Origin of the sequence: Cupriavidus sp. D384 (assembly GCF_001652915.1) — a bacterium.
Classification (GTDB): Bacteria; Pseudomonadota; Gammaproteobacteria; order Burkholderiales; family Burkholderiaceae; genus Cupriavidus.
The window spans coordinates 56,336-97,234 of the sequence record NZ_BBQI01000064.1; the positions used below are offsets into that span (position 1 = coordinate 56,336).

Annotated in this window: 34 protein-coding genes and 1 pseudogene (1 of these 35 running past the window's edge); 20 read left to right on the forward strand and 15 right to left on the reverse strand. The window is 67.4% G+C overall.

All coding sequences use genetic code 11. The features are described from left to right. Nucleotides 1–97: the end of a LysR family transcriptional regulator gene (locus tag A9J21_RS15080; RefSeq protein WP_082926437.1), read on the forward strand. Its footprint begins 812 nt before the window's first position; 97 of the gene's 909 nt are visible here — the last part of the coding sequence; its start codon lies beyond the left edge, outside the window; the stop codon is at nucleotides 95–97. A 26-nt stretch (nucleotides 98–123) separates the two neighbouring features. Here the strand turns inward: A9J21_RS15080 and A9J21_RS15085 are convergent, their stop codons facing one another. The 8 genes from A9J21_RS15085 to A9J21_RS15120 form a co-directional block, all read right to left on the reverse strand. Continuing rightward, nucleotides 124–366 carry a hypothetical protein gene (locus A9J21_RS15085; RefSeq protein ID WP_066736954.1) on the reverse strand — a complete coding sequence of 81 codons (243 nt, stop codon included), beginning with the start codon at nucleotides 364–366 and terminating at the stop codon, nucleotides 124–126. Between the two features lie 77 nt (nucleotides 367–443). Beyond that, nucleotides 444–1,166 carry an AraC family transcriptional regulator gene (locus A9J21_RS15090; protein WP_156545912.1) on the reverse strand — a complete coding sequence of 241 codons (723 nt, stop codon included), beginning with the start codon at nucleotides 1,164–1,166 and terminating at the stop codon, nucleotides 444–446. 12 nt (nucleotides 1,167–1,178) lie between these two features. Further along, entirely contained in the window at nucleotides 1,179–2,471 is a 1,293-nt protein-coding gene (locus A9J21_RS15095; RefSeq protein WP_066736958.1) for a CaiB/BaiF CoA-transferase family protein, read from the reverse strand. 42 nt (nucleotides 2,472–2,513) lie between these two features. Continuing rightward, the gene (locus tag A9J21_RS15100; RefSeq protein WP_066736961.1) at nucleotides 2,514–3,407 is read right to left on the reverse strand and encodes a MaoC family dehydratase; all 894 of its coding nucleotides are present in this window, start codon (nucleotides 3,405–3,407) and stop codon (nucleotides 2,514–2,516) included. Nucleotides 3,408–3,419: 12 nt separating this feature from the next. Next, the gene (locus A9J21_RS15105; RefSeq protein ID WP_066736963.1) at nucleotides 3,420–3,827 is read right to left on the reverse strand and encodes a Zn-ribbon domain-containing OB-fold protein; all 408 of its coding nucleotides are present in this window, start codon (nucleotides 3,825–3,827) and stop codon (nucleotides 3,420–3,422) included. A 14-nt stretch (nucleotides 3,828–3,841) separates the two neighbouring features. Beyond that, entirely contained in the window at nucleotides 3,842–5,008 is a 1,167-nt protein-coding gene (locus tag A9J21_RS15110; RefSeq protein WP_066736965.1) for a thiolase domain-containing protein, read from the reverse strand. 27 nt (nucleotides 5,009–5,035) lie between these two features. Continuing rightward, nucleotides 5,036–6,151 carry an acyl-CoA dehydrogenase family protein gene (locus tag A9J21_RS15115; protein WP_066736969.1) on the reverse strand — a complete coding sequence of 372 codons (1,116 nt, stop codon included), beginning with the start codon at nucleotides 6,149–6,151 and terminating at the stop codon, nucleotides 5,036–5,038. Between the two features lie 16 nt (nucleotides 6,152–6,167). Then, nucleotides 6,168–7,361 (reverse strand): acyl-CoA dehydrogenase family protein, encoded by a 1,194-nt coding sequence (locus A9J21_RS15120; protein ID WP_066736971.1) that lies wholly within the window; start codon nucleotides 7,359–7,361, stop codon nucleotides 6,168–6,170. Between the two features lie 227 nt (nucleotides 7,362–7,588). Here A9J21_RS15120 and A9J21_RS15125 point away from each other — a divergent pair, with 227 nt between their 5' ends. Together A9J21_RS15125 and A9J21_RS15130 are read left to right on the forward strand one after the other, a co-directional pair. Next, nucleotides 7,589–9,118 (forward strand): class I adenylate-forming enzyme family protein, encoded by a 1,530-nt coding sequence (locus A9J21_RS15125; protein WP_066736973.1) that lies wholly within the window; start codon nucleotides 7,589–7,591, stop codon nucleotides 9,116–9,118. Further along, nucleotides 9,115–10,098: a tripartite tricarboxylate transporter substrate binding protein gene (locus A9J21_RS15130; protein WP_231906932.1), complete on the forward strand. Its 984-nt coding sequence runs from the start codon at nucleotides 9,115–9,117 to the stop codon at nucleotides 10,096–10,098. Before A9J21_RS15125 ends, A9J21_RS15130 begins: the two co-directional genes overlap by 4 nt. Nucleotides 10,099–10,184: 86 nt before the next feature. On the opposite strand, the gene A9J21_RS15135 is transcribed toward A9J21_RS15130, so the two are convergent. After that, nucleotides 10,185–10,979, reverse strand: a complete 795-nt coding sequence (locus tag A9J21_RS15135) for an enoyl-CoA hydratase/isomerase family protein (protein ID WP_066736976.1) — start codon at nucleotides 10,977–10,979, stop codon at nucleotides 10,185–10,187. Between the two features lie 172 nt (nucleotides 10,980–11,151). Between A9J21_RS15135 and A9J21_RS15140 the strand changes: the two are divergent. Next, a pseudogene (locus tag A9J21_RS15140) lies at nucleotides 11,152–12,055 on the forward strand (LysR substrate-binding domain-containing protein). 26 nt (nucleotides 12,056–12,081) lie between these two features. Here the strand turns inward: A9J21_RS15140 and A9J21_RS15145 are convergent. The 4 genes from A9J21_RS15145 to A9J21_RS15160 all read right to left on the reverse strand — a co-directional run bounded on the left by A9J21_RS15145 (nucleotide 12,082) and on the right by A9J21_RS15160 (nucleotide 17,104). Then, entirely contained in the window at nucleotides 12,082–13,614 is a 1,533-nt protein-coding gene (locus A9J21_RS15145; protein ID WP_066736980.1) for a class I adenylate-forming enzyme family protein, read from the reverse strand. 163 nt (nucleotides 13,615–13,777) lie between these two features. Then, the gene (locus tag A9J21_RS15150; protein WP_066736981.1) at nucleotides 13,778–14,740 is read right to left on the reverse strand and encodes a tripartite tricarboxylate transporter substrate binding protein; all 963 of its coding nucleotides are present in this window, start codon (nucleotides 14,738–14,740) and stop codon (nucleotides 13,778–13,780) included. Between the two features lie 147 nt (nucleotides 14,741–14,887). Continuing rightward, nucleotides 14,888–15,874 (reverse strand): tripartite tricarboxylate transporter substrate binding protein, encoded by a 987-nt coding sequence (locus A9J21_RS15155; RefSeq protein ID WP_066736982.1) that lies wholly within the window; start codon nucleotides 15,872–15,874, stop codon nucleotides 14,888–14,890. Nucleotides 15,875–15,898: 24 nt separating this feature from the next. After that, a complete protein-coding gene (locus A9J21_RS15160; protein ID WP_066736984.1) occupies nucleotides 15,899–17,104 on the reverse strand; it encodes a CaiB/BaiF CoA-transferase family protein in 1,206 nt (401 codons plus the stop codon). Nucleotides 17,105–17,311: 207 nt separating this feature from the next. On the opposite strand from A9J21_RS15160, the gene A9J21_RS15165 reads away from it, so the two are divergent. The 6 genes from A9J21_RS15165 to A9J21_RS15190 are packed head-to-tail and all read left to right on the forward strand — an operon-like array spanning nucleotide 17,312 to nucleotide 23,009. Further along, nucleotides 17,312–18,871 (forward strand): long-chain-fatty-acid--CoA ligase, encoded by a 1,560-nt coding sequence (locus tag A9J21_RS15165; protein ID WP_066736985.1) that lies wholly within the window; start codon nucleotides 17,312–17,314, stop codon nucleotides 18,869–18,871. A 46-nt stretch (nucleotides 18,872–18,917) separates the two neighbouring features. Next, nucleotides 18,918–20,102 (forward strand): lipid-transfer protein, encoded by a 1,185-nt coding sequence (locus A9J21_RS15170; protein WP_066736986.1) that lies wholly within the window; start codon nucleotides 18,918–18,920, stop codon nucleotides 20,100–20,102. Between the two features lie 11 nt (nucleotides 20,103–20,113). Then, a complete protein-coding gene (locus tag A9J21_RS15175) occupies nucleotides 20,114–20,569 on the forward strand; it encodes a MaoC family dehydratase N-terminal domain-containing protein (RefSeq protein ID WP_066736987.1) in 456 nt (151 codons plus the stop codon). Continuing rightward, a complete protein-coding gene (locus A9J21_RS15180) occupies nucleotides 20,566–20,982 on the forward strand; it encodes a MaoC family dehydratase (protein ID WP_066736988.1) in 417 nt (138 codons plus the stop codon). The genes A9J21_RS15175 and A9J21_RS15180 overlap by 4 nt, the downstream gene beginning before the upstream one ends. A gap of 19 nt (nucleotides 20,983–21,001) precedes the next feature. Continuing rightward, nucleotides 21,002–21,832 (forward strand): SDR family NAD(P)-dependent oxidoreductase, encoded by an 831-nt coding sequence (locus A9J21_RS15185; protein ID WP_066736989.1) that lies wholly within the window; start codon nucleotides 21,002–21,004, stop codon nucleotides 21,830–21,832. Between the two features lie 28 nt (nucleotides 21,833–21,860). Then, complete coding sequence (locus A9J21_RS15190; protein WP_066736991.1) at nucleotides 21,861–23,009, forward strand: acyl-CoA dehydrogenase family protein; 1,149 nt, start codon at nucleotides 21,861–21,863, stop codon at nucleotides 23,007–23,009. A gap of 62 nt (nucleotides 23,010–23,071) precedes the next feature. Here A9J21_RS15190 and A9J21_RS15195 read toward each other — a convergent pair whose 3' ends face one another. Next, entirely contained in the window at nucleotides 23,072–25,783 is a 2,712-nt protein-coding gene (locus A9J21_RS15195; protein WP_231906933.1) for a LuxR C-terminal-related transcriptional regulator, read from the reverse strand. A 260-nt stretch (nucleotides 25,784–26,043) separates the two neighbouring features. Between A9J21_RS15195 and A9J21_RS15200 the strand changes: the two genes are divergently transcribed. The 9 genes from A9J21_RS15200 to A9J21_RS15240 all read left to right on the forward strand — a co-directional run bounded on the left by A9J21_RS15200 (nucleotide 26,044) and on the right by A9J21_RS15240 (nucleotide 39,098). Continuing rightward, nucleotides 26,044–27,753, forward strand: coding sequence for a long-chain fatty acid--CoA ligase (locus A9J21_RS15200; RefSeq protein ID WP_066736992.1), 1,710 nt, complete (start codon nucleotides 26,044–26,046; stop codon nucleotides 27,751–27,753). A 109-nt stretch (nucleotides 27,754–27,862) separates the two neighbouring features. Next, nucleotides 27,863–28,666 carry a 2,5-didehydrogluconate reductase DkgB gene (gene dkgB / locus A9J21_RS15205; RefSeq protein ID WP_066736994.1) on the forward strand — a complete coding sequence of 268 codons (804 nt, stop codon included), beginning with the start codon at nucleotides 27,863–27,865 and terminating at the stop codon, nucleotides 28,664–28,666. A 227-nt stretch (nucleotides 28,667–28,893) separates the two neighbouring features. Then, nucleotides 28,894–30,717, forward strand: coding sequence for a tannase/feruloyl esterase family alpha/beta hydrolase (locus tag A9J21_RS15210; protein ID WP_066736996.1), 1,824 nt, complete (start codon nucleotides 28,894–28,896; stop codon nucleotides 30,715–30,717). A 180-nt stretch (nucleotides 30,718–30,897) separates the two neighbouring features. Next, nucleotides 30,898–32,034, forward strand: a complete 1,137-nt coding sequence (locus A9J21_RS15215) for an alkene reductase (RefSeq protein WP_066736997.1) — start codon at nucleotides 30,898–30,900, stop codon at nucleotides 32,032–32,034. Between the two features lie 229 nt (nucleotides 32,035–32,263). After that, nucleotides 32,264–32,710, forward strand: a complete 447-nt coding sequence (locus A9J21_RS15220; RefSeq protein ID WP_066736999.1) for an auxiliary protein of the heavy metal cation-transporting efflux system HmyCBA — start codon at nucleotides 32,264–32,266, stop codon at nucleotides 32,708–32,710. Between the two features lie 196 nt (nucleotides 32,711–32,906). Further along, nucleotides 32,907–34,355 (forward strand): TolC family protein, encoded by a 1,449-nt coding sequence (locus tag A9J21_RS15225; protein WP_066737001.1) that lies wholly within the window; start codon nucleotides 32,907–32,909, stop codon nucleotides 34,353–34,355. A gap of 2 nt (nucleotides 34,356–34,357) precedes the next feature. After that, nucleotides 34,358–35,515: an efflux RND transporter periplasmic adaptor subunit gene (locus A9J21_RS15230; protein ID WP_066737003.1), complete on the forward strand. Its 1,158-nt coding sequence runs from the start codon at nucleotides 34,358–34,360 to the stop codon at nucleotides 35,513–35,515. A 6-nt stretch (nucleotides 35,516–35,521) separates the two neighbouring features. Further along, nucleotides 35,522–38,638: an efflux RND transporter permease subunit gene (locus tag A9J21_RS15235; protein ID WP_066737009.1), complete on the forward strand. Its 3,117-nt coding sequence runs from the start codon at nucleotides 35,522–35,524 to the stop codon at nucleotides 38,636–38,638. Between the two features lie 94 nt (nucleotides 38,639–38,732). Continuing rightward, nucleotides 38,733–39,098: a DUF2880 domain-containing protein gene (locus A9J21_RS15240; RefSeq protein WP_231906935.1), complete on the forward strand. Its 366-nt coding sequence runs from the start codon at nucleotides 38,733–38,735 to the stop codon at nucleotides 39,096–39,098. Between the two features lie 8 nt (nucleotides 39,099–39,106). Here A9J21_RS15240 and tehA read toward each other — a convergent pair whose 3' ends face one another. After that, on the reverse strand, nucleotides 39,107–40,129 hold the full coding sequence (tehA, locus tag A9J21_RS15245; protein WP_066737012.1) for a dicarboxylate transporter/tellurite-resistance protein TehA: 1,023 nt from the start codon (nucleotides 40,127–40,129) through the stop codon (nucleotides 39,107–39,109). Nucleotides 40,130–40,391: 262 nt separating this feature from the next. Here tehA and A9J21_RS15250 point away from each other — a divergent pair. Then, nucleotides 40,392–40,899, forward strand: a 508-nt coding sequence (locus A9J21_RS15250) for a DUF1579 domain-containing protein (protein WP_066737013.1), incomplete at its 3' end; no start/stop codon positions are given.

A 40,899-nucleotide genomic window follows, 5' to 3' on the forward strand; every position in this document is an offset into this window, starting at 1 on the left:
GTACTACCCGCACCGCACCCATATTCCGGTGCGCGTGCGCCGGTTCATCGATTTCGTGGCCGAAGCGGGCCGCGCGGCGGCGCTGACCGGCGCCTGAGCCGGCGATCTGCCTGCGCCGCTGGCCTAGCTGGTATGGATTGGCGCCAGGGCGGCCTTCGGCACGCTGGCCGACGGGGCGGTGCTGGTGCTGGTGCCGGTGCCGGGGCCGCTTGCGGTGTCGCAATGGCATGCGGCGGGCTTGACCTGCTGACGCTGATGGGCGTTGGCACGCGCGCGCTCGATCACGGCAAAGTCGGGACCAGCAACGGCGGACAGCGAGGCAAGGAGGGAGGCTGCGCCACACAGGGCGAGCAGGGCGGACTTCATCGAAGACTCCGGTGGGTGGGGAAAACCGTTGCTCGCGATGATCCGCCTTTCCGGCTATAGCGTCCAAGACCGGTTTGTTATGCGGGGGATAGGCTGGGCCAATAGTGGGCGGCGGGGGGCGTTACGCGGGCTGGCCACCCTGCATGGCGTGGCGCATCGCTGGCGGCCGTGGCGTGCCGAAGCAGATCTAGCGTGATGCCGAATCTGTCATGGAATGATGATTCCAGATCGTGGCCGGGCGGCCACCCCAGGCTGCGATTCAGCGACGTCAGGCTGGCGCGCCTGTGAGGCGCCTCGAACAGCAACCGCATCAGGCGCTGCGTCCGGCACAGGTCGCCGAATGCCGCACCTTCGGCAAACAGCATCCGCCGCAGACGGTCGGGCGATTCCCCCAGCAAGCCCGCGGCAAAGGCGGCGCTCCACGGCAGATCGGGCTGCAGGAAAATGCGCCGCGACAGATCCCGATGCAGGCTTGCCTGAGCCGGACCCGCATCAGCCGGACCCGCATCAGCCGGACCCGCATCAGCCGGACCCGCATCAGCCGGGCCACCAGGAACCGGCGCGGCCGACGCCAGACCGATCTCGATCCGGCAGCCCGCCGGCTGCGCCACGCTGCCGGCCACCAGCAGGTCGAACGACTGGAACGGCATGACGATGCACGGCACGCCGGGCAACAGCGTGCGTGCGAAGCCATCGCGCCGCATCACGGCCGTGCCGCGTGTGGCCGTGACGGTCATCCCGAATGCCGGTGCGATACGCGCCAGACGCAGGTGCGACGCCGACCCGATACTGAGCCGCATGTCGGCAACCGGCTACAGCACGCCCTTGGTCCGCAGGTCCGCCACCGCCTGCGGCCCGAGACCCAGGCAGTCACGCAGCACTTCGTCCGTGTGCTGGCCCAGCGCAGGGGGTGCGTGGCGCAGCGTGGGCGGCGTGTCTGACAATCGCAGCGGGCTGGCCGTGGAGCAGATCCGGTTCACGGTGTCCGCTTCGGGACGGTCTGCCGTTGCATAGCGGTACTGCTCCACGCGCAGCCCGCGATGCTGGACGTGCTCGTCGGCAAACGCCTGTCCGATGTCGTTGATCGGGCCGCACGGCACCGAAGCCGCTTCGAGCAGGCCAATCCAGTCGTGCGTCGGCCTGGCGCGGGTCACCTCGCACATCATCGGAATCAGCGTGTCGCGATGCGTGACGCGGGCGCTGTTGGTGGCGTAGCGCTCGTCGCGCGCCCAGTCCACATCGGCCACCTCGCAGAAGCGTGCGAACTGCCCGTCGTTGCCGATCGCCAGCAGCATGTTGCCGTCCCGCGTGGGGAAGTCCTGGTAGGGCACCACGCTCGGATGCACATTGCCCTGGCGCGTCGGCACCACGCCGGCATTCAGGTAGCCGGCGCCCTGGTTCGCCAATATCGCCATGGCTACGTCGAGCAGGGCAATGTCGATGCGCTGGCCGCGCCCCGTGTGATGCCGCGCCTCGATCGCGCCAAGGATGGCGGTGGTGGCATACATCCCCGTGAACACGTCGATCACCGCCACGCCCACGCGCAGCGGGCCGCCGCCGGGTTCGCCATCGGGCTGGCCCGTGATGCTCATCAGCCCGCTCATGGCCTGCACCAGCAGGTCGTAGCCGGGGCGGGCCGCGTAGGGTCCGGTCTGGCCGAAGCCGGTAATCGAGCAGTAGACCAGGCGCGGGTTCAGCGCGCTGAGCGTCTCGTAGTCGAGCCCGTAGCGCTTGAGGCCGCCGGTCTTGTAGTTCTCGATCACCACGTCGCTCTGCTGCGCCAGTTCGCGCACCAGCCGCTGGCCCTCGGGCGTGGCAATGTCCACCGTCACCGAGCGCTTGTTGCGGTTGCAGGCCGCAAAGTAGCTGGCCTGGCGCGTGGGGCCGTCATCGCCGTCCAGATACGGCGGCCCCCAGTGCCGGGTGTCGTCGCCCGCGCCGGGCTTCTCGATCTTGATGACGTCGGCGCCCATGTCGGCCAGGTTCTGCGTACACCACGGGCCCGCCAGCACGCGCGAGAGATCGAGTACGCGCAGATGGCTGAGCGCGCCGGTCTGCCGCGACGGCGGCGGCAGGCCAGGAGTTGGTTCGTTGGAAGCGGTCATATCGAAGCGAAGGAATCGGGCAGGATCAATGGGCCGTCGCGCTCAGGCAATCTCGGCCCAGCCATGGCTGAGCACGACCTTGTCGCGCTCCAGCACCCTGGCGCGCAACTGGAACTGGCCGGCCTGCAGGGGGTCGCGCCAGATTTCGGTCACCAGCGTTTCACCGGGGAAGACCGGCGCGGCAAAGCGGATATCGAACGCGCGCAGCCGTGCCGGGTCATGGCCCGCGCATTGCCGCAGCAGCGCGTGGGCCACCAGCCCGTAGCTGGCAAGGCCATGGAGGATCGGCCGCTCGAAGCCGGCGGCGCTTGCCACGGCCGGGTCGGCATGCAGCGGATTGAAGTCGCCCATCAGCCGGTACAGCAGCGCCGCTTCGGGCCGCGTTGGCTGGGTGTCGACAAGATCGGGCGGGCGGTCTTCGGGCACCGGGCGCAGCGCTGGCAGCGGTTCGTCGCTGGGCTGGCCGCCGTCAAGGTCGCTGTAGCCGCCGTCGCCGCGCAGGAACGACACCTGCTGGATGGTGGCAAGCAGTTCGCCCTGCACGGTTTCCAGCCGCCGCTCGGTGACCATGATGGCGCCCTTGCCCGCACCCTTGTCGGTCAGGTGGGTGATGCGGTTATGGCCCACCACCTCGGCATCGGCGGGCAGCGGACGATGCAGCCGCAGCCGCTGCTCACCGTGCAGCAGCCTGACCCAGTCGATGCCGGTGTCGGGCTCGCGCGCCCAGAAGCCGGGATAGCCCAGCACCACGGCCTGCGAGGGCAGCGCGCGCAGCCCGCCCGGCGTGCCTTCGTAGACAAAGGGCAGGGCCGCCGCGTTCATCGGGTCGTTGCCCAGGCCCAGGCTCAGCGCGTAGAGCATGGTGTCGCGCATGGTGTAGTGCTGGCGCACCGGGGAAAAGGCGCGGTTGCGCAGGTGCTGGTAGCGGATTGCCATCGGGTGCTCCGCTCAGGCCGGCTCGGCGGGCGCGAAGACCGGCACCGGCGCGCCCCCTTCGGTCTCGGCAAAGCGCACCTTCACACGCTGGCCGATCCGCACGCTGTCCAGGTCGGTATCGACGATATGGGTGAGCATCGTCACACCCTCGTCGAGCTTCACATAGGCGATGCAGAACGGATGGGGGCCGGCACGGCGCGTGATGCTGAACGAATAGATCTCGCCCAGGCCGCTGGCGTCCTTCCAGTCGGTGTCGCCCATGCAGAACGGGCACAGCGCACGCGGATACCAGTGGGGTTTGCCGCATGACTTGCAGTGGCGCACCAGCAGCCGGCCTTCGCGGGCGGCCTGCCAGAACGGCGCGTTGTCGGGCAGTTCGTCCGGAGCCTTGAAAACGGTGGGAACGTAGGGAGTGGTCATCGGTAGCCTCGCTCTTATTCGCGTTCCAGGATCAGGGTGGCCGAGCCATGGCGCGATCCCATGTAGCCGCCGGTCCCCTGGGCCAGCGCGAGCTGGCAATTCTTGACCTGCACGGCCGGATTGGCCTCGCCGCGCAACTGGCGCACGGCCTCGATCACCTTGGTGATGCCGCCGCGATTGGCCGGATGGTTGTTGCACAGGCCGCCGCCATCGGTATTGATCGGCAGCTTGCCCACCCCAGAAATCAGGTTGCCGTCCATCACGAACCGGCCGCCTTCGCCCTTCTTGCAGAAGCCCAGGTCTTCCAGCTGCATCAGCACGGTGATGGTGAAGCTGTCGTAGATCGACGCGTACTGGATATCCGACGGCGTGACGCCAGCTTCGGCAAAGGCCGCCGCGCCCGAAACGCGCGCGGCCGACCACGACAGGTCCACCTGCCCGCCCAGCAGGCCCTTGACGTGCTCGCCAGCGCCCAGCACCTTGATCTTGGGCCGGTTCAGCTTCGCCGCGATCTCGGGCCGCGCCACCACCAGCGCGCCGCCGCCGTCCGACACCACGCAGCAGTCCAGCCGGTGCAGCGGATCGGAAATCATCGGCGAATTCAGCACGTCCTCGACGGTCACCAGTTCGCGCAGCATCGCGTTCGGGTTGTGCTGCGCGTGATGCGAGGCGGCCACCTTGATCCAGGCAAGCTGCTCGGGGGTGGTGCCGAATTCGTACATGTGGCGCTGCGCCACCATCGCGTACAGGTTGACGGTGACCGGGCTGAACGGCGCCTCGAACGGCTGGTCGGGCAGGTTGGCCCCCCAGTTGCGGGCCTGCGTGCCGCTGGAGCCTTCGGAGCGCGGGCGTCCGGCCAGCGTGATCAGGGCCACGTTGCACTTGCCGGCGGCAATCGCCTGCGCCGCGTGCGAGACATGGGCGATATAGGACGAACCGCCCATTTCGCTGGAATCCACGTGGCGCGCGTTCAGGCCCAGGTAGTCGACCATGTTGACCATGCCCAGGCCGGGCGCGTCGCCGGCGCAGAAGTAGCCGTCCACGTCGGCCAGCGTCAGGCCTGCGTCTTCCAGCGCGCCCCGCGCGCTCTCGGCGTGCAGTTGCGGCACGGTCTTGTCCGGTGCCTTGCGGGTCGGGTGCTCGTAGGCCCCGACGATGTATGCCTTGCCATTGATTGTCATCGGTGTGTCTTCCGTCTGGTGTTCGTGTCAGGCCGCGATGGCGGCCATGCTGGCGCTGTAGCGCTCCATGTGCAGGTCGGTATCGCCGAGCAGCACATCGGTCATCGCAAGCGCCTTGAAATAGTCGCCAACTTCGAGTTCGTCGGTCATGCCCATGCCGCCATGCAGTTGCACGGCCTGCTGGCCGACAAAGCGGGCCGCCCGCGCGGTGACGACCTTGGCGGCCGATACCTTGCGGCGGCGCTCGTCCGCATCGGTGGCATCCAGCCCCTGCGCGGCCACATAGGCCATCGACAGGGCCAGCTCCTTCTGCAGCAGCATGTCCGCCATGCGGTGCTGCAGCGCCTGGAACGATGCCAGCGGCTTGCCGAACTGCTTGCGCGCGCCCAGGTATTCGGCGGTGATCTCTATGAGCCGCTCCATCGCGCCGGCTGCCGCCGCACATTGCGCGGCAATACCGTGGTCGATGCCAAGTTCCAGCGCCTCCAGCCCGTCGACGGTCACCAGCGCGGCCGGCACGTCGGCAAGCTGCAGGTCGGCGCCGGACAGGCGGTCGATGGTGGGGTAGGCGGTCACGGTCAGCCCCGGGGCGTCGCGATCGACCAGGAACAGCGCCAGCTTGCCATCGAGCTTCGCCGAGACCAGGCAGGTGTCGGCGGCACCGCCATGCCACACCACCGATTTCGTGCCGCGCAGCACATAGCCGTTCGGCTCGCGCTGTTGCGCCACGGTCTGGGCCGCGTCCAGCCGGTAGCGCGTGGCGGGCTCCAGGTAGGCCAGCGCCACGACCTTGCTGCCATCGGCGATGGCGGGCAGCCATTCGGCCTGTTGCGCTGCCGGCGCATGGTGCGCCAGGATCGCCGCAGCGATGGCTGCCGGAATCACGGGCTCCTGCACCAGCCCGCGCCCGAGTTCGCGCTGCACCACCACCTGGCTCGCGGGGCCTTCGCCAAAGCCGCCGTGGTCGGCCGGCACCGTCAGGCCCAGCACGCCCATGTCGGCCAGCTGCGACCACGTGGCGCGGTCGAAGCCGCCATGCTCGCGCGCATTGCGGCGGCGATGATCGAACGAATACTCGGATGCGACAAAGCGGCGCAGGCTGTCGGCCAGCATCTGCTGTTCTTCGCTGTAGGTGAAATCCATGCCTGTCGTCCCCTGCTTAGAAACCGATGATCATCTTCGAGATGATGTTTTTCTGGACCTCGGTCGAACCGCCGTAGATCGTGGTCTTGCGCATGTCGTAATAGGTTGATGCCGCCGGGGCGGCCCAGTCGGGGCCGCTCACGGGCTGCGGTGCGCCCGGCTCCATCCAGTCCGGCGAGTACGGCCAGCCGTTCGGGCCCGCCACTTCCATCTGCAGCATGGCGATGTCCTGCTGCAGCTCGGAGCCGCGAATCTTGACGATCGACGCCTCGGGGCCCGGCGTGCCGGCTGCCTGGGTTGCCACGCGCAGCAGCAGCATTTCCAGCGCCAGCAGGTCCATCTCCACGCGGGCGATCCTGTCGCGCATGCGCACGTCCTCGATCAGCGGGCGGCCGCGGCCGTCGGTGGTTTCGGCCGCGTAGTGCCGCAGCTGGCGCAATTCGCGATAGCAGTGCCCAATGCCGGCGATGCCGGTGCGCTCGTGCCCAAGCAGGTACTTGGCGTAGGTCCAGCCCTTGTTTTCCTCGCCCAGCAGGTTTTCCACCGGTACCTCGACGTCCTCGAACCAGGTCTCGTTCACGTCGTGGCCGCCGTCCAGCGTCTTGATCGGCCGCACCGTCACGCCGGGCGACTTCATGTCGATCAGCAGCATCGAGATGCCTTCCTGCGGCTTGGCCTCGGTGTCCGTGCGGACAAGGCAGAAGATCCAGTCGGCAAAGTGCGCCATCGTGGTCCAGGTCTTCTGGCCGTTGACGATGTACTTGTCGCCCTTGCGCACCGCGCGCGTCCGTAGCGACGCCAGGTCGGAGCCGGCGCCGGGCTCGGAATACCCCTGGCACCAGAAGTCTTCCACGGTCGGAATGCGTGGCAGGAAGCGGGCCTTGTGCGCGGCGCTGGCGTACTTCATCAGCACGGGGCCGATCATCGTCAGCCCGAACGGCAGCATGCGCGGCGCGCCGGCGCGGAAGGTCTCGATCTCGAATATCAGGCGCTGCAGCGCATTCCAGCCGGTGCCGCCCCACTCGGTGGGCCAGGTCGGCGCGCCCCAGCCCCGGGCGTGCAGGATGCGGTGCCAGCGCACATAGTCGTCCTTCTCCACGCGGCGATGGCCCAGCACCTTGTCGCGGATATCGGCGGGCAGGCTGGCCCGCACAAAGGCGCCGACTTCCTCGCGGAAGGCTTCTTCTTCTCTTGTGAAACGCAGGTCCATGAACTGTCTCCGGTCAGTGAAAACGATTCTATGGGCGTGTACGCCACGCTGGTTCGAGATTGCCGAATCCAGCCTTCCGGATACCGGAATGCGCGGGCGCCCGCATTGGCGCAGCGCGGTTTCAGGCCAGCGAAGCCGGCCCTTGTGATTTACGAATGGCGCCTGCCAGGCTTTGGCGCCATGCTGCGCGGACCTCTTCATCGCATTGACGCAAAAGGACGGCTAGCGTGACCACCCGGATTCATGAGCTGCTTGACCATTGGTTGGCCGAGGCCCCCGATCAACCGTTTCTCCACCTGCCGGACGGCCGCAGCCTGAGCTTTGCCGACCTGGGCGCGCTGACGGACACCGCCGAGTCAGAGCTGCGCGAGCTGGACGTGCGGCCCGGCGACCGCGTGATGGTGGTGGCCGAGAATTGCCCCGAGCACGCCGCGCTGATCCTGGCCTGCAGCCGCGTGGGGGCCTGGTCGTGCGGCGTGAACGCGCGCATGGCCGCCGGGGAGATCGATGCCTTTGCCGCCCGGGCCGATGCCCGGCTGGTGTACTTTACCGCCGCGGCGTCGCGTGCCGCCGCCGGGCACGCCGGCCGTTTCGGGGCCGCGCCATCGGCGTTGTCGGGCATGCATCGCTCGGCCGTGCGCACCGATGCCATGCCGGAGCCGGCGCCGCTGCGCGACCAGGTGGCCGCCCTGATCTTCACATCGGGCACCACGGGCGAGCCCAAGGGCGTGATGCTGACGCACGACGCGCTGATCCACTTCGCGCGAGTGACGCGCGAGGCCCGCGCGCTGGGTCCGGCCGACCGCAGCTATGCCTTTGTGCCGATGACCCATATCTTCGGCCTGGGCACGGTGCTGCTCAGTTCGCTGCTGGCTGGCGCCCAGCTGGTAATGCGGCCCCAGTTCGATCCCGCCGATCTGCTCGACGCGCTGGCCCATCACGGCGTGTCGCAGTTGCAGGGGCCGCCCACGCTGTTCTCGCGGTTGCTGGCCTATCTGCAGGAACAAGGCATTGCGGCGCCGGTGGCCCCGGCGCTGCGCTACCTCTACACCGGCGCCGGGCCGCTCGACCTGTCGCTGAAAACGCGCGTGGAATCCACGTTCGGGCTGACGCTGCATCATGGCTACGGGTTGTCCGAATACGCCGGATCGGTCCATGTGACGCGCCTGGGCGAGCAGCGGCCCGACACCAGCGCCGGCTACGCCGTGGCAGAGGCCGAGGTGCAGGTGACCGATGCCGTAACCGGCCAGCCGCTGCCGCTGGGCCAGCGCGGCGAACTGTGGCTGCGGGGCAGGGGGCTGATGCCGGGCTACTTCCGCGATGCGGCGGCCACGGCGGCGGTGATGCGCGAGGGCGGCTGGTACGCCAGCGGCGACCTTGGCGAGATGCACGCCGATGGCGCACTGTTCGTGGTGGGCCGTCTCAAGGAAATGATCATCCGCTCGGGCTTCAACGTCTATCCGGCCGAAGTGGAGACCGCGCTCAATACCCATCCAAGCATCCAGCGTTCGGCCGTGGTCGGCGTTGCCGAAGGCGACGGCAACGAGGAAATCGTTGCCTTCGTGGAACTGCGCCCCGGCGCTGCGCTGGAACCGGAGGCGCTGCGCAGCCACCTGCACAGCCGCCTGGCCCCGTACAAGCGACCGGCCCGCATCGTGGCGCTGGCCGAGCTGCCCACCAATAACAACGGCAAGATCCTCAAGCGCGTGCTGCAGGAGCAGGCCGGTTCGATGTCGACCCAAGGAGACCCAGCATGAACCCATCGTCCGCCATGCGCAGGCGCCTGTTGGCCGCCGGCCTGTTCGGCGCCGTGGCGCATCCGTTTGCGTCGTTCGCCGCGCAAACGTGGCCGGCCAAGCCCGTGCGCCTGATCGTGCCATTTCCGCCTGGCGGTCCGGTGGACAGCACGGCGCGCATCTTCAGCCAGAAGCTGGGCGAGATCTGGAAGTATCCGGTCGTCATCGACAACCGCGCTGGCGCGGGCGGCACCATCGGCGCCACCATTGCTGCCAAGGAGGTGCCCGACGGCTATACGCTGTTCCTGGGGTCGATCCATCACGCGGTCAATCCGTCGCTGATGGGCAAGCTGCCCTACGACATCGAGAAGGACTTCGCGCCGGTCAGCTTCGCGGCGATGTTCCCGGTGTTCGTCGTCGCGCATCCGTCGGTGCCAGCCAGCAATATCAAGGAGCTGATTGCCTACGCCAGGAGCGGCCACACGCTGGCCTACGGTTCGTCCGGCAACGGCGGCGGCACGCACCTGGCGGGCGAACTGTTCAACATGGAAGCGGGCACCAAGCTGCAGCACGTGCCGTACAAGGGCAGCGGCCCGGCCATGAACGACCTGCTGGGTGGGCAGGTCCAGCTGATGTTCAGCGATGCGCCGACCGCGCTGCAACATATCAAGTCGGGACGTATCAAGGTGCTGGGCGTAGCCAGCCGCCAGCGCTCGGGCATGCTGCCCGACGTGCCGACCGTCGCAGAATCGGGGCTGCCCGGCTACGAGGCCTATTCCTGGGCGGCACTGTTCGCGCCGGCCCAGACGCCGAAGCCGATCCTCGACAAGATCAATGCCGACTTCAACGTCGCCATGAAGGACGCGGGCGTCAGGCAACGGCTGCTGCAGGCCGGCGCCGAGGCGGATGCCGGCACGCAGGAGCAGATGCGCCAGCGGCTGCGCAGCGAAATCGAGAAATGGCGCAAGGTGATCCAGACGGCGGGGATCACGGCGGGCTGAGATGGCGAAGTGGCTGGCTATGCGCTCCCCTCTCCCATGAAGTGGGCGAGGGGCGCAAACCATCGGGCGGGAGAGGGTGGCAATCCTCAGCCTGCCGAAGTTGGCCACTGGAACAGCGGCGGCTCCTTTTCCTTGAAGCGGCGTACGGCCTCGTGGTGGTAGTCGGTGGTGAAGGCGATGCCCTGCCCAAGCGATTCCAGTTCCAGCATGGCGCGCACATCGGCGCCGTTCGATTGGTTCAGCGCCCGCTTGGTCAGCGCAAACGCCGTTGGCGAAGCACCGGCCAGGCCGCGCGCGATCTGGTCGGCGCGGGCGTGAAGCTGGTCCTGCGCCACGATCTCGAACACCGCGCCGATCTGCTTCGCCTCTTCCGCCCCGACTTCGCGTGCGCTGAAGACCAGATCGCGGGCGCGCGCCATGCCGACCACGCGCGGCAGCGTGTACAGCGCGCCGCAATCGGGGACCAGCCCGACCTTCATGAACGGCATGCAGAAGCGTGCGCGCGGCGATGCCACGATGAAATCGGCCAGCAATGCCAGGCTGAAGCCGGCGCCGTATGCCACGCCATCGACGGCTGCCACCACCGGGCGGTCCAGGTCGACCAGCAGGGCAATCCAGCCGTGCAGGTCGTCCATGCGGTTGCGGCCGGCGTCGGCGGCGGTGACATTCATCGCGCGGATATCGCCGCCGGAGCAGAAGTCGGTGCCTGCCCCGCGCAGCACCACGGCGCGTACGGTGCGGTCGGCACGGATCTGCTGCACGGCTTCGCGCAGGGCGTCGCGCATCGGGCCGTTCAGGGCATTCTTGAACTGGGGGCGGTTCAGCGTCAGCGTGGCAATGCCGTCCGCGATGTCAACCAGCAGGGTCTGTTCTTCTGCCATCGGGTGTCTCCGTGAGGGTTCGATGGCAAAGCTTGACCGATGTGCGGCCCCCCGGCTATTTGCATGTTTTGAATCCGGCATTCGCCGGCAGTGAAGGCTTCTCCGTAATTGCGAGAATGGAAAAAATGCCGGCGTTCGGGCGATAATCGCTGGCTACCCTGGAGACAACGACATGCGCTTCGATCTGGTCGATCTGAATCTCTTCACGCATATTGCGGAAGCCAGCAGCCTGACCCGCGGTGCAGAACGTTGCCACCTGTCGCTGCCGGCGGCCAGCACGCGCATCAAGAACCTGGAAGAGCAGGTTGGGGGTGAAGCTGCTGAGCCGCAGCAGCCAGGGCGTCAAGGTGACGCCGGCCGGCGAGACGCTGCTGGCCCACGCGCGCCGCGTGCTGCGGCAGATCGAGCAGCTGAGCGGCGACCTGCAGGAGTACGCGTCAGGCATCAAGGGGCACGTGCGCGTGTTCGCCAACACCACCGCCATGAGCGAATTCCTGCCGGGGGTGCTGCGTACGTACCTGGTCAATCATCCCGACGTGACCGTCGATATCCGCGAGCGGCTCAGCCCGGACATCGTGCGGGCCGTGCAGGAAGGCATGGTCGATATCGGCATTGCCGCCAGCGGCGTCAACATGGAAGGGCTTGAAGTGATGCCGTACCGGCTGGACCGCCTGGTGCTGGCCACGGCGCTGAGCCACCCGCTGGCCCAGCGCAAGCGCGTACGGTTTGTCGAGACGCTCGACTACGATTTCATCGGCCTGCCCGAGGAAAGCGCGATCCACAACTTCCTGAAGCGCGCCGCCTCGGACCTGCAGCGCCAGTTGCACTGGCGCATCCAGGTCAGCAATTTCGAGACGGCAGGGCGCATGATCGAGGCCAACGTCGGCATCGGCGTGCTGCCGGAGAGCACCGCGCGCCGCCACGCCCAGACCATGGCGCTCAATATCGTGCAGATCGAGGACGACTGGGCCGAGCGCAAGCTCCAGATCTGCGTGGCAGACCTGGATGCGCTGCCGGTCTTCGCACGCAAGCTGGTGGACCTGCTGGTGGAAGACGGCACGGGCAACCCGGCCTGAAAGGGCCGGGCCCTGCGTACGGAGGGCTAGGCCATCTCCGCGACGATGCCGCGCAACTGGTGCTTGTGCAGCTTGCCGCTGGCGGTGGTGGGAATGGCTGGCACCCGCACGATCTGCGCGGGGCGCTTGTACGGCGACAGCCGCTCGGCGAGATAGGCGTGCAATTCGGCCGCATCGAAGGTCTCGCCTTCACGAAGCTCCACGAACGCCACAATCTCCTCGTTGCCATCGGCCGCCGGCCTGCCGACCACGGCGGACAGCCGCACCGCCGGATGCGTGTTGATGACCGATTCCACCTCGATCGGATAGACGCTGAAGCCCGAGCGGATGATGAGGTCGCGCGTGCGCCCGACGATATACAGCGCGCCGTCGGGCCCCAGGCGGCCGATATCGCCCGTGTTGAGCCAGCCTTCCGGGCGCAAGGCTTCCGCCGTCTGCGCCGGATCGCGATAGTAGCCACGCATGACGCCGGGCCCTTTCACCCATAGCTCGCCAGCCGTGCCCGGCGACACCGTCTCGCCGTGGGCGCCCACGATCCGCAGTTCGGCACCTTCGACAATCTCGCCGGCCGAGCAGTCGCTGCGCGGGCGGTCCATGCGGGTGATGAACAGCGAGCCTGCGTATTCGGTCATGCCATAGCCATGATGCAGCGGCTGGCCGAATACGGCTTCGACGTTGCGCTTGAGCGTCGGCTCCAGCGGGCCGCCGCCGGTATAGAGATAGCGCAGGCGCGAGGGGTGCAGCGTGGCGATGCCCTGCTTCTGCAGGTGGGCCAGGATGCGGCTGAACATGGCCGGCACGCCCTGCAGGATCGAAATCGCCTCGCGCTGCAGCGCGGCACAGGCATCGGTGACGTTGAAGCGGGCCACCAGGTACAGGCTGCCGCCGCCCTGGAAGGTCGCCAGCAGCAGCGTGGCGAGGCCGAAGATATGGGACATCGGCATCACGGCATAGGCGCAGTCGCCGGGGCCGATCTTGCGCGTGTCGGCCGTGACCCGCGCGTAGTGCAGCAGGCCGCGATGGGTGACCATCACGCCCTTGGGCTGGCCCGTGGTGCCCGACGTGTAGATCAGCGCCGCCACCTCGTGCGCCAGCGCCTGCGGCTCGCGCTCGCTGCGTTCGTCCACATCGGCGGCCATCAACGGCCCCAGCCCGGGCGGGGCGATCTCGCGGGCGCGGTAGCGCAGGCCGTGGCGCAGGGCGTCGGGAGACGCCGCGTGGGTGAACAGCATCAGCCGGGGCGTGCAGTGCGCGCGGATTTCCTCGATCTCGCGGGCCGTCAGCCGGGCGTTGGTCACCACTGGCCAGGCGCCGAGTTCTGACAGCGCAAAGACCAGTGTGATGACGGCCAGGCAGTTCTCGCCGGTAATCATGACGCGGTCGCCGGTGCCGACGCCCTGGGCTTCCAGGTACTGCCGCGCCAGCCCGACGCCTTCCCAGAGTTGCGCAAAGCTCACCGTGCGCTCGCCTTCATGCACGGCCACATGCCCGGGCGCGTGGGCAGCCCAGTGGCGGGGAATGTCGCTGATGCGATTCGCGATGGCTCGGTCCTGCGGCATCTCGCTCAAGTCCTTTGCAAAATGGATGTCGGAGTGGCGCCGGCCCCGCAGTCACGCGCAGGCCGGCTCGTCGCAGTGTATGGGCAGCCCGGAGGCCGCGCAATTCGTCATCGGGAAAGCGGTACTTCGCCCGGGCGGAACGGTACCGCCCGGGCCGTCCGGCTTATTCCACCTCGATATTGGCCGTCTTGACCACGTTGCCCCACAGCGCCAGTTCCTTCTTGATGCGGTCCTGCAGCGGCGCCGGGCCGGTGACGTTGAGGTCGTAGCCGCCTTCGGCCATGCGGGCGCGGAACGCCGGGTCCTGGCCCACGGTCTGTTGTGCCTTGACCAGCCGGCCGGTGACATCGGCCGGCATGCCGAGCGGGCCGACCAGGCCGTACCAGCCGGTCAGGTCATATTGCTTGAGCCCGGATTCGACCAGCGTGGGCACGTTCGGCAGCGCCGCGTTGCGGGTCTTCGACGTGACGGCCAGCGCGCGCACCTTGCCGCCCTGGATATGGCCGATGGCCGTGCCGGTGATATCGAACATGAACGTGACCTTGCCGCTGATGACGTCGGCCATGGCCGGGGCGTTGCCCTTGTACGGCACATGCAGCATCTTCACGCCGGTCATCTGCGCCAGCAGTTCGGCAGACAGGTGGTTCGACGCCCCGATGCCGGCGGAGCCGAAGCTGACGTCGCCCGGATGCTTGCGCGCGTACGACACCAGTTCGTCGACGTTCTTGGCCGGGAAGTCCTTGTTGATCAGCAGGACGTTGGTGTAGTCGGTGATCAGGCCCACATAGGTGAAGTCCTGCGCCGGCTTGAAGCTGACCGATTTCTGGATCAGCGGCGTCATGGTCATCGTGGGGCTTGCCACGAAGTAGAGCGTGTAGCCGTCCGGCTTGGCGCTGGTGGTCATGCCGGCCGCGATGGCGCCGCTGGCACCGGCGCGGTTGTCCACGATGACCGGCTGCTTGAGCACCCGGCCCATGTAGTCGGCATAGATGCGCGCGGCGGTATCGACCGGGCCGCCCGGCGCATAGCCCACCAGCAGGCGCACCGGGCGCGAGGGATAGGTGTCGGCCAGGGCCGCCCCGTGGGCCAGCGCCAGTACCGCGCCAGCAAGCATGATTCGCAGCATCGTCTCCTCCTGTTTCTGTATCAGGCTGTTTGTTGGGGAGACTTTGCGTCACGGCCGCCGGTCAGGCAATTTGCATTTGTTGAAGGTGGCCTTTGTTGATCCGATAGCGGGCCGCCGGCCCGCCCCCGCGCGCCGGTGGCGTCGCCTTCAGTCGAGCTGGATGCGTGCCGTGCGCACGATCTCCGCCCATTTCGGGGTGTCGTTGCTGACCACCGTCGCCAGCTCGGCCGGGCTGGAGGCCACCGGCTGCAGGCCCATGGCCGTCAGCCGCTGCGACACCTCGGGCTGCTTCACGATGCGTCCGATCTCGGCGGCCAGGCGGTCGGCAATCGGGCGTGGCGTGCCGGCGGGCAGGAAGATGCCGAACCAGCCATTGGGCTCGAATCCGCTCAGGCCGGCCTCGGAGAACGTGGGTACCGCAGGCAGGGCCGCGTGCCGCTGCGTGCCCGTGATGCCCAGCACGCGGAACTTGCCGCCAGTCAGGTAGCTGTTGGCCGACGTGACATCGACAAACGCGGAATCCACCTGGCCGCCGAGGATGTCGCTGACCAGCGGCGCCGCGCCCTTGTAGGGGATGTGCACGATATCGATGCCGGCCTGGATCTTGAATTGCTCGCCATGCAGGTGCGACGACGTGCCATTGCCGTATGACCCGTAGCTCAGCTTGCCCGGGCTGGCCTTTGCCAGGGCGATGAATTCGGCCAGTGTCCGGGCCGGCACGCGCGACGGCACCACGAACAGGTCTGACGACCGCGCCACCAGCGACACGGGCAGGAAGTCGCGCTCCACGTTGTAGGGCATCTTCCGGTACAGGCTCGGAGACTGGATCATCGCGGTGATCGCCAGCAGCAGCGTATAGCCGTCGGGGGCCGCCTTGGCGACGATATCGTTGCCCAGGATGCCGCTGGCGCCCGGCTTGTTGTCGACCACCACGGGCTGCTTCCAGGCCTGCGCCAGCTGCTGCCCGATGAGGCGCGCGATGGTGTCGGTGCCGCCGCCCGCCGGATAGGGCACGACCAGCCGCAACGGCCGGCCGGGATAGCCGCTGTCGCCCCGCGTGGGCCAGCTTGCCAGCGCCGCCGCGCCACCCAATGCCGCGGCCTGGCAAAGCCAGTGTCTCCTGCTGTGCTGCATGTCAGTCTCCTTGGTCTGGTCTCTTTATGAGGCCTCGCCCGGCGCGATCACGCCGGCGGAGGCCAATGCCGCCACATCGCTATCGCCATAGCCCAGCTCGGCCAGGATGTCGCGGCTTTGTCGGCCCAGCGTCTCTCCGGCGTGCCGGTACACCGGCGGGGTTGCCGAATAGCGCACGGGATGGGCAATCTGGGGCAGCGTGTCGGCATCCGCCGTGTCTGCCGTCATAGCCGTGCCGGCCACGGGGACATCGACCACCATGCGGCGTGCACGCAACTGCGGATGGCAGGCCGATTCCTCCAGCGTGAGCACGGGCTCGACGCAGCAGTCCACGTCGGCAAACCGCGCGCACCAGTACGCGAAAGGCTGGCTGCCGAACGCGCTGGCGATCTCGCGCTTCAGGCGCGGCATGTCTGACTGCGCCAGCGCAAGCCACTCCGGGTGCCCCATCGCATCGCAGAAGCGCTGCAGGAACTGCGGTTCTAGGCTGCCAACCGAGAAATGCCGCCCATCGGCCGTGGCGTAGTAGTCATAGAAGCAGCCGCCGTTGAGCCGCTCGGACCCCGGGCGCGGCGCGCGGCCGCCGGCCAGGTAAGCCGCGCCAGACATGGCGTTCAGGCTGAAGGCAGCATCGGTCATGCTGACGTCCACGTGCTGGCCTTCACCGGTGCGGTGGCGGTGCGCCAGCGCTGCCAGGATTGCCACCGTGGCGTGCAGGCTGCCGCCTGCGATATCGGCCACCTGGATGCCCAGCGGGGCAGGATTGTCGTGGCCGTTGTAGCTGGCCGCACCGGCAAGGGCCAGGTAGTTGATGTCGTGGCCGGCGCGGTCGCGGTAGGGGCCGTCCTGGCCGTAGCCGGTAATGGAGCAGTAGATCAGCGCCGGGTTGATGGCGCGCAGCTGGTCATAGCCCAGGCCCAGGCGGGCCATCACGCCGGGCCGGAACTGCTCGACCACGACGTCATGCGTGCGCAGCAGCCGGTGCACGATCCCGATGGCATCGGGCTGCTTGAGATCCAGCGCCAACGAGCGCTTGTTGCGATTGAGCCAGGCGTGCACGGCCGACACGCCATGGCGCTGCGGCGTCAGCCGCCGCACGGGATCGGCGCGCGTGGGCGCCTCGATGCGGATCACGTCGGCGCCCAGGTCGGCCAGCGCCAGCGTGGCGAACGGCCCCGGCAGCAGCGTCGAAAAGTCAAGAATCTTCAGTCCTGCCAACGGTCCAGCCATGCCAGTCTCGCCCGTGATGTCGAAGTCGGGCCGATTCTTTCATCGGGGGGCGGAAGCTGTCTTGGTCCGTTCGGACCAATCGCACTGCAGCATGCAAATTGGTTCGTTCGGAGCACGACACCGCGCCGGGCCGTCCGTACAGTCGACTCCCATCACATCGCACCAGGCCACGTACCTGGCGTTCGCATCACATCAAGGAGACGAGACATGTATCTGACGCAGGGGCTGCATCGCTGCATGCAGCAGACGCCGGACAGCCGTGCCACCGTCTTTGGCGGCCGCACCCGCACGTTCCGGGCCTTGCATGACCGCGTGGCCCGGCTGGCCGGGGCGCTGCAGGCGCAGGGCATGGCGCCGGGCGACCGGGTTGGCATGCTGGCACTGAACTCGGATCGCTATATCGAATACATGCTGGCCGTGTGGTGGGGCGGCGGCGTGCTGAATCCGGTCAATATCCGCTGGAGCGTGCCCGAGATCGTCTATTCGCTCGACGATTGCGATACCGGCATCCTGATCGTCGACGACCAGTTCGTGCCAATGGTGGCGGGCATCCTGACCACGGCCAGACGGCCGCCGCGCGTGATCTATGCCGGCGAGCACGAGGCGCCCGACGGCATGCTCGACTACGAGGCGCTGATTGCCGGATCAGTACCGGTGCCCGATGTGTTCCGCGGTGGCGAGGACCTGGCGACCATCATGTACACGGGCGGCACCACCGGCAAGCCCAAGGGCGTGATGCAGTCGCACCTGAACCTGTGGGCGTCGGCGGTCTCGCGCATGGCCGAGTTTCGCGCCGGCCACGGTACGTTCGTGTCGCTGCACGTGGCGCCGCTGTTCCACACCGCCGCGATGGCGCGGGCCGTCGGTCATATCGTGGCCGGAGACGTGCAGGTGATTCATCCCGGCTTTGTACCGGCAGCTGTACTGCATACCATCGAGCAGGCGCGCATCGAGGAACTGATGATGGTGCCGACGATGCTGCAGGCCGTGCTCGACGATCCGTCGTTTGGCGATCACGACCTGTCGAGCCTGCAGCGCATCTACTACGGTGCCTCGCCGATTGCCGCCGGCGTGCTGGACCGTGCGCTGGCCGCCATGCCGGACATCGCGTTCTATCACGCCTACGGCATGACCGAGGCGTCGCCGGTCATCAGCGTCAATCCGCCCGATAACCATGGGCCGGCGGGCCGTGCCAGCGGCCTGTACCGTTCGGCCGGCCGCGCCAGCTTTGGCGTGACGATGCGCATCGTCGATCCGCAGGGCAACGAGGTGCCGCGCAATACGGTGGGCGAGATCATCGTGCGCGGCGCCAATATCACGCGCGGCTACTGGAATCGTCCGCAGGAGACCGCGCAGGCGCTGCGCGACGGCTGGCTTCATACCGGCGACGGTGGCTACATGGACGACAACGGCTACCTGTTCATCGTCGACCGGCTCAAGGACATGATCGTCACCGGCGGCGAGAACGTGTACTCGGCCGAGGTGGAGAGCGTGCTGTCGCTGCACCCGCAGGTGGCGAGTTGCGCCGTGATCGGTATCCCCGACGAGCGCTGGGGCGAGGCCGTGCACGCCGTGGTGGTGCCGCGCGCCGGCATGTCGCCTACCGACGTGGTGTTGCGCGAGCACTGCCGCGCCGCGCTGGCCAGCTACAAGTGCCCCAAGAGTTTCGAATTCCGGCCCGCGCTGCCGCTATCGGCCGCCGGAAAGATCCTCAAGCGCGATCTGCGCGAGCAGTACTGGCGCGGCCAGGCCCGCCAGGTGAGCTGAACCGGGTCCCCAATTCCCAACGTCCCCTATCTTCAAGGAAACGATCATGAGCAGGAAAGTGTTGGTTGCAGGTGTCGGCATGATTCCGTTCACCAAGCCCGGTGCCAGCGATGACTATCCGGTCATGGGCGCCAACGCCGCCCGCGCCGCGCTGGCCGATGCCCGCGTCGACTATGCGCTGGTGGAGCAGGCCTACGTGGGCTACGTGTACGGTGACTCCACGGCCGGACAGGCGGCCATCTATGGCGTGGGGTTGTCCGGCATTCCGGTCATCAACGTCAACAACAACTGCGCCACCGGGTCGACGGCGCTGTTCCTGGCGCGCCAGGCCGTAGCCAGCGGCGCGATCGAGTGCGCCATCGCGGTGGGCTTCGAGCAGATGGTGCCCGGCGCGCTGAAGGGCGCCTATACGGATCGGCCCTCGCCGATGGCGCGGTTCGTCGACGCGATGCAGGCCATCCAGGGCTTTGACGAAGCCGCGCCGCGTGCCGCCCAGTTCTTTGGCGGCGCGGGCCGCGACTACATCAAGGAGTACGACATCCGGCCCGACACGTTCGGCCGGATCTCGGTCAAGGCGCGCCAGCACGCCGCGCGCAATCCGTTTGCGGTGTTCCGGAACACGGTCACGCTGGAAGAAGTGATGGCGTCGCCCGCCGTGTTCGATCCGCTGACGCGGCTGCAGTGCTGCCCGCCGACCTGCGGTGCGGCGGCGGCAATCCTGTGTTCGGACGAGTTCGCCAGGCGGCACGGCCTGGACACGCGTGTGGCAATCCGCGCCCAGTCGATGACCACCGACCGCAACAGCACGTTCGACGAAGGCGACATGCGCAAGGTGGTGGGCTACGACATGACCCGTGCGGCGGCGCAGGCGGTCTACGAGGCCGCCGGCGTGGCGCCCACCGATATCAACGTGGTGGAGCTTCACGACTGCTTCACCGCCAACGAACTGATCACCTACGAAGGGCTTGGCCTGACTCCCGAAGGCACTGCCGAGAAATTCATCATCGACGGCGACAACACATACGGCGGCCGCGTGGTGACCAATCCGTCCGGCGGCCTGCTGTCGAAGGGGCATCCGCTTGGCGCCACCGGCCTGGCGCAATGCGCCGAGCTGGTCTGGCAGCTGCGCGGCCAGGCCCAGGACCGGCAGGTGCCGGGCGCACGGCTGGCGCTGCAGCACAACCTGGGGCTCGGCGGCGCCTGCGTGGTGACGCTGTACGAACGCCAGTAAGGAGCGCGCCGATGCTGGACACGAAACATATCGGCACGGTGGTGTCGCGTCACGTGGCGGAGGCGGAGGCTGGACGCCTGCGCTTCTTCGCCAAGGCCACGGGCCAGGCAGATGCGCGCTACACCGATGCCGAAGCGGCCAGGGCGGCAGGGTATCCGGGCCTGCCGGTGCCCCCGACCTTCCTGTTCTGCCTGGAAATGGAGGCGCCGAACCCGCGCGCCACGCTGGACCTGCTTGGCATCGATATCGGCCGCGTCCTGCATGGCGAACAGGCCTTCCGCTATCACCGCATGGCGTTTGCCGGCGAGCGGCTGCACTTCGAGATGCGCATCGCCGACATCTACGAGAAGAAGGGTGGCGCACTGGGCTTTGTGGTGCGCGAGACCCGCGTGACCGATGCCGACGGCGCCGCCGTGGCAGACCTGCGCAGCGTGGTGGTGGTGCGCAACAGCCAGGAGACAGCATGAACCCGGTTCGATTCGAGGCGCTGGAAGTGGGCAGCACGCTGCCGCCGTTCACCGCCGAGCCGCTGAGCCGGCTCACGCTGGCGCTCTATGCCGGGGCATCCGGCGACCACAACCCGATTCACGTCGACACCGACTTCGCCAGGCGCGCCGGCATGCCGGACGTATTTGCGCACGGGATGCTGTCGATGGCCTATCTGGGCCGCCTGCTGACCAACTGGGCGCCGCAGCACGCGATCCGCGAATTCTCGGTGCGTTTTGCGGCCATCACGCACGTGGGCGACGCGGTGTCGTGCACGGGCGTGGTCACGGAGAAGGACGAGGCGGCGGGGACGGTGCGCATCGCGCTGTCCACGCGCAACCAGCAGGGCGAAATCAAATTGACGGGCGAGGCGCTGATCGCGCCCGACCGCTGAATATCAAGGAGACAGCACAATGAGCAAGCTCAATGGCAAGGTTGCCATCGTTTCGGGTTCGGGCCGTGGCATTGGCCGCGAGATCGCGTTGAAGCTGGCGGGCGAGGGCGCCGCCGTGGTGGTCAATGACCTCGACGCCGAGCCGGCGAATGCCGTGGTGCGCGAGATCGTGGCGGCTGGCGGACGGGCCGTGGCCTGCACGGGCAGCGTCACCGAGGCCGATTTCGGCCAGCGCTTCGTGCAGACGGCGCTGCAGTCGTTCGGCGCGCTCGACATCATCGTCAACAACGCCGGCTATACGTGGGACAACGTGATCCAGAAGATGAGCGACGAACAGTGGTCGTCGATCATGGACGTGCACGTGACGGCGCCCTTCCGCATCCTGCGCGCCGCCGCCGATCATTTCAAGGAGACCGCCAGGGCCGAGGCCGAAGCCGGCCAGGAGATCTTCCGCAAGGTGGTCAATATCTCGTCGGTATCGGGCGTGATGGGCAACGCCGGGCAGGCCAACTATTCGGCCGCCAAGGCCGCCATCAACGGGCTGACCCGCGCGCTGGCCAAGGAGTGGGGGCGCTACAAGGTCAACGTCAACAGCGTGGCCTTTGGCCTGATCAAGACGCGCCTGACCGAAGCCGTGGCCGGCGACGGCAACAGCGCGACGATCGATATCGCGGGCAAGGAGATCAAGGTGGGGGTCAATGCCCAGCTCATGAAGAACGTCGAGGCGATGATCCCGGTGGGGCGTGGTGGCACGCCAGCCGAGGCTGCCGGTGCGGTCTACCTGCTGTGCATTCCGGAGTCGAACTACATCAGCGGCCAGGTGCTGGTGGTGGGCGGCGGACGTCCCTGAACCGCGCGCAACGCAAAGGAGCACTGCCATGCCTAGCCCCCAGAGCCCGTGGATCACGGACGATCTTTCGATATTCCAGGATGCGATCCGCAAGTTCATCGAGCGCGAACTCGTGCCGCACGAAGAGCGCTGGTGGAAGCAGCAGCATGTGGACCGCGAGACCTGGCGCAAGGCGGGCGAGGTTGGCATGCTTTGCGCCAGCATCCCCGAAGCCTATGGCGGCGGGGGCGGGTCTTTCGCGCACGAGGCGATCATTGCCTACGAACAGGCGCGCGCCATGGCAACCAGCCTGGGCACCAATGTGCACAGCGCCATCGTGGCGCACTACATCCTGCGCTATGGTTCCGAGGCCCAGAGGCAGCGGTGGCTGCCGAAGATGGCGACCGGCGGGATGGTTGGTGCGATTGCGATGTCAGAGCCCGGCGCGGGATCCGATCTGAAGAGCGTCAAGACGCGGGCGGTGCGCGATGGCGCGCACTACGTCATCAACGGTTCGAAGACGTTTATCTCGAACGGCCTGCTGGCCGACCTGATCCTGGTGGTGGTCAAGACCGATCCGGACAAGGGCGCCAAGGGCGTGTCGATCGTGGTGCTGGAGACGGCCGGCCTGGAGGATTTCCGGCGCGGCCGCGTGCTGGAGAAGATCGGCCAGAAAGGGCAGGACACCGCCGAGCTGTTCTTCGACAACGTTCGCGTGCCCTGCGAAAACCTGCTGGGCGACGAGGAGGGGCGCGGCTTCTACCAGTTGATGCAGCAGCTGCCGCAGGAGCGCATGATCATCGCACTGGGCGCGCTGGGGTCGATGGAGCGCGCACTGGAAACCACGGTGGCCTATGTGCGCGACCGCCAGGTCTTCGGGGCTCCGCTGCTTGAGATGCAGAATACGCGCTTCAAGCTGGCCGAGTGCAAGACGCACGCAACGGTGGCGCGTGCCTTTGTCGACGACTGCATGGGCAAGGTGCTGCGCGGCGAGCTGACACCCGAGACGGCTGCCATGGCGAAGTGGTGGTGCACGCAGAAGAGCTGCGAGATCATCGACGAATGCCTGCAGCTGCACGGCGGCTACGGCTACATGGCCGAGTATCCGATCGCCCGGCTCTACGTCAACGCGCGCGTGGGCAAGATCTACGGCGGATCGAACGAGATCATGAAGGAACTGATCGCGCGGACGTTGTAGATCTACCCCCGGGGTTTTTTCTCCCCTCTCCCACGCATGGGAGAGGGGAGCCCATTCAGCAATCAATCCAGCAACCCTCTCGCCCTCGCAATGGCTACCACCTCGGTGCGGCTTTGCGCGCCAAGCTTGGCGCTGATGCGGCGCAGGTGCGACTTCACGGTCAGTTCCGAAACGAAGAGCTTCTCGGCAATCGCGCGATTGCGGTGGCCCAGCGAGAGCATCCGCAGGACATCGAGTTCGCGGGCCGTCAGGGCGTCCAGGCCTGAGTCCGGTGCCACCGGGCTTTCTGCCGGCGATGGCGATGCCGATGGCACGGGCGCGGCAGTGATTTCCGGCATCCCCATGCGCGCCAGCAGCGCCGGCACGAACGTCGCGGCCACGCCGGACACCGCATGATTGCGTTGCGCTGCCATCCAGCGCTGCAGCAGGCGGGCCAGCCTGTCGCCTTCGTCGACGAACGTGCGGATCAGTCCTTCGTGGCTGGCAAGGCGTAGTGCGGCGGTCAGTGCAACGAAGGCGGCCCGTTCGTCGCCCACGGCATCGAGCGCCATCGCATGCAGCAGCCGCAACTTGATCAGGCGCCAGTGGCGCTGCTGCGCCGTGGCGGCGGCAATGGCGACCGCCAGGGCATCGCACAGCGCCTGATCAGCGCCACGGGCGATGTCGAGCCGCCAGCGCGCCACCGACGGGGTGTCCACTTCATTGCCGTAGCCGGCGTCGTCGAGCGCTTCCCAGGCGCCGTGCGCCTGCGCGGCATCCAGCGACTGAGCGGCGGCATCGAGCGCGCCGTCGAGCGTCGCCACGCGTGCACGTTCGAGCCATGCCGAGCACAGCGCGCGTTGCGACTGCACCTGGCGTCCCAGTTCATCAAGCTCGTGCAGGCGGCGGTGCCAGAGGTCGCGGTCGCCGCGCACCAGGGCAATCCGGGCACTGAGGATATGGCAGGTCGTCATCGAGTCGACGGGGCCCGTCATCTTGGCGAACGGCAGCGTGTCGTTCACAAAGCGCGCGGCTTCGTCGATCTGGTCCGATTCATAGAGCAGCAGGCCCAGGATCACGCCGGCCGCGGCGCGGCCACCGGTGACCGCATCGGGACGCTCGTGCCATGCCTGCTGGGCGGTGCGCAGCCGGGCCATCGAGCGGCCAAGCCTGCCGTGGATCAGGTCGATGATGCTCTCCAGGCAATCGGCCACGCTGCGCAGCAACGCGGCGCCCGGGGCCGGCCCGGGCCTCCCACTGGCGCCCGCATGGGCCAGCACCTGGCGGGCCTCGTCGTGCCGGCGCCCGGACACCAGGCCGTACGCCACCGAGTTGGTCAGCATCCAGTACTGGAATGAGTCGTCGGGCGGCAGGCGGTCGAGCAGGGGCAGGCCGGTGCGGCGGCAGGCATCGATCTGGTCGGTCATCGCGAACAGCACGCAGCGCAGCGTCTCGGCCTGCAGCAGCACCGCCTCGCGTGCCGCATCGGCAACGGTGTCGTCGGCGATCTGCTGGACCGTGGACATGGCTTCGTCGAAGCGGCGGTTCAGCAGCAGGGCCCATGCCGCGCTGATGCGGACGCGCGGGTCGGCGGTACGCAGCTTGTCGCGCACCAGGTCGAACCAGCGGGACAGCAACCGGACACGCCCGTTGTTGAGCAGTGCGTCGGCGTGCAGGGCCATCAGTTCGATGGCTTCGCCGTGCAGGCCCGCGCGCAGCAGATGATCGATGGCGGGGACGGGCCGGTCGGCTGCCAGATACCAGCGCGCCGCCGCGGCATGCAGCGCGGTTTCACGTGCGGGGTCAAGCGTGTGCAGCCGATGCTGCAGGAAGCTGGCAAACAGGCTGTGGTAGCGGTATTCGTCGTGCTCGCCGTTGAGCGGGAACAGGAACAGGTTGTTGCGCTCCAGCGTGGACAGCATGGCCTGGCTGTCGGCGCGTCCCAGGATCGCATCGCAGAGCGGCGCCGACAGCTGCGACAGGATGCTGGTTTCCAGCAGGAAGCTGCGCACCGCCGCGCTTTGCCCGCCGAGGATGTCCTCGGCAAGATACTCGGCCAGTTCGGTGTTCGATCCCGAGAACGACGAGACAAAGCGGCCGTAGTCGGTGCGCTGCCGCAGCGACAACGTGGCGAGGAAAATCGCCGTGGCCCAGCCCTCGGTGTAGCGGTGCAGCCTGGAGATTTCGGCATCGCCCAGCGGGATTCCGCATTTCTCGCGGATGAATACCGTGGCCTCGGGCAAGGTGAACCGCAGGGCGCCGGGCTGCAGTTCGAGCAGGTGGCCGCGCGCGCGGATGCGGCCAAGGCCCAGCGCCGGGGTTGTGCGCGACGCCACCACCAGCGTGCCGATGGGCGGCAGCGATTCCAGCAGGAGCTGCACGAAGTTCAGCACCGGTTCGCTCTGGATCGTCTCGAAATCGTCCAGCAGGATCGCGAACGGCGTCTTCTGCGAAGCCACGGTGGCGATCACGCTGGCCGCCAGTCGTTCGGCCGAGGCGGGCGCCTGCCCGTTGTCGGGCTCCAGCGCGCGCAGGCCAGCGCCAAGATGCCCCAGAAAGCGCGGCAGGTCGTTGTCGGCGGCGTCCAGCCGCAGCCATGCCGTGGTGTGCCCCAGCGCCTGCCGCGCGGCCACGTATTGCTGCATCAGCGTTGTCTTGCCGAAGCCGGCCGGCGCACGGATCAGCAGCAGCCGCGCGCTGTGCGCGGCCAGCATGCTTTCCACAAGGTGCGGACGTGCCAGATGGGAATCGGCACAGGCCGGTGGCACCAGTTTCGACGCAACAATCGTCGGCATCGTCGGCATCGCCTGTGGCCTCGCTGTGCCATCGGCGTCGTGCCGCCGCGCACCCGGCGGGCTGGGCTGCATGGCGGAAAGTCTCCTGGATCGATGTTCTTGTGGACGCGATTGTTACATGGGTTTCGCGCGCATGGATACCCGGGCCCGCCCCCGGTTAGCGGCAGGCGAAGGCCCGATTCGCAAATGGCAAATACGCATTGCGGCGCCCCCGTACTATCGTTGGTCGCCGTGTTTCCCGATGACTTCCAGACTCCAAGATGACCTTTGCATCCGTGGCGCCCGCATCGACCCTGATCCGCTCTCCGCACTGGCCCGCCGGACTCCCGCGCACGATCCACGTACCGGCCACCAGCCTCGGCTACAACGTCGAGCACGCTGCGCGCCGCTATCCTGCCAAGACGGCGATCCAGTACTTCGGCACGGCCATCACGTACGCGCGCCTGCTGGAAGACATCGAACGCCTGGCCGGATATCTGCAGCGGGATTGCGGCGTAAAGCCCGGCGACCGCGTGATGCTGAGCGCGCAGAACTGTCCGCAATACATCATTGCCAGTTACGCAATTCTGCGCGCCGAGGCCGTGCTCGTGCCTGCCAACCCCATGTGGCTGACGGGGGAAATCGAACACGTGGCCGCCGACAGCGGCGCGCGCGTGGTCATCGTGGCCGAAGACCTCTACGCGCAACTTGCACCGCTGCATGGCACGGCCATCGAGCGCGTCATCACCTTTGCCTATGCGGATGGGCTCGACGACGACGGCGGCCTGCCCGTGCCCGGCTGGGTGCGCGAACGCCTGGACCTGCCGGTGTCGGACATGGCGGGCCCGGCCACCACCTGGACAACGGCGATGGCGGCGCAGCGCGCGCCGGCGCCGCACCAGGCTGGCCCGGAAACGCTGGCGCTGCTGGCCTACACATCGGGCACCACCGGACGGCCGAAAGGCTGCATGCACACGCATCGCTCGCTGATGTGCGCGGCGGCGGGCTCGCAGGTGTGGCGCGCGAATGGGCCCGAGAGCGTGTTCCTGGCCGTGGCGCCGATGTTCCATATGCTCGGCCTGCAGAACGGCGTGCACGCGCCGCTGTATCTGGGCGCGACCATCGTCCTGATGCCGCGCTGGGATGCACCGCTGGCGGCGGCGCTGATCGAACGCTTCCGGGTCAGCAACTGGAATGCGCCGCCGGCGATGCTGGTGGACTTCTTCGCGCAGCCCGGCATCGAAGGCCGCGACCTGTCGAGCCTGTCATTCCTTGGCGGCGGGGGCGCGGCCATGCCCGAAGCGGTTGCCACCACGCTTCAGACGCGCTTCGGTTTGCCTTACGTGGAGGCGTATGGCATGACCGAGACGGCCGCGTTCATCCTGTCGAATCCGCGCCATCGCGCCAAGCGCGAGTGCCTGGGCGTGGCGACATTCGGCGTGGACGCCCGCGTGGTGGACCCGGCCACGTTGGCGGAACTGCCGGCCGGCGAGACCGGCGAGATCGTGCTGCACGGCGGGCAGATCATGCGTGGCTACTGGCGCAACCCCGAGGCCGACGCAGAGACCTTTATCGAAATCGACGGCAAGCGCTTCCTGCGCACGGGCGACCTGGGCTACGTGGACGACGAGGGGTACTTTTTCATGCGCGACCGGCTCAAGCGCATGATCAACGCCAACGGCTACAAGGTGTGGCCGGCCGAGGTGGAAAGCCTGCTGTACGGGCATCCGGCCATCCACGAAGCCTGTGTGGTGGCCGCACAGGACGCCCGGCGCGGCGAGACGGTCAAGGCAGTGGTGGTGCTCAAGCCCGGGTCGTCCGGCGCACCGGGCACGGACGAGGCATCGATCATTGCGTGGTGCCGCGAGCACATGGCGACCTACAAGGTGCCCCGCATCGTCCGCTTCATGGACGCGCTGCCCAAGTCGGGCACGGGCAAGATCCAGTGGCGGGTGCTGCAGGAAATGGACGACCGATCGGCGGATTATTGATTTCATATCAACATTTATTCGCCGATACACGGCTTAATCGGCAAAGGTAGCTTCGGCATACTGCGGTCATCCCAGCAAGGACCGAGTCCGCAATTCACAGGAGTTACCGATGAGCATCCCGTCTTTTGGTGTTGGCACGTTTCGTCTGACTGGCCAGGCCGCCGTGGATTCGGTGCGTAACGCGCTGGACCTGGGCTATCGGGCCGTCGATACCGCGCAGATCTATGGCAACGAGGCCGATGTCGGCCAGGCCATCGGCGAAAGCGGCGTCAAGCGTGACGCGCTGTTCGTGACCACCAAGATCTGGACGGCCAACTACGCCGCCGACAAGCTGGTGCCCAGCCTGCGCGAGAGCCTGGACAAGCTGCGCACCGACTACGTGGACCTGACGCTGATCCACTGGCCGGCCCCGGACAACGGCGTATCGCTGCCCGAATTCATGGCTGCGCTGGCCGAGGCCAAGGCACGCGGCCTGACGCGCCAGATTGGCGTGTCGAACTTCAATATTGCGCTGACGCAGCAGGCCATCGACGTGGTGGGCCAGGGCGAGATCGCGACCAACCAGATCGAACTGAGCCCGTACCTGCAGAACCGCAAGCTCGTGGCGTACCTGAAGGAACAGGGCATTGCCGTGACGTCGTACATGACGCTTGCCTACGGCAAGGTGCTGAAGGACGCGGTGCTGGCGCGCATCGCGGAGCGGCACAACGCCACGGTGGCGCAGGTGACGCTGGCCTGGGCGCTGCAGCTTGGTCATGCGGTGATTCCTTCGTCGACCAAACGCGAGAACCTGGCCAGCAACCTGCTGGCGCGCGACCTGAAGCTCGATGCCGACGACATGGCGGCCATCGCGGCGCTGGAGCGCAACGGCCGCGAGGTCAGCCCCGAAGGGTTGGCCCCGGTGTGGGACTGATCCCTTAGCCGGGAAAATCGAGCCGTCGTCTCCGATAAGCGAACGGCAACGGGGGGTGCGCCACATAGCAACCGCGCGCGAGTCGGTTCCGCGCATCCTTCGTCTCGTTGGTGCGTACCGTGGTGCAGGGTCGACGCCGACACCTTACTCATCGCCCACTGTCGTGGCGAGGCTGGCGCTGCTGCCGGCCCCGCCTCAATAAGAGGCGACCGTTCCAGGAGACATCCATGAGAAATCGGCTTCGTGCCGGGCGGCTCGCGCTCGCCCCTATCGTTCGCTTTTCGGCCACGTCGGTGCTGGCGTGGCTCACCCTCTGCGTGGCAACCGCCGGCCTGGCGGGCTGCGGCGGCGACGGCAGTTCCACCGCTTCATCGGGCAGCAGCACGACCACCACATCCCCCGGCACGGGCACAACGACCACCACCACGTTGCAGGTGGTGGCGCCCGTGGTGGACTGCGCAAAGCTGGCGTCGGTGGACCTGACCGACATCGGCGGTGCGGGCAGCACGATTGCATCGGCCACGGTTACCACCGCAACGGTCAATGGCGCATCGGTGCAGTTCTGCACGGTCAAGGGCACGCTGGCGCCAGCCAACACGTTCGAGGTGGCGCTGCCGGTCAGCACCTGGACGCAACGCTTTGCCGAACTGGGCTGCGGCGGCCTGTGCGGCAACCTCAGCGATCCGACCAAGCAGAGTTCGTTCAGCTTCAGCTACAACTGCCCGCTGGTACAGCAGGGCGGCTTTGCGACGGCGGCAACCGACATGGGCCACACCGGCGCGGATGCCACGTGGTCGTCAGACCCGCAGAAGCAGGCCGACTTTGCCTATCGCGGCCAGCACATCACCACGCTGGCGGCCAAGAAGCTGATCCAGACGTACTACGGCCAGCCGCAGAAGTATGCGTACTTCGTGGGCTGCTCCGATGGTGGCCGCGAAGCGCTGATGGCCGCGCAACGGTATCCGAACGACTACAACGGCATCATTGCCGGCGCGCCGGCCGCGCACTTCCAGACGCAGAACTCGCTCTATCACGGCTGGAACGTGATCTCGAACAGCACCACTGGCGACAACGCCGGCAATGTCGTGCTGTATGCCGACAAGGCCAAGGTGCTGCACCAGGCCGTGGTGGCTGCCTGCGGCGGCACCAGCGGCGCGCCCGACGGGCTGCTGGCGGACCCGCGCGTGTGCCATTTCAATCCGGTCTCGATCCAGTGCGCGGCAGGCGCCGCCGACACCAGCAAGTGCCTGACGGCAGCCGAGGTTGCCACCGCCAACCAGATCTACAGCGGCCCGTTCGACACCACCAACGGCAAGCGCATGCTGGCCGGCTCGCCGCAATTCGGCTCGGAGGCCAACTGGATTGGCGTGGAAGTGCCCAGCTCGAATTCGACCGACCCCGCCGTGCCGGTGACCAGCCTGTTCAGCAACATGATCGTGACGGGTGCCTATAACCTGATCTTCACGGGCTCGCCCACCATGCCGAATATCAACACGTTCGGCTATCACGATGCCAGCTTCTTCACCGACTACCTGCTGGCCAATCATTCGCTGAACGATGCGACCAACCCCGACCTGTCCGCCTTCCAGAAGGCCGGCGGCAAGCTGATCCTGTGGCACGGCTGGGCCGACCAGCATATCTCGCCGCTGTTCACCATCGCCTACTACGAGGCGATGCAGAGCACGATGGGCGCATCGGCGGTCGACGGGTTTGCGCGGATGTACCTGATCCCCGGCGTCAGCCACTGCGGCGGCGGCGAGGGCAACCCCAATATCGACCTGGTATCGCGCGTCACCGCCTGGGTGGAGCAAGGCACCGCTCCCAACGACGTGATGACCTACCAGACCGATGCGACGACCAACGCCGTGACGGCGTCGCGGCCCGTGTATCCGTACCCGGCGGTTGCCAAATACAAGGGCTCGGGCGACTGGCGCGACGGTACCAACTACACGCAAGGCGCCGCGCTGTACAACGTTGCCACCGCGCCTTGGGCGGGATCCAGCTTCTACACGCCGTACGCAGCCCAGGTGCGCGGGGTGGCGGCACCCTGACCGGTGGTTTGCGCCCCGCTCCTGACGGCTGGAGAGGGGCGCACGGGGCGTACGGCCGCCTGCCTGATTGTTGATTCCAGTTCAAAGGTATTTCGTCGATTCGCGGCTTAATCTGCAAACGACAAATCGGCACACTGTGTCCATTCCGATCTTCCCGATCGATCCACACAGGAGTTTCCGATGAGCAATCCTTCGATCGACACCGCTTCGCCAGCGCCGCTGTTCCAGCCTTGCGCGCTGGGCGGGCTGGCACTGCCCAACCGCATCGTGATGCCGCCGATGACGCGCTCGCGCGCCAGCCAGCCCGGCGATGTGCCCAACGACCTGATGGCCGAGTACTACGCGCAGCGCGCTGGCGCTGGCCTGATCGTCAGCGAAGGCACGTGGATTTCGCCGCTGGGCAAGGGCTATGCATGGACCCCGGGCATCCACACGCCCGAGCAGGTGGCTGGCTGGCGCAAGGTGACCCGCGCCGTGCATGCCGCCGGCGGACGCATCTTCGCCCAGCTCTGGCATGTGGGCCGGCTCAGCCATATCAGCCTGCTCGACGGCCAGTCGCCGGTATCGTCGTCGGCCATCCAGGCAGCGGGCGTCAACGTCTTCGTGGCCGAGCGCGACGGCACGCCGGGCTTCGTGCAGGCATCGCAGCCGCGTGCGCTAGGCGTGGAAGAGATCCATGCGATCGTCGACGAATACCGCCAGGCCGCGCGCAACGCCATGGCGGCCGGGTTCGACGGGGTGGAACTGCACGCGGCCAATGGCTACCTGGTGAACCAGTTCATCGATTCCGGTGCCAACAACCGTACGGACGAATACGGCGGATCGCTGGATAACCGGCTGCGTTTCCTGGGGGAAGTGGCCCAGGCGCTGATCGAAGGCACGGGCAGCAAGGATCGGGTCGGTATCCGCCTGGCGCCGCTGACCACGCTGAATGGCTGCGTCGACGCCGATCCGGAAACCACCTATACGGCGGCGGCCAGGCTGCTGGGCGAACTTGGCGTGGGCTACATCCACATTGCCGAAGCCGACTGGGACGATGCCCCGCATATGCCGCTGGCGTTCAAGCAGCGCCTGCGCGAGGTGTTCCCGGGCACCCTGATCTACGCCGGCAAGTACACCGCCGAACGCGCCAACGCCGCGTTGCGCGAAGGCTGGGCCGACCTGATCGCCTTTGGCCGCCCGTTCGTGGCCAATCCGGACCTGCCGGAGCGCCTGCGCGCCGGCGCCGCGCTCACCCCGCACGACCGCAACACGCTGTTCGGCGGCGGGGCACAGGGGCTGACCGACTATCCCGCGCTGGCTGCCAAGGCCGCCTGAGACATAACGAGCGGTTCGAGCGGGGCAGGGCAGGCGCCGGCAAGGCGCCTGAGGCCACGGCAAAACGGGGGTGCGCGGACGGACCCAATGGAACTCATAGCCGTTTCCCGAGTCCATTGTTGCGTTCGGTTACAATGCTGTACCGCAGCAATGTCGCCGGCATTGTCTGCCAAATGTCTGCAATCACGCCCCCATCTTGTTACGTTTCGTTCTCTTCCTGCTGACTGCCATGTGCCTGTCCGCGCTGTCCTTTTCGGCAGCGGCGAACGTGCGTGCGGGTGCGCCACAGGCAGGGCAGGCGATACAGGTGGCGGATGTGACGCAGGCGGTGCAAGCGGCACATGGGGCCCTGGCGGCCGATGCCGCGGACGCGCCCGACTACGCCATGCTGGCTACCGGCGACGATCTCGCCCAGCTGGTGCTGCCCGGCGATCCCGACTTCGGTGCCGACGATGACGCCGTCGACGACGGCCCGCCGCCGGGCTACTGCAATATCTGGTCGGCTGACCTGCTCGATCCGCTCGACCTGTTCGACGCGGTCGACGAAACCAGCGCCCTGTTTGTCCTCCCCAATTTCGAACTCGCTGAATCCGTCAGCGACCGGTTCCAGGCGCCCACGGCGCGTACCACGTTCGAGTCCGAAGGCCTGTTCCGGCCGCCCAATCTCCTCGCCTGAGTCTCCAGGCCACCGTCCCGCCTGATGCCGGACGGTGCGCCTATCCCTTGCCCTTGCGCCCCGTAATGCCCGCGACCGCTCCGTGTCGCGGCTGAAAGCGTTTGCCGTTTGCCCCCCTGGTGTCCTGATGCCGGGCGGCGCGCGGCGCGCCTGTCGTGGGTGGCCGGGCAAGCCGTACCGTTTGAACCATTCCGACATGAAGACCAAGAAATCGTTGACCTGGGTCGCGTCGCTGTCGTTCGTGGCGGCACCGGCCTGGGCCGCCCAGCCCGTGCCGGCCAGTGCCTCCGCGAACATGGCCCATACCGGGACGCAGGCCGAGGCAGGCCAGTTGCCGGCTGCAAGACAGGCCCCGACCGCGACACCGACCACGACCACGGCACCCGGCATGAAGCTGGCGGCCAAGGCCATGCCGCGTGCCACCACGCCCGCGGCCGAGAACTTCGCGTTGCCGCAGCTGCTGGAACTCGCGCAATCGACCAACAAGGGCGCAGAGGCCGCGCAGGCCAATGTGGACGCCGCCACCGCGGCGATCAGCAGCGCCCGTGCCTATCCGAACCCGCAGGTGGAAGTGATGTACGGACGGCTGTCCGGCAAGCAGCCGGGCGTGACCAGCGGTAACGCACCGTCGTACGCCGTCGTGCAGAAGTTCGACTATCCGAACCAGCGCAACCTGCGCCAGCAGATGGCCGGCCGTGGGCTGGAGGCATCCGAGGCCCAGCGCCAGACCTTCCGTGCCGAACTGGCCGCGCGGGTCAAGACGGCGTACTTCCAGGTGCTGCGCCGCGAAACCGAACTTGCTGCCGCGCGCGAGGACCTGAACCTGATGCGCCAGATCCAGGAGCGCGCCAAGGTGCGTGTGGGCGTGGGCGAGGCGCCGCGCTACGAGCTGATCAAGGCCGATACCGAACTGCTGGCCGCGCAGAAGACGCTGCAGACGGCGGAACTGCGCGTCGACCAGTCGAAGGCATCACTGCGGCAGCAGGTGGGTGGTGCCATGCCGATGCGCTTCGGGCTGACGGGCAGCCTGGCGAATACGCCAGACGTGCCCAACCTGGCCGTGCTGCGCGACGGCATGCAGGCCAGCAACGCCGAGCTGAACCAGCGCCGCAGCGAACTGGAACGCGCCCGCCTGGGGGTGGACTACCAGCGCTCGCTGCGCTGGCCCGAGGTGTCGCTGCGCGCCAGCACCGATCGCCAGCCGGACAACAACGTCTCGCAGATCGGCCTGGTGATGACGATCCCGTTGTGGGACCGCCGCAGCGGCCCCGTGGGCGAAGCCACGGCGCAGGCCACGCAGGCCCGCACCGCGCTGGAGGCGCGCGAGTTCGAACTCGCGCAGGAGCTTGATACCGCCTACCAGCAGTACGAGATCACGCAGGCGCAGGTCACCGCGCTGGAATCGGGCATCGTGCGCGAAGCCGAGTCGGCGCTGGGCGTGGCGGAAGCCGCCTACCGCTTTGGCGAGCGGGGCATTCTCGACTATCTCGACGCCCAGCGCGTGCTGCGCAATGCGCGCAGCGAACTGATCAACGCGCAGTACGAGCTGCAGATCGCCGCCATCCAGATCGAAAAGCTCATGTCGGCCACGCCTGGCGCAGCTGCCGTCGTGCCCTCCCGGCCCGTCTCCCAGAATCTGAACTGAACATGCGTCCCTCTCATTCCCTGCTTTCGATTGCCGCCGCCGCCGTGATGGTGATGTCGCTGGCCGGCTGCTCCAAGGAACCCGAAGCCGTTGCCGAGGCGCCCAAGCTGCCGCCCGGCATCGTCAAGGCCGAAGACAACCTGCAGAAGACCCTCAAGGTCGCGCCCGTGGCAGCGTCCCCGTTCAGCGAGATGCTGCGCGTGGCGGGCCGTATCGACTTCGACGAACAACGCGTCTCGCGCATCGGCGCCACCGTCACCGGCCGTGTGACCGACCTCTACGCCATCCTGGGCCAGGAAGTGAAGGCCGGCCAGGTGCTGGCCCGCCTGCACAGCAGCGAACTCGGTGCCGCGCAGATGGCCTTCCTGAAGGCCGAGGCCCAGAACGACCTGCAGGCCCGCAACGCCGAACGCGCGCGCCAGCTGTTCGACGCCGATGTGATCGGCCGTGCCGAACTGCAGCGCCGCCAGAGCGAATACGCGATTGCCGCCGCCGAGATGCGCGCCTATCGCGACCAGCTGCGCGTGCTGGGCATGTCCGCGCAGGCCATTTCCACGCTGGCGAAGAACGGCAGCATCGAATCGTATTCGCCGGTGTTCTCCAGCATCAGCGGCACCGTGGTGGAGCGCAACGTGGCCCAGGGCCAGGTGGTGCAGCCGGCCGATGCGCTGTACACCGTGGCAGACCTGTCGCGTGTCTGGGTGGTGGCCGAGGTGCCCGAGCAGCAGGCCGCCCAGGTGGCCGAGGGCCAGGCTGTCGACATCGAGGTGCCGTCGCTTGCCAATACCAATGGCCGGATTACCGGCAAGCTGATCTACGTGGGCCGCACCGTGAACCCGCAATCGCGCACGGTACTGGTCCGTACCGAGCTGGAGAACAAGGAAGGGCGCCTGAAGCCGGCCATGCTCGCCAGCATGCTGATTGCGGGCAAGCCCATCGATACGCTGGTGGTGCCCGGCTCTGCCGTGGTGCGCGACGGCAACGACGAACAGGTCTACGTGGAAACGGCGCCCGGCCAGTATCGCCTGACCAAGGTGAAGCTGGGCTCGGAGAGCGACGGCATGCGCGTGGTGCAGGGCGGAATCAAGGCGGGCGACCGCGTGGTCGTGGAGGGCGCGTTCCACCTCGACAACGAGCGCAAGCGCCTGGAACAGGGGTAAGCCGCCATGATGACATCGCTTGTGGAAGCCGCGATCAAGCAGCGGCTGGTGGTGTGCGTGGTGGCAGTGGTGCTGTTCTTCTTTGGCCTGCGCGCGGCTGGCAAGCTGTCGGTCGATGCATTCCCGGACGTGACCAACGTCCAGGTGCAGATCGCCACCGAAGCCACCGGCCGTTCGCCCGAAGAGGTGGAGCGCTTTGTCACCGTGCCCATCGAAATGTCGATGACGGGCCTGCCCGGACTCGAGGAGATGCGCTCGCTGAACAAGGCCGGCCTGTCGCTGATCACGCTCGTGTTCACGGACAAGACCGACGTCTATTTTGCGCGGCAGCTTGTCATGGAGCGCCTGATCGAGGTATCGGGCCGCATGCCGGAAGGCGTGACGCCGGTGCTGGGGCCGGTGTCCACCGGCCTGGGCGAGGTCTACCAGTACACGCTGGACCGCCCCGACGACGGTGACCGCGAACTGACGCAGGAAGAGCTGGCCGAGCGCCGGATCGCGCAGGACTGGGTGGTGCGCCCGCTGCTGCGCTCGATCCCGGGCGTGGCGGAAATCAACTCGCAGGGTGGGTACGTGCGGCAGTACCAGGCGCTGGTCAACCCGGAGCGGATGCGCCACTACGAGGTGGGCCTGCAGCAGGTGTACCAGGCGCTGGCACGCAACAATGCCAACTCGGGTGGCGGCGTGCTGCCGCACTACGCCGAGCAGTACCTGATCCGCGGTGTGGGCCTTGCCAAGGGCGTGGACGATATCGGCAGCATCGTGCTCAAGGAGGTCAACGGCACGCCGGTCTACCTGCGCGATGTGGCGCAGGTGACGATCGGCCACGAGGTGCGCCAGGGGGCCGTGGTCAAGAACGGCCAGACCGAAGCCGTGGGCGGCATCGTGATGATGATGCGCGCCGGGAACGCCAAGGAAGTGGTGAGCCGGGTCAAGGCGCGCGTGGCAGAGATCAATGCCAAGGGCATGATCCCCGGCGGCCTGCAGATCGTGCCGTACTACGACCGCAGCGAACTGGTGGACGCCGCGTTGTGGACGGTCACCAAGGTGCTGCTCGAAGGCGTGGTGCTGGTGGTGATCGTGCTGTTCCTGTTCCTGGGCGACGTGCGCTCGTCGGTCATCGTGCTGGCGACGCTGGTGCTGACGCCATTGCTGACGTTCATGGTCATGAACCGGATCGGGCTGTCGGCCAACCTGATGTCGCTGGGCGGGCTGGCCATCGCCATCGGCCTGATGGTGGACGGCTCGGTGGTGGTGGTCGAGAACGCGTTCGAGCGGCTGGGCCATGCGGACAAGTCGGGGCTGACCCGCAACCAGATCCTGGTCAAGGCCGTGCAGGAAGTGGCCACGCCGGTGATCGTGGGCGTGGGCATCATCATCCTGGTGTTCCTGCCGCTGATGACGCTGCAGGGCATGGAAGGCAAGATGTTCGCGCCGCTGGCGATCACGATCTCGATTGCGCTGGCGATCTCGCTGTTCCTGTCGCTGACGCTGTCGCCGGTGCTGTCGTCGTACCTGCTCAAGGGCGGCGCCGAGCATGACACGCGCGTGATCGCGTTCATGAAGCGTCACTACCTGCGCATGCTGCATTGGTCCCTGCTCAACAGCAAGAAGACCGTGCTGTCGGCGGTGGGCCTGTTCGTGGCCACGGTGATGATCGTGCCGATGCTCGGGACGTCGTTCATTCCGGAAATGAAGGAAGGCTCGATCGTGCCCGCGCTGGATCGCGTGCCGAACATCTCGCTGGAAGAGTCGATCAAGCTCGAACGCCAGGCCAACAAGCTGGTGCTGGAGGTGCCGGGCGTGAAGTCGGTGGTGTCCGGCGTGGGCCGTGGCGAAAGCCCGGCCGACCCGCAGGGCCAGAACGAGTCGACGCCGATCGCCAGCCTCAAGGACCGCGACGAGTGGCCCGACGGCTGGACGCAGGACGACATCGCCAACGCCATCCGCGAGAAGCTCAAGGCCATTCCGGGCGTGCAGATCGTGATGGCGCAGCCGATTTCCGATCGCGTGGACGAGATGGTCAGCGGCGTGCGTTCGGACATCGCCGTCAAGATCTTCGGCGACGACCTCGACAAGCTTCGCGGGCTGGCCGGCGAGATCGCGCGCGTGGCGGGCGGCATCAAGGGCGCGGAGGATGTGCGGATCGAGCGGATCTCGGGCCAGCAGTACCTGTCGATCGAAATCGATCGCCAGGCGATTGCGCGCTACGGGCTGAACGTGTCGGACATCCACGACATCATCGAGATCGCCATCGGCGGCAAGCGGGCCACGGACATCTTCGAGGGCGAGCGCCGCTTTGCGGCGGCGGTGCGCCTGCCGGAGGAGTTCCGCGGCAACGTGCAGGCCATTCGCAACCTGCTGGTGCAGGCGCCCGATGGCGTGCAGGTGCCGCTGCAGAGCGTGGCGAAGATCGAGGTCAGCGATGGCCCCGCGCAGATCAGCCGCGAAATGGCCAAGCGCCGCGTGGTGGTGATGATCAACGTGAAGGACCGCGACCTGGGCGGCTTCGTGGCCGAACTGCAGTCCGCCACCGAGTCCAAGGTCAAGCTGCCGGAGGGCTACTACTACGAGTGGGGCGGCCAGTTCCAGAACATGGAACGCGCCATGGGCCACCTGAAGCTGATCGTGCCGATCACCATCGCCGCGATCTTCTTCCTGCTGTTCCTGCTGTTCAACTCGCTGCGCTTTGCCACGCTGATCATCACGGTGCTGCCGTTTGCATCGATCGGCGGCATCATCGCGCTGTTCGTCACCGGCGAGTACCTGTCGGTGCCGGCGTCGGTGGGCTTTATTGCGCTATGGGGCATGGCGGTGCTGAACGGGGTGGTGCTGGTGTCGTACATCCGCACGCTGCGCGAGTCGGGCATGTCGCTGCGCAATGCGGTGGTGCGCGGTGCCACGCAGCGTTTCCGGCCGGTGATGATGACGGCCACCATCGCCATGCTGGGGCTGGTGCCGTTCCTGTTCTCGACCGGTCCGGGTTCCGAGGTGCAGCGGCCGCTGGCCGTGGTGGTGATTGGCGGGCTGATCACGTCGACGCTGCTGACGCTGGTGATGGTGCCCACGCTGTACCGCTGGTTCGACGACCGCAAGCCCGAGCCGCGCGACATGTCGGTGTAATGGCGTGAGCGCGTAAGGGATTTCTGCCGCAGTACAATGGCAACCGGCCGGCATGCATCGCGCGTGCCGGCCGTTTTCGTTCTGGAGTACATCTGTGACAACACACATGCGCCGCAAGCTCGTGACGTCCCTGGCCTGCGTGGCGATCGGGCTGCCGATGGTGGCAGCCGCCGCCGACGCCCCCGTCAACATCGAAATGGGCCAGCGTGGCGGCCGGCCCGAAGCGCCCGAGGCGCCGGTGGCCTGCATGGAGGCCGTCAAGGCCAAACTGCCGAATCCCGACAAGTTCCGCTGGGTGCAGGGTACCTCGCGCCGCGTGGCGGAAGACGTCTATAGCGTGGTGGGCAGCATCGAGTTCGTGAACCAGGCCGGCGAGGCGCGCAAGGGCGAAGCCCAGTGCGACGTGATGCGCGCACCGGGCAACCAGTTCATCGTGCCGAAGGTCCGGCTGCCGCAGTAAGCGGCGGGTCAGGCCGTTTCCGTCGCCCCCACGGGCGCCGGGGCGGCAGGCACCGCTGGCGAAGGCAGCAGCGTGCCGCGCCGCAGCAGCGCCACCGTCTTCCAGATCAGCAGGCCAATGATCGCGTTGGCCGCGACGAACAGCGCGAACGCAGCGCCTTCCAGATCGCCGCCGCCGCGGGCGACCATGCGGATCGCCATGCCGGGCAGGGCGGCCACGCCGAAGCTGAACGCCCAGTAGCCCGGCGAAAAACGCTGCGTGCCGATCCACGGCAGCAGCCGCAGCATCAACAGCGCCTGGTACAGGCCATAACCCAGCAGCGCATACGCAAACAGGTCGGGCTGGCCTTGCGTCAGCGCCAGGTAGGCCGTGCCGCCCACCACGGGCGGCGCAATCTGGATGCCCAGCAGCGCGCGGCGTGCCTCGGGCAGCGGCGCATTGACGGCCGCGCGATTCAGCAGCATCGATTCGATGGCGATCCACGACAGCAGGCTCGCGCCGAACAGCAGCATGCCAATGGTGTGCCATCCGAACAGCATGGCCGACGTGGCGCCCACGAAGCCCGGCGCCACAGCCGGCAGATAGGCGGCCGGTGTCACGGCTTCGGGCCGGATGCCGCCTTGCCAGAGCCGCCCATGCAAGGCCGCGCCCAGCGCCAGTTGCCCGACCGTCGCGGCGACGAGCAGCGCAACCGCCACCTGCGGCGCATAGGGATGCACCAGCTGCGTCGCAAGCAGCGTGGAGGTGGGGATCAGTGCCGCGAACGACGACTGCACCGGATCGGCCATTTCCGCGCGGGCCGCGGCCGGTGCCACCAGCCACTTGTGCGCATAGGCGCCCAGCAGCAACAGCCAGATCCCCAGGCCCAGCCAGGCCAGCACCGTGGCCGGCAGCGTGGGCAGGACCCATACGTGGAGGGCGCCGCGCCAGACATTGGCCAACTCCAGCGTGCCGACGGCCATGCCGAAGAACGACAGCGGAATGGTCCGGACGGTGGGGAATGAGGTAGGGAATGGGGTGGGGGCGCCCATGATCGGCTCGCATTCGGTTCTTGTTGATGTATCGGATAGTACGCAGACATGGACGGGGCCGCAGACGCGGGCGGCTCAATGTCTTGCTCGTCCGTCTCAATGCGTCTGGCGGCGCGCGATGCATGGCGCATGAGGCTCAAGATTAAGTTTCTGTCATTCAGCCACGCCAATGTGGACATCGATCCGATCGTCACCTACGATTTGTGTACGCTGTACACAAGGCAGCGGCACCGATCTGAATTCATTCACTGGAGACCCTGGCATGAATGTCGAAACCACCCACGAACACCGCTGGCTGCACAGGCTGGTTGGCAACTGGACTGCGGAAGGCGAAGCCCAGATGGGCCCGGAAGGCCCCACCGAGAAGTGGAAGATCCCCGAGCAGGTAAGCAAGGTTGGCGAGACCTGGGTGCAGACCCGCTCCGAAGGGGAATTCCCCGGCTGCGGGCCGGCCATGACGGTCATGACGCTGGGCTACGACCCCGCGCGCAAGCACTTTGTGGGCACCTTTATCGGCTCGATGATGACCCATATGTGGATCTACGAGGGCGACCTGGAGGCCGACGGCAAGACGCTGACCCTGCGCGCCGATGGTCCGGCGTTTGGGCCGGACGGCACCGTGGTGCCGGGCAAGATGGCGAAATATCGCGATGTGGTGGCGTTCCAGGACGACGATAACCGTACGCTCACGTCGTTCATGCAGGCCGACAACGGCGAGTGGATCCAGATCATGCAGGCCCGCTACCGGCGGGACAGGGAGTCGGGCCCCC

Coding starts and splice junctions, on each gene's coding strand:
- A9J21_RS15085 (WP_066736954.1), bottom strand. CDS start 366: ATGAAGTCCGCCCTGCTCGCCCTGTGTGGCGCAGCCTCCCTCCTTGCC.
- A9J21_RS15090 (WP_156545912.1), bottom strand. CDS start 1,166: ATGCGGCTCAGTATCGGGTCGGCGTCGCACCTGCGTCTGGCGCGTATC.
- A9J21_RS15095 (WP_066736958.1), bottom strand. CDS start 2,471: ATGACCGCTTCCAACGAACCAACTCCTGGCCTGCCGCCGCCGTCGCGG.
- A9J21_RS15100 (WP_066736961.1), bottom strand. CDS start 3,407: ATGGCAATCCGCTACCAGCACCTGCGCAACCGCGCCTTTTCCCCGGTG.
- A9J21_RS15105 (WP_066736963.1), bottom strand. CDS start 3,827: ATGACCACTCCCTACGTTCCCACCGTTTTCAAGGCTCCGGACGAACTG.
- A9J21_RS15110 (WP_066736965.1), bottom strand. CDS start 5,008: ATGACAATCAATGGCAAGGCATACATCGTCGGGGCCTACGAGCACCCG.
- A9J21_RS15115 (WP_066736969.1), bottom strand. CDS start 6,151: ATGGATTTCACCTACAGCGAAGAACAGCAGATGCTGGCCGACAGCCTG.
- A9J21_RS15120 (WP_066736971.1), bottom strand. CDS start 7,361: ATGGACCTGCGTTTCACAAGAGAAGAAGAAGCCTTCCGCGAGGAAGTC.
- A9J21_RS15130 (WP_231906932.1), top strand. CDS start 9,115: ATGAACCCATCGTCCGCCATGCGCAGGCGCCTGTTGGCCGCCGGCCTG.
- A9J21_RS15135 (WP_066736976.1), bottom strand. CDS start 10,979: ATGGCAGAAGAACAGACCCTGCTGGTTGACATCGCGGACGGCATTGCC.
- A9J21_RS15145 (WP_066736980.1), bottom strand. CDS start 13,614: ATGCCGCAGGACCGAGCCATCGCGAATCGCATCAGCGACATTCCCCGC.
- A9J21_RS15150 (WP_066736981.1), bottom strand. CDS start 14,740: ATGCTGCGAATCATGCTTGCTGGCGCGGTACTGGCGCTGGCCCACGGG.
- A9J21_RS15155 (WP_066736982.1), bottom strand. CDS start 15,874: ATGCAGCACAGCAGGAGACACTGGCTTTGCCAGGCCGCGGCATTGGGT.
- A9J21_RS15160 (WP_066736984.1), bottom strand. CDS start 17,104: ATGGCTGGACCGTTGGCAGGACTGAAGATTCTTGACTTTTCGACGCTG.
- A9J21_RS15165 (WP_066736985.1), top strand. CDS start 17,312: ATGTATCTGACGCAGGGGCTGCATCGCTGCATGCAGCAGACGCCGGAC.
- A9J21_RS15170 (WP_066736986.1), top strand. CDS start 18,918: ATGAGCAGGAAAGTGTTGGTTGCAGGTGTCGGCATGATTCCGTTCACC.
- A9J21_RS15175 (WP_066736987.1), top strand. CDS start 20,114: ATGCTGGACACGAAACATATCGGCACGGTGGTGTCGCGTCACGTGGCG.
- A9J21_RS15180 (WP_066736988.1), top strand. CDS start 20,566: ATGAACCCGGTTCGATTCGAGGCGCTGGAAGTGGGCAGCACGCTGCCG.
- A9J21_RS15185 (WP_066736989.1), top strand. CDS start 21,002: ATGAGCAAGCTCAATGGCAAGGTTGCCATCGTTTCGGGTTCGGGCCGT.
- A9J21_RS15190 (WP_066736991.1), top strand. CDS start 21,861: ATGCCTAGCCCCCAGAGCCCGTGGATCACGGACGATCTTTCGATATTC.
- A9J21_RS15195 (WP_231906933.1), bottom strand. CDS start 25,783: ATGCCGACGATTGTTGCGTCGAAACTGGTGCCACCGGCCTGTGCCGAT.
- A9J21_RS15200 (WP_066736992.1), top strand. CDS start 26,044: ATGACCTTTGCATCCGTGGCGCCCGCATCGACCCTGATCCGCTCTCCG.
- dkgB (WP_066736994.1), top strand. CDS start 27,863: ATGAGCATCCCGTCTTTTGGTGTTGGCACGTTTCGTCTGACTGGCCAG.
- A9J21_RS15210 (WP_066736996.1), top strand. CDS start 28,894: ATGAGAAATCGGCTTCGTGCCGGGCGGCTCGCGCTCGCCCCTATCGTT.
- A9J21_RS15215 (WP_066736997.1), top strand. CDS start 30,898: ATGAGCAATCCTTCGATCGACACCGCTTCGCCAGCGCCGCTGTTCCAG.
- A9J21_RS15220 (WP_066736999.1), top strand. CDS start 32,264: ATGTGCCTGTCCGCGCTGTCCTTTTCGGCAGCGGCGAACGTGCGTGCG.
- A9J21_RS15225 (WP_066737001.1), top strand. CDS start 32,907: ATGAAGACCAAGAAATCGTTGACCTGGGTCGCGTCGCTGTCGTTCGTG.
- A9J21_RS15230 (WP_066737003.1), top strand. CDS start 34,358: ATGCGTCCCTCTCATTCCCTGCTTTCGATTGCCGCCGCCGCCGTGATG.
- A9J21_RS15235 (WP_066737009.1), top strand. CDS start 35,522: ATGATGACATCGCTTGTGGAAGCCGCGATCAAGCAGCGGCTGGTGGTG.
- tehA (WP_066737012.1), bottom strand. CDS start 40,129: ATGGGCGCCCCCACCCCATTCCCTACCTCATTCCCCACCGTCCGGACC.